Consider the following 55355-nt stretch of genomic DNA (forward strand, 5'->3'; position numbering starts at 1 on the left):
GTCGAGAACAGTCTGGACCGCCCGTCCGCGGCGCGCGTCTACGACTACTTCATCGGCGGGACGACGAACTACGCGATCGACCGGGAGTTCGCGCAGAAGATCCGCCGCAGGCTGCCGTTGATCGGCGAGTACATGAAGACCAGCCGCCAGTTCCTGGCTCGCGCGGTGCGGGAGTGCGCGCGGCTGGGGGTCCGGCAGTTCGTCGACATCGGTTCGGGCCTGCCGACGGCCGGGAACGTGCACGACGTCGCCGACGCGGCGCGCCCGCAGCGGGACAGCCGGGTCGTGTACGTGGACAACGAGCCGGTCGCGCTCGCCCACTCGCAGCTGCTGCTGGCCGACACCGCCGACCCCGCGCGGCTCGTGGCGATCGCGGCGCACTTCATGCACGCCGAAGACCTGTGGGAGCGGGTGCTGGACACCGGCATGATCGACGCGCGGCAGCCGGTCGCGCTGGTCATCAACGCGGTGCTGCACTTCATCAAGGACGCCGACGACCCGGACAGCCGCGTCGCCTACTTCCGCGGCCGCCTCGCGCCGGGCTCGCTGCTGGTCCTGTCGCAGATGACGAACGAGAACCCACGCAGCGACGAGGAGCGGCAGGCGCTGGCCGACCTGGTGGAGTACTACGAGGGCACCACCAACCCGGGCCAGCTGCGCACGAGCGCCGAGTTCGCCCGCTTCTTCGGCGACTGGGAGCTGCTCGAACCCGGGCTCGTGTACGCGCCGTCGTGGCACCCGGACCGCGACACCCTGTTCCGGCGGGCGCCGTCGGAGTCGCGCGTCATCGGCGGCGTGGCCCGCAAGCCCTGAGCGAACCCGGTTTCGGGGGCTTCCGGGTCGTGCCAGGTCAGGGGCATGTGGGTGGTGCTCGTGCGCGGTGTGGTGATGAGGGAGGCCGTGGCGGTTCACCCCGCGGCGCGCCGCCCCGACCTCGCGCCGCGCTACGTGCACGACCGCGACCCGGCGACGCGGGGTGCCCTGCCAGCCGCGGAGTTCGCCGCGCGGCAGCGGGCCCTGGTCGCCGGCGAGCGGTGGCTCCTGGACGGGAACTACGGCGGTAGCCTGGAGATCCGGCTCGCCGCCGCGGACACCGTCATCGTGCTCGATCCGCCGCGGCGGATGTGCCTGCGCCGCGCCGTCCTGCGCGCCCTGCGCGACCGGGGCCGGGACAAGCAGGCGCCGGGGTGTCCGGAGCGCCTGTCGTTCGAGTTCCTGGTCTGGATCTGGCGCTTCCGCCGCCGCTCGCGGCCCCTGGCCCTGCGCAAGATCGCCGAGCACGCCACCGGCGCCCGGCAGCTCCTGCTGACCACCCCGCGCGAGGCCGAACTGTTCCTCGCCGCCCTGGCCCGGGAGAAATCCGCCGGTTCGGAACGTTGACCGGGTATGGCTGTCGTGTTGCTGTTGTACATCGTCGCCGAGGTGGCTGCCGTCTGGGCGGTCAGTTCGCTCATCGGCTTCCTGGGCACCCTGGGGCTGCTCGTCGTCGGGGCGTTCCTCGGGTCGTGGCTCGCCCGGCGGGAAGGGGCGCGCGCCGCTCAGGCGTTCCTCGCCACCGCGCGGGCCGGGCGCTCCCCGCACGCCGAGATCACCGACGGCATGCTCGTCGCCTTCGGCGGGTTGCTCATCATGATCCCGGGTTTCCTCTCCGACCTCGCCGGGCTGGCCCTGCCGCCGCCGCCGACCCGCGGCGTCGTGCGCCGGGCGTGGCTCAAGCGCGCCGAACGCCGCATGCCGAACCGGTTGATCGTCGTCGACGGCGAGGTGGTCGACAAGGAGACCACCAACCGCCCGATCATCGAGGGCTAGGCGGCCCCGCTCGCCAGCCCACCACCACCCTCAACGGAGGCGCTTCGCGCCGCTCTACCCGACTCGGGGAATATCGAAGTAACCCGACAGCCGTACCGCGGGCGCGTACTCGCCCTTCACCTTGACCTTCCCGGTCACGAACATCGCCGCCACCGCGGCGTTGCCCGTCGCCACGCGGAAGAAGTCGTCCGGCGCGATGGTGATCGTCGTGTCCGGCTCGCGCCCCAGGTCCGTCCCCGAGTAGCACCGGCCGTCCTCGATCACCGTCTGGAACCGGTCGTAGCCGCCGATGCCGGAACCGCCCGGGAACCGCCAGCACACCACGAGACTCGAGTACCGCGCCTTCTCCGCCAGGAAGTGGTCCGACATCCGGCGGAAGATCTCCTCCAGGAACACCATCCGCAGTTCGGGGTGCTCGGCGATCGCCCGGAGCTGCTCCTTCGACGCGCGGCGCACGACGTCGGCGAGGGTTTCGGTGGACAGCCCGCTCAGGTGCACCCCGGTCTCGGCCGAGCCCAGCATGTGCAGAGTTTCGAGCAGCTGGATGAACTGCTCCGCGGACAACCTGCTCAGATCGATCTGGCGGGCGAACGCGTCGACCACTGTGCCGGACACAGGCGGAGATTCTACCGGCGAACGGGTGAAGAGGTAGCGTTTCGGCGTGACGGAAGACGTGAAGGCCCCGCGCTCGCGGCGGTTGCCCAGGGCCGTGCGGGAACGGCAGATCCTGGACGCCGCCGTCGAGGTGTTCTCACGGCACGGCTACCACTCCGCGTCGATGGACGAGATCTCCGAGGTCGCCGGCGTCTCCAAGCCGATGATCTACTCCTACCTGGGCGCCAAGGAGGACCTGTTCGCCAAGTGCATCCGCCGCGAGGCCGGTCGCCTGATGGAGGCGGTCCGCGACGGCCTGCGCTCGGAACTGCCGCCGGACATGCAGCTGTGGCACGGCCTGCGCTCGTTCTACCGCTTCGTCGCCGAGTACCGGGACTCGTGGACGGTGCTGCACCGCCAGGCGCTGACCGTCGGCGGCCGCTTCGCCGACGAGATCACCGTGCTGCGCTCGCGGGCCATCGAGGTGGTCACCGCGCTCGTGGTCACCGCGGGCATGAAGAAGGGCCTGGGGGACCGGGCCGAGTTCTCCGGCCCGGCCCTCGCCGTGGCGCTCGTGGGTGCCGCCGAGTCGCTGGCCGACTGGTGGCTCGATCACTCCGAGGTGTCGGACGGAGTGCTCGCGTCGTGGCTGATGAACCTGGTGTGGCTGGGGTTCAACGACCTCATCGAGGGTTCGGTGTGGCGCCCGGAGGAGTGATCGTCCCCTCCAGGTGCGGCTTCGGTTTCTTCGCGGCCCACAGCTCGAAGGCCCACCCGTCGCCGGTCTGCCACGACGTGAACGCGACCTTCGCCGGCAGCAGCACGGGCAGCTTGAACTTCACGTCGACCGTGTAGGCCTCCGGCAGCCTGCCCTCGAACGCGGCCAGCACCCGCGCCTTGGTCCACATGCCGTGCGCGATCGCCGACGGGAAGCCGAACAGCCTCGCGGTCAACGGGTGCAGGTGGATCGGGTTGCGGTCGCCGGACACCTCCGCGTAGCGGCGCCCGATGTCGCCGGGCACCCGCCAGATCGCCTTGGGCGCGGGCGCCGCGAGCTGCTCGCGCTTGCCGCCGCCTTCGCCGCCACCGCGCCGCAGGTACGTGCTCACTTCTGTCCAAATCGGACCGTCGGCGGTGGTGTACTCGCTGATCACGTCGAACTGGCGGCCCTTTTCGTGCGGGCGCAGGTTCTCCGCGCGCACCCGCACCGTGCCGGTGTCGGTCAGCCGCACCGGGCGGTGCTGCGTGATGCGGTTGGCGACGTGGACCATGCCCAGCAACGGGAACGGGAAGTCCGGTTGCGTCATCAGCGCCATCTGCAGCGGAAACGCGAGCATGTGCGGATAGGTCACCGGCAGCTCGTCGCCCAGCCGGAACCCGCAGACCTGGTTGTAGGCCGCGACGTGCGCCGGGTCGAACTCGACCCCCGCGCGCACGTATTCGGTGTCCGGCAGGCCGCCGCCACCGCTGTGCGGCAGCAACGCCTTGGCGTACAACGGCGCCAGCTTCGGCGCCTCGCGGAGTTCACGAACGTCACTGCCCGTCATCACGCCCCCAGCAGTGCCTGGCCGCACACGCGGACCACGTTGCCGTTCACCGCGGCCGAGGCCGGGTTGGCGTACCAGGCGATCGTCTCGGCGACGTCGACCGGCAGCCCGCCCTGACCCAGGCTGGACAGCCGCCGCCCGGCCTCGCGGATGAACAGCGGGACCGCCGCGGTCATCTGCGTCTCGATGAACCCGGGCGCGACGGCGTTGATGGTGGCGCCGTACTCGGCGAGCTTCGGCGCGCCGTCGGCGACCATGCCGATCACGCCGGCCTTGCTGGTGCCGTAGTTGGTCTGGCCCACGTTGCCCGCGATGCCGGCGATCGACGAGACGCCGATGATGCGGCCGTTCTCGCGGAGCACCTTCTCGCTCAGCAGCTTGTCGTTGACGGCCAGCTGCGCGACCAGGTTGACCGTGAGCACCGCGTCCCACGCGCCCTCGGTGAGGTTGCCGAGCGTCTTGTCGCGGGTGATGCCGGCGTTGTGCACGACGATGTCCACGCCGCCGTGCCGCTCCTTCAGGTAGGACGCGAGCTTGTCCGGCGCGTCCGCGGCGGTGATGTCCAGCTGCAGCGCGGAGCCGCCGACCTTGTTGGCGACCGCGGACAGGTCGCCGCCCTGCGCCGGGATGTCCAGGCCCACGACGTGCGCGCCGTCGCGGGCGAGCACCTGGGCGATCGCCGCGCCGATACCCCGCGAGGCGCCGGTGACCAGGGCGACCTTGCCGTCGAGGGGCTTGTCCCAGTTCTCGATCGCGGGCACCGCGGGCGTGCCGGTGGCGCCGACGCGGATCACCTGGGCGTCCACGAACGCGGACTTGGCGGACAGCACGAACCGCAGCGTCGACTCGGCGGCCTCCTCGGCGCCGGGCGCGACGTAGACGAGCTGGGCGGTCGCGCCGCGCTTGAGCTCCTTGCCGACCGAGCGGACGAACCCTTCGAGCGCGCGCTGGGCGATCCGCTCCCGGCCGTCGACCAGCTCAGGCGGGGTGCCGAGCACGACGACCCGGCCGCAGTAGCCGATCTTGCGGATCACCGGGTGGAAGAACAGGTACACCTCGCGCAGCTGCGCGGGGTCGGTGATGCCGGTGGCGTCGAACACCAGGCCGCCGTAGCGCTGGTCGCCGCCCGCCTGCTCGGTCAGCACCGTGATGCCGGCCGCCGCGAGCTGGTTCGGCACGGTCTTTTCGAGCCGTCCGCCGGGCGCGGCGCCGAAAAGTGCGGGACCATCGAGCGGGGGCCGGCCGGGGCGGTACCGGCGCAGCACCGGCGGGTTGGGCAGCCCGAGCTTGGGCACCAGGAACTTCCCGATCGGCGTCTTGGTGAACTGCTGATACCGGTCGGCCATGACGTGCCTCCTTACCGAGCTTACCTACTCACGAGTAGGTTACACTGTCATCCGAGGCTCACCACCGCAGTGGGAGGAATTGATGGACGTTCGTCGCGTCGCCATCGTCGGCGGCAACCGCATCCCGTTCGCGCGGTCGAACGGCCGCTACGCCAACGCGTCCAACCAGGACATGCTCACCGCCGCCCTGGACGGCCTGGTGAGCCGCTTCGCGCTGCAGGGCGAGCGCATCGGCGAGGTCGCCGCGGGTGCCGTGCTCAAGCACGCGCGGGACTTCAACCTGGCCCGGGAGAGCGTGCTGGGCAGCAAGCTGTCGCCGGAGACGCCGGCCGCGGACGTCCAGATGGCGTGCGGCACCGGTCTGCAGGCGATCGTCAACGTCGCCAACAAGATCGCGCTCGGGCAGATCGACTCGGCGATCGCCGGTGGCGTGGACACCACCTCGGACGCCCCGCTCGCGGTGAACGACGACCTGCGCCGCATCCTGGTGCAGCTCAACTCCGCGAAGACGGTCGGCCAGCGGCTCAAGCTGCTGACCAAGCTTCGTCCGGGTCAGATCGTGCCGGAGATCCCGCGCAACGCCGAGCCGCGCACCGGGCTGTCGATGGGCGAGCACGCGTCGCTGACGGCCAAGGAGTGGGAGATCTCGCGCGAGGAGCAGGACGTCCTGGCCGCGACCAGCCACCAGCGCCTCGCCGCCGCCTACGAGCGCGGGTTCTTCGACGACCTGGTGACGCCGTACCTCGGCCTGTCCCGCGACCAGAACCTGCGGCCGGACTCGACCGCGGAGAAGCTGGCCAAGCTCAAGCCGGTGTTCGGCGGCCCCGACGGCACGATGACCGCGGGCAACTCGACCCCGCTGACCGACGGCGCGTCGACGGTCCTGCTGGCCACCGAGGAGTGGGCCGCCGAGCGGAAGCTGCCGGTCCTGGCGTACCTGACGTTCTCGGAGACCGCGGCGGTGGACTACGTGCACGGCGGCGAGGGCCTGCTGATGGCCCCGGCGTACGCGGTGCCGCGGATGCTGGCGAAGGCCGGGCTGACGCTGCAGGACTTCGACTTCTACGAGATCCACGAGGCGTTCGCCTCCCAGGTGCTCGCGACGTTGAAGGCGTGGGAGAGCCCGGCCTTCGCCAAGGAGAAGCTGGGGCTGGACCAGCCGCTGGGGCCGATCGACCGGTCGAAGCTGAACGTGAACGGCTCGTCGCTGGCCGCGGGACACCCGTTCGCCGCGACGGGCGGCCGCATCGTGGCGACGCTGGCGAAGCTGCTGCACGAGAAGGGCTCGGGCCGGGGCCTGATCTCGATCTGCGCGGCAGGCGGCCAGGGCATCACGGCGATCCTGGAGAAGTGACCGCGAAGGGCCACCCTCGGCGAGGGTGGCCCTTCGTCGTCACACCGGCAGGACGTCGCGGGCGGAGGCGGCCGTCGACTGGATCTGCTTCGTCGCCTTGTGCGCCTTCTTGCTCGCCTTCTCCGTGGCCTTGTGGGCACGCTTGCTCGCCTTGTCGGCGGCGCGGCGGGCGCGCCAGCCCAGCGACGGCTTGCCCTCGGTGTCGGCGGCCGCGATCAGCAGCCCGCCGGCCAGGCCGGCGTTCTTGAGCAGCTGGATCAGCTGCTGCTGCTTCTCCTGCGGGTCCTTGGCCTCCCAGAACGGGTGCCCGGCGACGGTCGTCGGCACCAGGCTGCCCAGCAGCGCCAGCGCGGACAGCCGCGGGAACTTGCCGAGCGCGAACAGGGTCCCGGCCGCGATCTTCACCCCGGCGTCGATCTTGACCAGGCTCACCGGGTCGGTGGGAACGGCCTCGGGCAGCTTGTCCCGCTGCTCGCCGACCTTGTCGAGCACGGGCTTGACCGCCTCGGCGTGCCCCTCGGGCTGCCTCAGGGCGTTGATACCGCCGTAGATGAAGATGCTCGCCAGCATGGGGCGGGCCAGTCGACGCAAGATCACGATCCTCGCCTTCCTCGGATGCGACATGTCACGTCGAGGATCTACCCATTCCCGCGTCTGTTCATCCCTAAGCTTTTCTAGCTCTCACACTAGAGTAAGCTAGAAAGAGATAGCGACACGCCGATACCGGAATCTCCGCAAATATCGGGGTCGCCCTAGACACGCCGATACGTTGGCAGAGTGGACCCGATCCGCAACCCCTTCGCACCGGGCGCCGGGCAACGGCCGCCGGAGCTGGCCGGCCGTGAACGCGAGCTGACCGCGTTCGAGGTGGTGTTGCAGCGGGTCGCCCGCGGCCGCCCGGAACGCAGCCTCGTGCTGACCGGCCTGCGCGGCGTCGGCAAGACCGTGCTGCTTGGCGAGTTGCGGTCGATGGCCGTGAAACACCGGTGGGGCGCGGGCAAGATCGAGGCGCGCCCGGACGCGGAGCTGCGACGGCCGCTGTCGGCGGCCCTGCACCGCGCGATCCGGGACCTCGCGGTGCGGCACCGGGCGCCGGACCGGGTGGAAGAGGTCCTCGGCGTGCTGAAAGCGTTTGCGCTGCGCTCCAACAAGGCGGACGCGAAGCTGCGGGACCGGTGGCAGCCGGGCATCGACGTGCCGGCCGCGCAGGGCCGGGCCGACTCCGGGGACATCGAGATCGACCTGGTCGAGTTGTTCACCGACGTGGCCGAACTGGCCGCGGACGTCGGCACCGGCGTGGCCCTGCTGATCGACGAGATCCAGGACCTGCAGCCCGACGACGTGTCGGCGCTGTGCGCGGCGTGCCACGAGCTGTCCCAGTCCGGCGCGCCGCTGGTGGTGGTCGGCGCCGGGCTGCCGCACGTGCCCGCGGTGCTGTCGGCCTCGAAGTCCTACTCCGAGCGGCTGTTCCGGTACGTGCGCATCGACCGGCTCAACCGCGCGGAGGCCGACCGCGCGGTCCTGGCGCCGATCGAACGCGAGGACGCCGGCATCGAACCCGAGGCGCTGGACGCGTTGTTCGACGCCTCCGGCGGCTACCCGTACTTCATCCAGGCCTACGCGAAGGCCGCCTGGGACGCGGCACCGGACGACCCGATCACCGTGCAGGACGTGCAGGTCGCCGCCCCCGAAGCCGAGCAGGAACTCGCGGTCGGCTTCTTCGGGTCCCGCTACGAACGCGCCACGCCGGCCGAGCGCGAGTACCTGCGCGCGATGGCGGAGCTGACCCAGGGCCGCGACGAGAGCGCGGGCACCTCGGACGTGGCGGTCTACCTGGGCCGCAAGCCCTCGTCACTGTCCCCGGCGCGGGACTCGCTGATGAAGAAGGGGCTGGTGTACTCCGCGGAGCGCGGGCACATCGCCTTCACCGTGCCGCACTTCGGGCACTACCTGCTCAGCCGAGCCGTGGACTGACCAGCTCCGGTTCCTCCGCGGCGACCCGCTCGTCGTAGGCCGCGTGCGCCGCGGCGATCTCCTGCTGGTGCTCTTCGGTCCAGGTCACCAGCGACTTGATCACCCGGTGCAGCGACATGCCCAGCGGGGTCAGCTCGTAGTCCACCCGCGGTGGCACCACCGGGTAGACCGTCCGGCTGATGATCCCGTCCCGCTCCAGGTGCCGCAGCGTCACGGTGAGCATCCGCTGGCTGACCCCGTCGATCGCCCGCCGCAGCTCGGAGAACCGCATCGTGCGCCGGTCGAGCAACGCGATCACGAGCAGGGACCACTTGTCCGCCACCCGGTCGAGGATGTGCCGGACGTCGCAGTCCGCGCGGGTGTCCCACTGCCTGACCTCGTCGTCTTCGGTTCCCGTGCAGTAACCGAGTGCCTTTGAAGTGCCGTCTTCCACAGTCGTCAATGGTCACACAAGATTCGTCTGTTACCAATCGAAACCTTGGGAGCGGATCTCGTGTCCACCACCGTCGAAGCGCGACCGCGCTTCACGCCCCGAACCTGGGGGATGCTGTTCGTCCTCTGCGGCGCGATCTTCCTGGAGGGCATCGACGTCGCGATGCTGAACGTCGCGCTGCCCGCCATCCGCGCCGACCTCGGCCTGTCCACCGGTGAGCTGCAGTGGGTGGTCAGCGCCTACGTGCTCGGCTACGGCGGGTTCATGCTGGCCGGTGGCCGGGCCGCCGACCTGTTCGGCAGGCGCCGCATGTTCCTGGTCTGGCTCGCCGTGTTCCTGGTCGTCTCCGCCGTCGGCGGGCTCGCCGGCGAGGGCTGGCTGCTCATCGTCGCGCGGTTCGTCGCGGGTGTCGCCGCCGCGGTGATGACCCCGGCCGGCCTGTCGATCATCACCACCAGCTTCGAGGAGGGCCCGCAGCGCAACCGGGCGTTGCTGGTCTACTCCGGCACGGCCGCGGGCGGCTTCTCGCTCGGGCTGGTGCTCGGCGGGCTGCTCAGCGCCGTGGACTGGCGGCTGGTGCTGTTCGCGCCCGCCGTACTGGCGCTGATCATCCTGGTGCTCGGCGTCGCGTTCATCCCCGCCACGCCCCGCGAGCGCACCGCAGACCGGCGGGTCGACGTGCTCGGCGCGGTGACCATCACGGCCGCCATCGTGCTGCTGGTGCTCGGCGTCGAGCGCTCCACGCACGTGTCCGCGGGCTGGACCACCGCGACGGTCGCCGCCGGGCTCGCGTTCGCCGCCGTCTTCGTCCTGGTCGAGCGCCGGTCCGCCGCCCCGCTGGTGCGGCTCGGCCTGCTCCGGTCCGGGGCGCTGGTGCGCGCCAACCTGGCCGGTCTGCTGTTCGCCGCGGCCTTCTTCGGGTTCCAGTTCATCGCCGTGCTGTACCTGCAGGAACTGCGCGGGTGGAGTTCGCTGCAGACCAGCCTGGCGATGCTGGCGATCGGCGCGGACGCCGTCCTCGCCCCGACCCTGACCCCACGGCTGGTCGAGCGGTTCGGCAACGCGAAGGTCATCGTGGCCGGCCTGGTGCTCGCCGTGGTGTCCTACGCGTTGTTCCTGCCGATCGGCACGGACACCGTCTACCTCGCGATGTTCCCGACGATGATCGTGCTCGGGGTGGCGTTCGCGCTGGCCTACGGTCCGCTGACGATCGTCGCCACCGACGGGGTCGCCGAGCGCGAGCAGGGGCTGGCCGGCGGGTTGCTGTACACGTCGTTCCAGTTCGGCGCGGCGCTCGGGCTCGCCGCCTGCACGGCGGTGCTCACCGGGGCGTCCGTGGGCGTGGACGGCTACCGGACGGCGCTGGTGGTGCCGATCGCGGCCGCCGCGGTGGCCGCCGTGATCAGCGCGTTCGGATTGCGGGTGGCGCGATGAGCCGGACCGTGCGCTCCTTCGCCGAACTCGAAGCCGAGTTCAACGCCTACGTCGGCTCGATCGGGTACGCCACCATGGTCACCGTCGACTCGCGGAACCGGCCGCGCACGCGGATCCTCATCCCGGTCTGGGAGAACGTGGACGGGCAGCCGCGCGGGTGGCTGGCCACCTACCGGACCCCGGTCAAGGCCGCCCACCTGGCCCGCAACCCGCACACCTCGTTCTCCTACTGGAAGCCGGGGAACAACTCGGTGGCCGTCGAGGCGGTGGCCGAATGGGTCGACGACCTGGACGTGAAGTCGCACGTGTGGCGGCTCTACCGCAACACGAGCCCGCGCGGCGCCGGGTACGACCTGGGCGCGTTCTGGCGGTCGCCGTCGGATCCGAAGCTGCACGTCCTGCGCCTGGAGCCGTGGCGGATCCAGGTGATCCGCGGCGCCGACCTCCGCAGCCGCATCTGGGAGTCTCTACCGCTTTCTAGTGACCAAGCTAGAAAGGGCGATCTTCCGCAAGATTGGGCTGCGGCCGATGATTCGTAGGCAAGTGCCCTAGGTCACCGGACAATCGTTGGCAACCTTGTGAAAAAAGGTGCATACTGGAAGCACAGCCACCGAGATGCACGAGGGATGCGAACACCGATGAGCAACATCGCCGCCAAGCTCCGAGCCCGCCGCGCCGAGGCGCGCACCCGCCGGGCGCTGAGCCGCGCGATCGACACCGCCGGCTCCGTGACGGTCCGCCAGGAGCTGATCGCCATCGCCCAGGCGCGTCAGTCCAACTTGCGCTGAAGCGTGAGCTAGACCACAACTAGATCAGGTTGTAACGCCACCAGGGGAAGTGGCGATACCCCAGATGACCCCGTGATGCTGGCGGACCCCCGACCTGGCAGCATCACGGGGTTTCCAATTTCCCGGGTCCCCACGGGCGAACATCCCCGCAGATGTCACGGGCACCGCCCTGCCTGACGGTCGCGACACAGTGGCCGTTCTGGCTGAAAACCACCTCGAAAAACCACTTGCGCCCGATCCCGGCGGGAGTAGTGTTTGACTCAGTCAACGAGTTTGTTGAGGTGGTCAATGAGCGACCAGGCACTCCGGGACCGCGTCACGCAGGTCCGCGCCTTCAACCGGCTCTACACCGGTCTCATCGGGGTCCTCGAAGAAGGGCTCGTCGGCAGCGACTACAGCCTCGGCGAGGCCCGGGTGCTCTACGAGCTGGCCCAGGAGGGCGTCACCGAGGTCGCCGAGCTGCGTCGCCGCCTCGATCTGGACCCCGGGTACGCCAGCCGCCTGCTCGCCCGTCTGGAAAGCCGCGGCCTGCTGGTCCGGGAACGCCACGAGACCGACGGGCGCCGCCAGCTCGTCCGGCTCACCGACGCCGGCCGCGCCGAGCAGCAGGTCCTCGAGGACCGCACCACCGCGCAGATCGGCGAGCTGCTGGGCCGCCTCACCGACGACGACCAGCACCGCCTGGTCACGTCCATGCGCACGATCAGCCACCTCGTCGGCGACCGCCAGCCCGCCCCGGCGCTCGTGCTGCGCCCGCCCCGGCCCGGCGACTTCGGCTGGGTCGTGCAGCGCAACGGCGCGATCTACGCCCAGGAGTACGGCTGGGACGCCACCTACGAAGCCCTCGTCGCGCGGATCATCGCCGACTACGTCGACCACCACGACCCGGCCCGCGAGGCCGGGTGGATCGCCGAGCTGGGCGGGGAACGCGCCGGCTGCGTGTTCTGCGTGCGCGGCTCGGACGACAAGACCGCGAAACTGCGCCTGCTGCTCGTCGAACCGCACGCCCGCGGCCACGGCGTCGGCAAGCGCCTGGTGGACGAGTGCCTGGCCTTCGCGCGGGCGCACGGCTACACCGCGATGGAACTGTGGACCAACAGCGTCCTGGTCGCCGCGCGGCACATCTACCGGCGGGCGGGGTTCGAACTCGTCGACTCGCAACCCCACCACAGCTTCGGACACGACCTCGTCGGCGAAACGTGGCGGCGGGAGCTGTGACCCGATGTTCGTCGTCTACTGCGAAACCTGCGACACCCGGACCCTGATGGGGATCGACGAGGTGGAGTGGGTGCACAACCTGATGCCCGGCGTCATCTCGGTGACCACCGCCTGCCCGCGCGGGCACCCGACCGTCGTCCTCACCGGCGACAAGTTCCGCCCGAAGGCCGATCCGCGCATCCCGGACCGCATCCCGCCGCTGTGGGTGCGCGCCTACCGACACCCGGCGAAGTGGTGGGCCCGGCTGCTCGGCCGCCTGCTCCGCAAGTACGAGATCCAGCGCGACCTGCACGAAGCGCTCTACCGCTTCTGATCGCGGCCCATCGTGTAGAACTCCGGGTTGGGCCGCAGCGCGGTCAGGTGCGCCAGCCGGTTGGACATCGCGAACAACGCGGTGATCGCGCCGACGTCCCAGATCTCGTCCTCGGTCAGCCCCGCCTTGCGCGCGGCTTCGAGGTCGGCTTCGCCGAACATTTCGGGCTTGCGAGCCAGCGCGAGCGCCAGATCGACGATCGCGCGGCCCCGCTCGTCCAGTTCGACCTGCCACGGGTTCGTGGCGACCCGGTCGGCCAGCTGCGGATCCTTTGCACGGATCCGCAGGATCGCGCCGTGGGCGACCACGCAGTAGGTGCAGTGGTTCGCCCCCGACGTCGCCACCACGACCAGCTCCCGCTCGGCCTTGGTCAGGCCGTCGGTGCGTTCCATGAGCGCGTCGTGGTAGTCGAGGAAGGCGCGCAGCTCAGCCGGCCGGTGCCCCAGCGCCCGGAAGACATTCGGCACGAAGCCCGACTTCTCCGCGATCACGCCGATGCGCTCCCGCAGGTCCTCGGGCAGGTCTTCCAGCTCCGTGACACCGAACCGGCTGTCCACGTCATCCTCCTAGTGGGCCGCGCCGATGGGGCGCAGGTCCTTGTCGTGCTCGTCGGCGTGGTAGTCGGTGCCCTCGGTGTCGTCCGTGCCGTTGAACACCTTCAGGCTCCGGGCAATCACCGTGACGATCACCGCCACCACCAGGTTCGCGATCAGCGCCACGAACCCGGGGTAGATCTGGATCATCGAGCCCGAGAACGGGTGCCAGCCGAAGATCGACAGCTTGTCCAGCGCGAGCGCGGAACCGCCGAAGTGCGCCTTGCCCGTCTTCGGGTTCGGGATGCCGTAGAGCATGATGATGCCCCACACCATGCCGACGATCCAGCCGGCGATCAGGCCCCACCGGTGCAGCCACCGCGTGTAGAGCGCGATCGCCACCGCGGGCAGCGTCTGCAGGATCAGCACGCCACCGATGAGCTGCAGGTCGATCGAGAACTGCGGGTCGATGAACAGGATGAACGCGACCGCGCCGAACTTCACGACCAGCGACGCGAGCTTGGCCTGCTTGGCCTCCTGCGCCGGGGTGGCGTCCCGCTTCAGGTACTCCTTGTAGATGTTGCGGGTCCACAGGTTCGCCGCGGCGATCGACATGATCGCGGCGGGCACCAGCGCGCCGATGCCGATCGCGGCGAACGCCACACCCGCGAACCACGACGGGAACTGCGTGTCGAACAGCACCGGCACCACGGTGTTGGAGTCGGGGTTGCCGGTGGCGGCGTTGGTGATCGGCTTGACGCCCGCGGTCAGCGCGACGTAGCCGAGCAGCGCGAGCAGGCCCAGCAGCAGCGAGTACGCCGGCAGCGCGATCATGTTCCGCTTGATCACGCTGCGGCCGCGCGAGGCGAGCACACCGGTGAGCGAGTGCGGGTACAGGAACAGCGCCAGCGCCGAACCGAGCGCCAGGGTGACGTACTGCAGCTGGTTGTTCGCGGTCAGCAGGATCGAACCGGACGGGTTGCCCGTCTTCGGATCCGGCGTCTGCAGCTTCTGCTGGCTCACGTCGAAGATGTGCGACCAGCCGCCGAGCTTGGCAGGCAGGTAGAACACCGCGACCAGGATGACGACGTAGATCAGGCCGTCCTTGACGAACGCGATCAGCGCCGGCGCGCGCAGGCCCGACTGGTAGGTGTAGAGCGCCAGCACGAGGAACGCGATCAGCAGCGGCAGGTGACCGGCGATGCCGGCGCCGTTGAGACCCATCGTCCGCAGCACCGCTTCCAGGCCGACCAGCTGCAGCGCGATGTAGGGCATGGTCGCGACGATGCCGGTGATCGCGATCAGCAGCGCCAGCGTCGGCGAACCGTAGCGGCCGCGCACGAAGTCGGCCGGTGTCACGTAACCACGCGAGCGGGACACCGACCACATCCGCAGCGCGGGCAGGAAGACGATCGGGTACAGGATCACGGTGTAGGGCAGGGCGTAGAAACCCAGCGCGCCGGCGCCGAACACGAGCGCGGGCACGGCCACGAAGGTGTAGGCGGTGTAGAGGTCACCGCCGACGAGGAACCAGGTGATCCACGAGCCGAACTTGCGGCCGCCCAGCCCCCACTCGTCGAGGTGGTCCAGCGAGGCCGCCGCGCGCCACCGGGACGCGACGAAACCCATCACGCTGACCACCAGGAACAGCAGGACGAAAACGCTCAGCTCCACCCACTGCAGGCCGCTGCCGGGTGCCTGTGCCAGTGCCATCACTTCTCACCCTCGTCCAGCTCTTCCACGGCGAGCCGGTCCGGCTTGCCCTTCACCACCGGCTTCCCCTTGGTCATCACGTAGACGATCGCCACGGAGACGACCCCGACGAGCACGAAGAGGAACTGGTACCAGTAGAAGAACGGCAGTCCCAGGACCCGCGGCTTGTCGAAGTTGAACCACGGCGTGACGAGCATCAGCAGTGGTAACAGCAGGAGCAGGTTCCACGGGCTGATCTGGAGCCCGGTGACCTTCCCGGCGGCTTTGCCAGACATGTGACCTCACTTGGACGGGACAGGGCGGGCTTGACCTTAAGTGCTGAACCACCCGTCGTCACGCTCCCCGGATATCGATTTGATCAGGGCAACACCCGACGAAGGCAGGTTGCCCGGCTCCGGTGCGGCCGATATGAATGAGGCCGCCGCGGCGTACGCGCGCGGTAGCGGGCAGTGACGAAGGGGCGAGCATGACACGGACGCGCTGGGCGGTGGTGATCCCGGCTCTGGCCGGCACCCTGCTGGCGGCGGGCACACCAGCGATCGCGGCACCGGCCGGACCCGCGCTGAACTCGACCGGCATCCCGGATCGCTACGCACAGCAGGCGCTGGACTGGCACACCTGCACCACGGACGAGCTGTCGGGGCAGACCCCGCCGGCCGGCGCCGAGGGCATCGAGTGCGCGACCTACTCCGCACCGCGCGACTGGTCGTCGCCGAACCAGGGCATCGACGTGACGATCGCGGTCAGCCGGCTCAAGGCGACCGGCGAGGCGACGGAGAGCACGTTCGTCAACCCGGGCGGGCCGGGCGCACCGGGCCGGATGTTCCCGGCGCGGCTGCGCAACCAGACCCAGGTGCGTGAGCACCAGGAGATCATCGGGTTCGATGCGCGCGGCACCGGCAAGAGCACGAACATCACCTGCGGCGGCGCGATCGGCACCGGCGCCGACCTCGACCCGCGGGACCGCAGCCGGGAGAACCTGAAGCTGATCCTGGACGCCACCGAGTACGCGGCCGACTCGTGCCAGGTGAAGTCCGGCGACCTCGGGCCGTTCATCAACACCCGGCAGACGATCAACGACCTCGACCTGCTGCGCGTGCTGCTGAAGCGGCAGAAGATCAACTGGGTCGGGTACTCGGCGGGCACCTGGATGGGCGCGCACTACGCGCAGGCCTTCCCGAACCGGACCGGCAAGTTCGTGCTGGACTCGAACACCGAGTTCACCACCACCTGGCAGAAGTCGTTCGACTGGCAGCCGCTGGGCTTCGAGCGGCGCTGGCGCGAGGACTTCCTGCCGTGGATGGCGAAGTACGACAGCCTCTACCACTTCGGCACCACCGCCGAGATGGCGCGGCAGACGTACGAGCAGGTGCGCTACGCCCTGACGCAGAACCCGGTGGAGGTCGACCGCACGAAGCTGTCGGCCAACGCGCTGGACTCGTTCATCGTCTCCGAGCTGTACAACAAGCGGTTCTTCCCCGAGCTGGCCGACTACCTGGTCAACGTGCGGAACCTGACTCAGGGCACGGCGTCGGCGCAGCAGCAGACGGCGCTGCTGGACCAGGTGAAGACCGTCACCGACGCGGTCGGCCCGCAGCCGCTGATGGTGCCGAGCGACTACGACGACGCCTACGACGCGAGCTTCTGGACGATCCCCTGCAACGAGGGGCCGTGGTTCGGCAACCGCAACACGGCGGTGCGGCAGTCCGCGCAGCTGGGGCCGAAGTACCCGCTGCTGGGCTGGGGCTGGCTGATCCAGCCGTGCATCTTCTGGAACAACAAGCCGGAGCCGCTGCCGGTCCTGGACGGCCGGGGTGTCCCGCCGGTGCTGATGGTGCAGGCGACGCACGACCCGGCGACGCCGATCGAGGGCGCCGAGCGGGCGCACCGCGCGTTCCAGGGGTCGCGGATGATCACCGTGACCGACGAGGGTGACCACGGGATCTACGCTGGCGGCAACGCGGCGGTGGACAAGGTTGTGGAAGATTTCCTCGTGGACGGGGTGGTGCCGCGGGACCAGACGCTGCCTGGTATGCCGCTGCCCGACCCGACCGCCTAGTTCTTGGTCTCGAGGACCCCGCCGGGCTCGTTCCCGGCGGGGTTCTCCGGTTCTCGGGTCAGTTCCCGGAACCGGCCCGTGCAGGTGCACAGGACCAGGTAGACCAGGGTCAACAGGAACATCAGCCCGCCTGCCAGCAACATGACGACCTCCTCTCGGCCAGGTACCACTGAGACGTGCGACACAGCGGATGAGTTGCCGGTCCGGCGGTTTTCTTGCCTCCGTTCTTCTGGTAGTCCCCAGCCTGTGCACAGAGTTGTCCACAGGCTGGGGACAACTGGGCGGATAGACTGTGGCCATGGTGCGAGTCCCGCTGACCGAAGCCGAACGCGAACGCGGCGAGCGTCTCGGTGCCGCACTGCGAGCCGCGCGGGGTCCGCGCAGCATGGCCGAGGTGGCTCTGGAGGCGGGCGTCTCGGTGGAGACGCTGCGGAAGATCGAGACCGGGCGGATTCCCACGCCGGCGTTCTTCACGGTGGTCGCCCTCGCGGACGCGGTCGGACTCCCACTGGACGCCCTCCGCGACGCGATCAGCGGCGTACCGACGGGGTAGCCGAGCACGCACGACGCAGCCCGCCAGAACGCAGAACTCGCCCGCCGGAGCGTGGAACTCGCTCGCCGGAGCGTGGAACTCGCCCGCCAGAGTGTGGGACTCGCCCACCCGAACGTGGAACTCGCCCGCCGGAGCGTGGAACTCGCCCGCCGGAGCGTGGAACTCGCCCGCCGGAGCGTGGAACTCGCCCGCCGGAGCGCGGAACTCACCCACCCGAGCGTGGAACTCGCCCGCCGGAGCGCGGAACCCGCCCACCCGAACGTGGAACTCGCCCGCCGGAGCGTGGGACTCGCCCGCCGGAGTGTGGGACTCGCGCGGCTGAACGTGGGACTCGCGGTTAGGACAGGTGCTCCAGCACCTGAGCGAAGTCAGCCATGCTCCGCTCCAGCACCGACACGTAGGTGATCCCCAGCTTCTCCCGCATGTCCGAGAGCTGGGCGACGATCTCCGGCACCGAGCCCACCAGCAGCGTCGGCAGCTCACCGATCGCCTCGACGCTCATGTCCGGCGCGAACCGCTGCAGGTCCGCCAGCGCCGCGCGCCGGTCGTCGGTCACCACGACCAGCTGCACCAGCACGTTGATCTCCGCCTCGCGCGTGCCGAGCCGGGAGCGCACGAACGCCACCCGCTCCGCGAACGCGTCCGCGTCGGCGAGCCCGACCAGCCCGCCCTCCTTCGCCGTGGGCGCCCCGGTCAGCGCGATCGTGTCGGCGTGCTCGGCGGCCATCGTCAGCATCCGGTCGCCCCAGCCGCCCAGCAGCAGCGGCGGCCCGCCGTCCTGCGCCGGCCGCGGCTGGTAGTCCGGGTCCGCGAACAGCCTGCGCAGCTCCACGACCGTCCGCTCGACGTGGTCGATCCGGCGCCCCGGCCACGGCAGTCCGGCCGCTTCGAACTCCTCGCGCACGTACCCCGCGCCGAGGCCGAGTTCCAGCCGCCCGTCGCAGAACTGGTCGGTGGTCGCGACGTCCCGCGCCAGCACGGCGGGGTGGTAGAAGGGCGCGTTGAGCACGAAGGTGCCCAGCCGCACCCGGGAAGTCGTCTCCGCCGCGAGCGCCAGCGCCGGGAACGGCGCGGGCATCCCGAGGTGGTCGGCCACGGTCACGACGTCGAACCCGAGATCCTCGGCCCGCCGGACCTTGTCCACGAACTCCGCCCGCGTCCCGGGCTCCATCATGTTCACGCCGAATCGCATCCCCAGCATGGTCCGACCATAGGGCCGGAAACGACGGAACGGCCACCCCCGGCCGAAGCCGGGAATGGCCGTTCCACGGGGAAAACTCAGCCCAGGCGCTGCTTCAGCGCCGCCAGCTCGTCGTGCAGGCTGGAGGGCACCCGGTCGCCGATCTTGGCGAACCACTCCTCGATCAGCGGGATCTCCTGGCGCCACTCCTCGGGCTTGACCGCGAGCGACTCCTGGACGTCCTCGAGCGGCTCGGCGATGCCTTCGAGGTCGAGGTCCTCGGCGCGCGGCACCAGGCCGACCGGGGTCTCCACCGCACCGGCGCGACCCTCGAGGCGCTCGACGATCCACTTGAGCACCCGCGAGTTCTCGCCGAAGCCCGGCCACAGGAACCGCTTGTCGTCGCCGCGGCGGAACCAGTTCACGTAGAAGATCTTCGGCAGCTTGCCGGCGTCGGCGTTCTTGCCGGTGTCCAGCCAGTGCTGGAAGTACGCACCGGCGTGGTAGCCGAGGAACGGCAGCATCGCCATCGGGTCGCGACGCACCTCGCCGACCTTGCCGGCCGCGGCGGCGGTCTTCTCCGACGACATGGTGGCGCCCATGAACACGCCGTGCTGCCAGTCGCGGGCCTCGGTCACCAGCGGGACCGTGGTGGCGCGGCGGCCGCCGAACAGGATCGCCGAGATCGGCACGCCCTTCGGGTCGTCCCACTCCGGCGCCAGCGTCGGGACCTGCGCGATCGGGGTGCAGAACCGCGAGTTCGGGTGCGCGGCCGGCTCGTCCGACTCGGGCGTCCAGTCGCGACCCTTCCAGTCGGTCAGGTGCGCCGGCGGCTCCTTGGTCATGCCCTCCCACCACACGTCGCCGTCGTCGGTCAGCGCGACGTTGGTGAAGACGGTGTTGCCGGCCTCGATGGTCTTCATCGCCACCGGGTTGGTCTTCTCACCGGTGCCCGGCGCGACGCCGAACAGGCCGAACTCGGGGTTGATCGCGTACAGGCGGCCGTCCTCGCCGAACCGCATCCACGCGATGTCGTCACCGATGGTCTCGGCGCGCCAGCCCGGGATGGTCGGCTGCAGCATCGCGAGGTTGGTCTTGCCGCACGCGCTCGGGAACGCGGCCGCCACGTAGTAGGCCTTGTTCTCCGGCGAGATCAGCTTGAGGATCAGCATGTGCTCGGCGAGCCAGCCTTCGTCACGGGCCATGACGGAGGCGATCCGCAGCGAGTAGCACTTCTTGCCCAGCAGCGAGTTGCCGCCGTAGCCCGAGCCGTAGCTCCAGATCGTCCGGCTCTCCGGGAAGTGCGAGATGTACTTCGTGTCGTTGCACGGCCACGGCACGTCCTTCTCGCCCGGCTCCAGCGGCTTGCCGACCGAGTGCAGGGCGGGCACGAACTCGCGCTCGGTGCCGTCCTCCTTGACGAACTTCTCCAGCGCCTTGGTGCCCATGCGGGTCATCACCCGCATCGACGCCACGACGTAGGCGAAGTCGGTGACCTCGATGCCCAGCTTGGGGTTCTCGTCGCCGAGCGGGCCCATGCAGAACGGGATGACGTACATCGTCCGACCACGCATGCAGCCCCGGTAGAGCTCGGTCATGGTGGCCCGCATCTCGTCCGGGTGCATCCAGTTGTTGGTCGGCCCGGCGTCTTCTTCCTTTTCGGAGCAGATGAAGGTCCGCTCCTCGACCCGCGCGACGTCGCTGGGGTCCGAAGCGGCCCAGAAGGAGTTCGGCTTCGCCGTCAACGGGACGAACGTGCCGGCCTCGACCAGCTCGTTGTTGATGCGCTCGGCCTCCTCGTCGGAGCCGTCGCACCACACCACTCGGTCAGGGGTGGTCAGCTCGGCGACCTCCCGTACCCACGCAAGCACACCGCTGTGCGACGTCGGCGCCTTGTCCAGTCCCGGGATGGCTACTGCAGTCATTCCTTCTCCTGACTTCGACGGCAGGAACGCCCGCCCGGAATCTGGTCCGGGAAGCGCTCCGTCGCCGGCGACCGAATGGCTTCGCACACCGGCTGCCCTACCGGTGTGCTGGAAATACTGGGATTCCCCGAGGGTAGCCGGATGGACGGCAGGTAACCGAGGCCTGACCTGTCGGTTCTCTCACAAGAACGATCAGGGAATCGATTCAGATATCGCTGAACCGGCGTAGCGTCGAAAGTTCTTCGGCTCGCGCGTGATCTTGCTGATATCCGCGGCGGGGTGATTTGCCCGAAAACGCGGTCGGGCCCCGGCCGTCCGCGGGGACGACCGGGGCCCGTTTCCGCCCGCTTCCGGAAGGTTCAGTTCTGGGAGATCCACTGACCGGTGCCGGAGTCGATCTTGGCGACCCCCTCGACCGCCTGGGCGCCGCCGCCGCCCCAGAGCTGGTCGCTGTCCGGCGGCACCTCGGCGGTGAACCCGCTCGTGGTCTCGGTCCACTCGCCGGGGCCGGTGTGCTGGTAGGTGGTCGTCTCGCCGTCGGGCGTGATGATCGTCTGCACGTCGGCCCGGCCGTCGCCGTCGACGTCGGTGAAGACCCGGGTGTTGCCCTGGTCGTCGGTCACGACCGCGCTGTCGGCGGTGCCGTCGTTGTCGCTGTCCACCGTCGCCGGGCCGACCTCGACCGTGCCGTCGGACATGTCCGCGGTGATCTCGCCGGCGCGGCCGGTCTCGGTGGCGTCCGGCTCGCCCGCCTCGGAGTCGTGGTCGGCCACCCAGTCGCCGGTGGTCTCGTCGTAGCGGGCCAGGTCCACGACGTTGCCCTCGGTGTCGGTGTGCACGTACTGGTCGGCGTGCCCGTCGTCGTCGGTGTCGACGTACGCGGTGATCGTGCCGTCGGCGTTGTCGAGGCGGACCGTCTCGTTGACCCCGTCGTGGTTGAGGTCCATGTTCTCTTCGGCCGTGTAGGTCTGCCCGTCGACCGTGATCTCCAGGTCACCGTCGGAGGTCGTGGCGTCGGTGGGCTCAACCCCGCCGGTCTCATCGATCCACACGCCGAACTCCCAAGTCTCGTACCACTACGGTCACACAGTTGGACTCACGTTATTCCCGTTCGGTTCCCCGGCACAACCGAGCACGTCAGCCCTGCTCACGCAGCGTCCGGATGCGCCCGAGCAGGGTCTCGGCGCGATCCCGGCCGTCGCCGACCTCCTTGAGCCTCCGGCTCACCGCGGCCAGCTTCTTCGCCCGCTCCTGCGCGCCCATCTTGATCGACTTGTCGACCTGCTTGAGCTCGGCCTCGATCGCGTCGATCCGGCGGGACAGGGCCTCGTCCAGCGCCAGCGACAACTGCTGCTCGGCCTCGATCAGCTGCTCGGCGACCAGCTGGTCGAGGATCGAGCGCGCCTCCGCGATCGACTCGACCAGCCACTGCTTGAGGTGCTGCTTGTCCGCGGCGTGCCGCCGGGTGCGGGCCATCCACCAGCCGGCGCCCAGGCCGACGACGATCGTCGCGGGCAGCACCACCGGGTTGAGCAGGGCGACCCCGGCCAGCGGCAGCGCGGCGATCTTGCCGGCGCCGACCCCGCCGGAGATGCCCATGAAGATCAGCAGCTTGTCCTCGGGTGTGGACGGTTTGCGGTCCGGCGGCCGCAGCACCACCTGCGGCCCGCCCGCGCGGAGGAACTGGGCGCGGATCACGTCCAGCTCCTCGGGCGCGAACAGCTCGGCGAGCGCGATCTCGGTGACCCGGTTCAGCCGCTGCGCCATGGTCGCCGACACGCGCTGGGAGATCATCTGCAGCGCCGCGTCCACCTGCTGCGGCAGCTGGGCCAGCTGGTCGCGCTTGGCGTTGTCGATCTGGGCGCGGAAGTAGGACTGGGCGTCGCGGACCTGCCTGCTGGTCTCGTGGCCGAGGTCGACCCGGGCGCGCTGGATCTCGCCGCGCAGCTTGAGCTGCCAGCCGCGGGTGGACGTCTTGCGCTCGGCCGCCAGCTCGTCACGGCGCTCGCGCAGCCGCTCGGCCTCGGCCTCGCCGGAGGACAGGGCCCGCTGCTCGGCCAGCAGACCGGCGTGCACCTCGCCGAGCGCGCTGGACAGGGCCCGCAGCGTGTTGGCCTCGCCGAGCATCGCGGACCGGCCGACGACGAGTTCCTGCAGCGCGGCCTGCAGTTCGATCACGCCGGACCGCTCGCGCAGCATCACCGCGGCCTGCTCGTTGGGCGCCTTCGCGGCCATCTCGAACATCCGCGCCGACACCGGGTGGAACACCGCGTCGGCGAATCGGGGCGCGTGCTCGGCCAGCAGCCGCCGGTCGGCCTCCAGCACCTCCCGCCAGCCGCGGAAGGCGTCCGTTTTGGACAGTGCGAACACGACGGTCTCCACGCGGCCGCCGACGCGGCGCAGGAACTCCAGCTCACCGGCGGTGAACGGGGCCGAGGCGTCGACGACGAACAACAGCGCGGTCGCGTTGGCCGCGGCCTCGGCGGCCAGCTCACCGTGCATCGAGTCGAGCCCGCCCACGCCCGGGGTATCGACCAGCGAGAGCCGCTCCAGGATCGGGACCGGGCCGGTGACCTCGACGTACCGCGGCGGCAGCTGGCCGTCGGGCAGCTCGTGCGTGGCCGACACCCAGCGGACCAGCTCGGGCAGCGGCACGGCAACCGGCGCGAGCTGACCGGGGTAGCAGGCCTGCGCGCCCCACTCCGGGGCGTGGTCGAAGACGAGGTAGCCGGCGGTGGCGACGTCGGCGTCCACCGGGGACAGGCCCGGGGTCGCCAGCAGGGCGTTGACCAGGGAACTCTTGCCGCGGTTGGTCTCGCCGACCACCACGACCTGCGGCTTCTTCGGCCGCGAACGGCGGACCTCCTCGACCCACCCCGCGGCTTTCGGATCGCTCTCGCGCAACAGGGCCAGCAGCGTTTCGCGGGCCTGCTTGACCTGGGTGGGCAGGGACGAAAGCGGCGGAGCGGTCACGAGCGGACCTTAGCGCTTCGTGTAGACCGTCACGACGGGCGCGCGCAGCAGGCGGCCGCCGTCGGTGAACCCGACCACCTCGGTCCCGGCGGCCACGCCGTCCAGCGCCGGGTCGTCGGTCTTGATCGCGCCACCGGCCTCGTGCACGGACGGGTCGAACCGCTGCCCGTCCGGCCGCACCGCCTCCACCCCGACGCGGGCCAGCCCTTGTTCGAGGCGCTCGACCACGCCTCCGCTGCGCGCCCGGTCCAGGGCGTAGAGGCAGAGCTGGATCAGCTCCTGCCGGTCGGCCCGCGCCTGTTCCAGCGCTTCCGGGCCGGCGGCGGCCAGATCGGATACACGGTTCACATCGGTGTTGGACGGGGGTTGCGCCGCTGTGGTTCCCTCGACCTCGTCGATGATTTTCGCCAGTTGCGCGCCGGGGATCTGCCCGGTCGGGGAGTCGTCCGCGGACCGGCGCCGGAACCAGGAAACCACGCTCGTCACCCCTCGGTCATCTCAGCTGCTGCCAGATGAGGAAGTACGCCCGGTGCACGACGTGCGCGACGCGGCTCTGCGCCGGCGTCGCGCCGAAGGACGCGAACGACCGCCACCAGCCGGCGCGTTCCAGCGCGTGCGCGGCCAGTTCCGGCCGGGACGCGCCGGGCAGGCCCAGCTGCTCGTCGATGTCGGCGTTGCTGCCCACCCGCAGGACCTCCTCGGCCAGGTCCTCGGGCATGTCGACGGCGCCGGCCACGACCAGGGTGAGCGCCTCCAGCAGCCGCAGCTGGTGCGCCTCGGGTTTGGCGAGCAGCACCTCGATGGCGTCGTGCACGCGTTGCCGCTCGGCCGGATCGCCGGAGGCGTGGGCCAGCGCGGTGACCGACGCGAGCGCGGCCGCGGCCTTGATCCCGTCGGCGCGGGCGGCGAAGACCGTGTTCAGGCGGGCGCGGACGGCGTCCAGCCCGGAGGCGGCGAGCAGCAGCCTGCGCAGCGCGCCCGCGGTGATCGTCTCGTCGGCGCGGATCGCGTCGATGGCGCGGCGGATGCCGTACAGGTCGAGCTTCTCCAGCAGCCGCAACCGGGTGCCGGCCGGGACCTCGCAGTCCCAGCTGGTGAAGATGTCGGCCGCCATCAGCATGGTCTCCCGCGTCGCGTCGTCCAGCGCGGCCAGCAGGCGCAGCGCGTCGGCGTCGGCGGAGGTGAAGTTGCCCGACTCGGCGGACTCGGCGATCAGCCCGATCACCGGCAGCACGTCGGCGACCCGCGGCTTGAGCAGCAGGCCCTGCTTCTCGGCGAGGATCGACGCGGCCCGCCACACGTCACCGCCGGACCCCTCGACGGACTCCGGCGGGATGGTGTCGGCCTTGTTCAGCACCGCGATCGCGTTGACCGGGCCCGCCTCGCGGCTGGCGGTGGCGGCGGTGAACGCGGCGAGCGCCTGCTGGTCGTCGGCGCGCACGCCCTGGGTCACGACGTAGAGGACGGCCTCGGCGCCGGCGACCGCGTTGCGTGAGGTCTCGTCCAGCTCGTCGCCGCCGTCCGCGGACTCCACGGCCTGGGCGGCGCCGAGTAGCTGCTCGGTGCGGGAGACCGACGCGGCGTCCAGCGAACCGAGGCCCGGGGTGTCGATCACGGTCATGTCCTGCAGGACCGCGCTGGTCAGGTACGCCTCGATGTGCGAGACCTTGCTGATGTCCACGCCCAGCTCGGCCGGGATCGACCCGTCCGGCGCGAACGGCAGCACCTGCTTGTGGCCGCCCGCGAACACGACCTCGATGCGGTCCACCGTGCCGTACTGGAAGCGGGTCACCAGGCGGGTGCACTCGCCCACGTCGGTCGGCGCGACCCGCCGCCCGATCAGCGCGTTGACCAGCGTCGACTTGCCGGATTTGATGCGCCCGGCGACCGCGACCTGCAGCGGCGCGCCCAGGCGGCGCAGCACCTCGGCGAACCCGGCGGCGGTGCGGGCGGAGACCTGCGGCTGCAGGCGGCGGCAGAGGTTGGCCACCGACACCGACAGCGGACCGGCCAGGCGGCCCTGATCCGTCGTCGCCGTCACGTCGCCCCCTCCCGGTGCCCTGCGGTTGTGCCCTCGAATCCTGCCATGACCTCGGTCCGAAGTCCCACGTCCGGTGATACCCCGGGATGACGCGGAGTGGACCGGCGCCGACCTAGGGTGAACGGTGTGCGGCGACTGAGCTTGTGGATGAGGGCGCACCCGATGGTCGGGGACGTCCTGCTCGCGCTGTTGCTGCTGCTCATGGACCTGCTGACACTGGTCGCGCAGGCGAACCGGTACACGGGGCCGGCGTGGTACGTCGCGCTCCCGCTGGACGTCGCGATGGTGGCCCCGGTGGCGTTCCGGCGCAAGTACCCGCAGGTCATGGCCTACGTGATCCTGGTGATGACGGTGCCGCACAGCGCGCTGCTACTGGGGTTCGGCAGCGCGACGGCGAGCTGTGTCGCGCTGTACACGATGGTCGTCTACGTCGGGCGGCGGCAGGCCGCGGTGTACCTGGTCGCGCAGGCCGTGGTCAGCCTGCTGCAGGTGTGGGCGGGCTGGTCACCGGGCGGCTGGCCGCCGCTGGTGTTCATCAGCCTGGTCTTCGCGCTGTGCTGGGTGCTCGGCGAGTTCGTCGGGGCGCGGCGGGCCTACCAGGCGGAGATGGAGGCGCGGCTGCACCTGCTGGAAACCGAGCGCGACCAGGCCGGGCGGATCGCGGTGGCCGAGGAGCGCGGGCGGATCGCACGGGAACTGCACGACGTGGTGGCGCACGCGGTGAGCGTGATCGTGGTGCAGGCCGACGGGGCGTCGTACGCGCTGCGGTCGAACCCGGAGCAGGCGGAGCGGGCGGTCCGCACGATTTCCGAGACGGGCCGGCAGGCGCTGACCGAGCTGCGGCGGCTGCTGCAGGTGCTGCGCAACGAAGAGGTGGACGGGGAGCCGCGGATCCCGCAGCCGACGGCGGAGTCGCTGGCGGACCTGGCGGAGCGGGTGCGGGCCGTGGGGGTGCCGGTGGAGCTGTCGATCGACGGCGAGCTGGCCGAACTGCCGGCCGGGGTGTCGCTCGGGGTGTACCGGATCGTGCAGGAGTCGCTGACGAACACGCTCAAGCACGCCGGGCCGGGGGCGCGGGCGCAGGTGCGGGTGCGGCGGACTGAGAACCTGGTGGACGTGGAGATCGTGGACGACGGGGCGGGCAAGGCACGGGCGCTGGTGCCCGAGCCGGACCTGCCGGGAGGCAACGGGGTGATCGGGATGCGCGAGCGGGCGCACCTGTTCGGCGGGATCCTGCGGGTGGGGCCGCGGCCCGGGGGCCGCTGGCGGGTGCACGCGAGCTTCCCGGTGAGGCTCGACCCGTGATCCGCGTGGTGGTCGTCGACGACCAGGAGCTGATGCGGGTCGGGTTCCGCATGGTGCTGGGCGCGCAGGAGGACATCGACCTGGTCGGCGAGGCCGGGAACGGGTCGGACGCGGTGTCGCTGGCCGGTTCGCTGCGGCCCGACGTGGTGCTGATGGACGTGCGGATGCCGGTGATGGACGGCGTCGAGGCGACGAAGCGGATCGTCGAGGCCGGCACGTCGCGGGTGCTGGTGATGACGACGTTCGACCTGGACGAGTACGTGTACGCGGCGCTGCAGAACGGGGCGAGCGGGTTCCTGCTGAAGGACACGCCGCCGGATCACCTGGTGTCGGCGTTGCGGTCGGTGGCGTCCGGGGACGCGGTGGTGTCGCCGTCGGTGACGCGGCGGCTGCTGGACCGGTTCATGAGCGGCGGCGGCCCCCCGCGCGACGAGGCCGAGCTGAACGTGCTGACCGAGCGGGAGCGCGAGGTGCTGGTGCTCATCGCGAAGGGCCTGTCCAATGTGGAGATCGCGGACAAGCTGTTCCTCTCGGAGGCGACGGTGAAGACGCACGTGGGCCGGATCCTGGCGAAGCTCGGGCTGCGGGACCGGGTGCAGGCGGTGGTGCTGGCGTACGAGACGGGCCTGATCCGGCCGGGCCAGACCTGAGGCGGAGCCGGAGCAGCGATCGCGGGCGGGAACTGCCTGCTCACGGCGCGCCGGTGAGCTGCTTGGCCTCGGCAGCTTCCCCCACCTGCGCCGGCCACCGATCGGCCCTGGGCGGCCGCCGGGGGGCTTGGCGAGCGCGTCAGCGGTAGGGCGCCGGGTCCACCTCCGCCGGGGTCTTGCCCGCCTTGTGCACCTCGGCGTACCAGCGGCCCCAGTCGGGGCGGGTGCCGTCCGTGTCGGTCACGCCGTATTCGTGCATGAGCGTCCACGAGGCGAGCGTCTTCCCCGCGAAGCGCGCCACCTCCGGGTCGGCCACCAGGGCGGCCACGCCGCGGGCCAGGTAGTACGGCGTCTCCGAGACCGCGAAGTCCGGGCCGCCCGCACCGGCCACCGCGTCGCGCCAGTTGGACTCCGTGACGCCGAAGAGGTCCAGCATCGCCTCCGAGCGCAGGAAACCGGGCGTGACCGACAGGCCGACGCAGCCCTTCCCGGCCAGCTCCGCGCCCAGCGCCCGGCCGAGCGCCCGCACCCCGCACTTCGCCAGGTAGTACGGGATGCCCGCGCCCACGTACTCGTCGTCGTCGCCGTCGGTCACCTCGATCACGATCCCGCCGGGGCGCCGCACGACCAGCGGCAGCAGCCGGTGCAGCGCGATCAGGTGCGTGTCCAGCGCGTTGTGCACCAGGGTCAGCGCGTCGTCCAGGCTGGACTCCCAGTACGGCCGCTCGAAGTCGACGAACGGGTCACCGCCCCACACGTCGTCGACCAGCACGTCCAGCCCGCCCGCCTCCGCCTCGACCCGGGACCGCAGCGCGTCCACGTCCGCGACCGACGTGAAGTCGCACCGCACCGGCACGCCCCGGCCGCCCGCCGCGTCGACCAGTTCGGCCGTCTCCTCGATCGTCTCCGACCGCTTCATCGGCGACGCCGACTCGCGCGTCGTACGTCCCGTGACGTACACCGTCGCGCCGCCGCGCCCCAGCTCCACCGCGATCGCGCGACCACATCCGCGGGTCGCCCCCGTCACGAGCACCGTCTTCGCCGTCATACCGGGACCATAACGCCCGACCCCGACAAAACCGGGTGCCGAAGCTCAGGGGCGATTCAGGGTCATCACCGATCGCGCGCGCCCGGAAATCACGGGAGGCTACTACCGCAGTCGGGTGGGAAGTTGCAACCACAGGATGACGCGCACGCGTACCCCGATCGGTCAGCATGAGAACCGCACGGGGAACACAGGCTTTGACCAGCAGGGGAGCAACCATGATCGAGGCACGCGGCCTCACGAAACGCTACGGCAAAACACTCGCCGTCAACGATCTGTCATTCGACGTCGCCCCCGGCGAGGTGACCGGTTTCCTCGGTCCCAACGGTGCCGGGAAATCGACCACCATGCGGATGATCCTGGGCCTGGACAATCCGACCAGCGGCCAGGTGACCATCGGCGGAAAACGTTACACGGAACTGAAGAATCCACTTCGGACGGTCGGCGCGCTGCTCGACGCCAAGTGGGTGCACCCGAACCGCTCGGCCCGCGCGCACCTGGCCTGGATGGCGAAGTCCAACCACCTGCCGATGCGCCGCGTGGACGAGGTGCTCGAAATCGTCGGCCTGACCAGCGTGGCCGGCAAGCGCGCGGGTGGCTTCTCGCTGGGCATGTCGCAGCGGCTGGGGATCGCCGCGGCCCTGCTCGGCGACCCGGAGGTGCTGCTGTTCGACGAGCCGGTCAACGGCCTCGACCCGGAGGGCATCCTCTGGATCCGCAAGTTCATGCACCGCCTGGCCGACGAGGGCCGCACCGTCTTCGTCTCCAGCCACCTGCTGTCGGAGATGGCGCTGACCGCCTCCAACCTCGTGGTCATCGGCAAGGGCAGGCTGATCTCGCAGAGCACCACGACGGAATTCGTCGCGCGGGCCAGCGAGAACACGGTCAAGGTGCGCAGCCCGCAGCTGGACCAGCTGCGCTCGCTGCTGCCGGCCGACAGCGCCACCGACACCGACACCGGCATCCTGGTGTCCGGTTTGGACAGCGAGAAGATCGGCGAGCTGGCCGCGGGCAACGGCATCGTGCTGCACGAGCTGAGCCCGCAGACGGGTTCGCTGGAGCAGGCGTTCATGCAGATCACGGGCGATTCCGTGGAGTACCACACCGGTCTGGCGACCGAGCACCGGCACGCTCTCGAGCCGGCGAACTAGGGGAGACGCGAACATCATGACTTTGCTTGCCGTGGAACGGATGAAACTGTTCACCACCCGATCGCCGTGGTGGTGCGCGCTGGTGGCGCTGGCCACCACGATCGGGTTCTCCGCCCTGATCGTCGGCAACGCCGACGACGGCGGCGAGTTCACCGCCACCGTCGCCTCGACCCAGTTCGGCTACAGCTTCGGCATGGCCGTGATCATGGTGCTGGCCGCGCTCGCGGTCACCACCGAGTACCGGTTCGGCACGATCCGCACGACCTTCCAGGCGGTGCCCAACCGCGCCGCCGCGCTGACCGCGAAGGCGACCGTGGTCGCGCTGGTCGCCCTGGTCATCGGTGAGCTGAGCGCGTTCGGCTCGTGGGCGCTGGCGCTGCTGCTCAAGCCGAACGCCCCGCTCGCGCTGGACACCGGCGCGGACTGGATCAACGTGGCCGGGGTCGGCGTGGTCTACGCGTTCGCCGCGGTGATCGCGGTGGCCGTGGGCATCCTGCTCCGCCACAGCGCCGGCGCGATCGCGCTGCTGCTGATCTACGCGCTCGCCGTCGAGGACCTGATCCGGATGATCCCGGGCGTCGGCGACGACATCTACCAGTGGCTGCCGTTCAACGTGGCGAACAAGTTCCTCACCGGCGACGGCTTGTCGAACGTGGGCCGCAACACCGATGCGGGCGCGCCGATGTCCACCGCCGTGCTGTCGCAGGGCGGGTCGCTGGCCTACTTCGCGGCGGTCGCCGTGGCGCTGCTCGCCATCGGGATCGGCACCGCGCGGCGACGCGACGCCTGACGAAGACCACCACAGGGAAGCTCCGGTGGGGACCGGAGCACGGGGAAGGAACGGCCCGGGCCACCGAATTCGGGGGGTGGCCCGGGCCTTCGCCGTTACCGCACGCGGCGACCGCGGGAAAGGTCGAATCGATTAATCGGATGAGGCCGTTACGACCGCTGGGTTAATTGCGCGTAAAGGGCCTGTGGTCAGGGTCACAGGAAGCGGACGCACTGCCTCTGACCAGGCACTCTGGAATTACCACGTCAGGCGACTCCACGGAGGTGACCCTTGACGGTGGATGTTGATGCCGAAATCGCCGCCCCGCGCACCGCTGCGTATCCGCCCGCTCTGGAACCGCTCGACGCGCTCGAGTGGTCGCAGGCCGTGGAGCTGCCCCGGATCGCGGCCACCGCGACCAGACCGGCCGAGATCCGGCGGGCGTGGATCCATCGCGCCGCCGAGGAGGAAGTGCTCGCGTTGTTCCGCGCGGTGAGCGCCCGGGGCGGGATGATCCCGGCGCCGTGGTGGCTGCGGGCCCTGGCGGAGGGCAGGCTGGACTCGCGGGCGACCGGTTTCCGCATCGAGGACCGGATCGCACAGCTGCTGTCCCGCCGCCCGGGCTGGGAGTACGTGCCGTGGGCCGCCGACGGCGAGTCCGGTTACTGGGAGTTCATGCCGTCGGAGAACGGCCGCTCCGGGCACAAGATCCCCACCACGATCCTCAACACGAGCCGCCACGACGGGTGGATCGACGTGTTGCCGGCGCACACGGGCAGCGCGCCGTCACCGATCGCGGTCGCCGGGGTCGGTGGCCTGCGGTCCCGCTTGGGGGAGTTCGAGGCCGTCCGCTGACGGCGGTTCCACAAGTAGCGGTGCCGCCTGCACCCGGCACCGCTAACCGCACCGCCAAGCAAGCCGTTCCCCCTGCGACAAGTAACTTGGGCGGGTGGAGAGCGAGCACCAACCCCGCCTGCGGAGTGTCGTCAGCTACGTGCAGCGTGGCGGCCGGATGACGGTCGGCCAGCAGCGTGCCTGGGAACGCCAGTGGGCGGACATCGGGCGCAAGGTGGCCGAGCTGCCGCCCGGTCCGATCGACTTCGCCGAGTGGTTCGGCCGCCCGGCGCCGGTACTGCTGGAGATCGGATCCGGCATGGGGGAGACCACCGCGCAGCTCGCGGCCGCCGAGCCGGAGGTCAACTACGTCGCCGTCGAGGTGTACGAGGCGGGTCTCGGGCAGCTGATGCTGCGTGCCGAACGGCTCGGCCTGGCGAACCTGCGCCTGCTGCACGGCGACGCGGTGGTCGCGCTGACCGAGCACATCGCGCCGGACTCGCTGTCCGGTGTGCGGATCTTCTTCCCCGACCCGTGGCCGAAGAAGCGCCACCACAAGCGCCGCCTGGTGCAGCCGGACTTCGTGAAGCTGGTCGCCTCGCGGCTCGCGCCGGGCGGGATCCTGCACCTGGCCACCGACTGGGAGCACTACGCCGAGCAGATGCTCGAGGTGTGCTCGGCCGAGCCCGCGTTGCGCAACCGGTTCGACGACTGGGCGCCGCGGCCGGGCTGGCGTCCGGTGACGAAGTTCGAGCAGCGGGCCGACCAGGAGGGCCGGATCAGCCGGGACCTGATCTTCGAACGCGTGGGCTGACCGGCCGCCCCTCCCCCGACGAAGGGGCGGCCGGACTTGCTCATTCGTCGGCCAGCGGTTCCGCGCGCACCCGGTTCAGGGCCGGCGTGCAGACCGACGCGGCGAGCACGGCCACGGCGAACCCGAGCACCACCGGCGCGGCCAGCCACGGGCTGATCACCGCCGAGGCGGCCCGGGATTCCTGAATGATCGAGAACAACCCGAGCCCGGCGATCATTCCCAGCACCCCGGATCCGATCGTGGCGACGAGCGCGGGCAGTGCGGCCTCCATCCGCAGCGCCCTGGCCAGCAGCCGGGTCGGCGTGCCGGCCGCCATCAGCGCCCCGAACGTGCGGCGGCGGTCCATCACCGATCCGGCGGTCGCGATCGCCGCGCTGCACCCGGCCAGGATCGCCGCGACCGTCACCCCGATGACCGTGACGCGGCGCAGGTCGTCCAGCTGGCTGCGCTGCTCGTCCAGGTACAGCTCCCGGCTGTACACGCTCTCCCCACCGGCCGCGCCGACCAGCGCGGTCCGCACCATCTCCCGGTCGGCTGGGGTGGTGTCGACGGCGATCCGCGCGTACTCCGACACGATCCCGGCCGGCATCACCGCCGGGTCGATCAGCACCGGCGCGTACCCGTCGTCGTCGGTCTGCACCATCGGCTTGACCGTGGTGCCCGGCGCGAACGGCACGCCAGGGGCTTCGTAGGTGCCGGACACCTGGAAGCCGCCCAGGTCCAGCTCGTGGGTGCTGTAGATCCCTGGCCCGGTGCAGGTGGCCGAGAGGCGGTAGAGCTTGATGCCGTCGGCGCAGGACACGACCACGCCCGAGTAGCTGGACCCGTTCACCGACTTCAGCGTCACCTGGGGCATCGACACCGCGCGGGCCGGCAGGTTGTAGCGCGCGAGCGTGGCGTTGGCCTGGCCGGTGATCGCGGCGGACCGCTCACCGTAGGCGTCCATCGACAGCACCGAGTCCCGGAACGTCCCGCCGCCGCCGGTCATCGCGTCGAAGCTGGGCATCAGCGTCAGCGCCATCGACCCGGTGAACACGGCGAGCACGACCCCGGCCGAGGCGCGGTAGGCGCCGCGCGGGTCGTTGCGCAGCGGCAGCCCGTCCAGCAGCGCGGACGGCCTGCGCCACCGGCTCACGAAGAACCCGCCGATCACCGCGGTGACGTACGGCCCGACCAGCATCGCCGAGGCGATCATCAGCCCGAGCCCGAGCAGGACCAGGTTGACGTCGTCGCCCTTCTCGATGGCGAAGAAGAAGAACAACGCCGTCGCGGGCAGCGAGAGCAGGCGCCACCACCGCAGCGGTTTCGGCGTGTGCTGCACGACCGCCCCCACCGGGTTGCTCACCACGCGCCGGTCCCCGAACACGGCGGCCAGCAGCACCAGCGCCGGCACGGCGACCATCACCAGCACGGTGAGCCCGAGCGGCACGCGGAAGTCCCCGGCCAGCCAGGTGCCGCCGTCCCACGGCACGAGCCGGGCCAGCGACCACAGCAGCGGGCTGATCGCCCAGCCGATCAACGCACCCGCGACCGCGGCGATCCCGGTTTCGGCCGCGGTGATCGACACGACCTGCCCCGGCGTCGCCCCCGCCAGCCGCAGGGCGGCCAGCCGCTGCTCCCGCCTGGCCGCGATCAGCCGCGCCGAGGAGGCCACCAGCACCAGGCTCGGCACCAGCAGCACCACGACACCGACCCCGGCCAGCAGGGTCAGCAGCTCGTCCACCCGCGCGTCGGAAGACGGGACGAACCCGGTCCGCTGGTTCGCGGTCACCGGCATCGTCTCCGGCGTGTGCCCGACGAGCGCGACGAGCTGGTCCGGGAACCGCAGGGCGTCCTCGCCGAGGGTGCCGACCACCTTGCCGGGGAACCGGTCGGCCAGTTGCGACGCCGGGATCCGGTGCATCGCCTGGAACAGCTCCGGCGACACCAGCACCTCACCCGGCGCCGGGAACTTCGGCACCCCGGCCGGCAAGCTCACCCCGCCGCCGAGCTGGGCCACGTCGACCCGGTCGATCTGCCTGCCGTCGAAGAAGTCGGTGCTGGTCGCGATCGACAGGGTCGGGGCGCCGTCAACACGCGAGCCGTACGCCTCCTGCCACACCGCGCGCTCGGCGCGGGCCTGCGTGGCGTAGGGCAGGCTCAGCAGCAGGAGCACCAGACCCGTGGCCACCGCGACCCCCACCGCGGTGAGCAGGGTGGCGGTCCGGGTCCGGCGGTCGGCCCGCAGCACCTTGAACGCCAGCTGGACCGGGCTCACGAAAGCACCCCCACCTGCTCCGCGATCCGCCCGTCCCGGATGGTCACCGTGCGCGGCAGCGACGCGGCCAGTTCCACGTCGTGCGTCACGATGACCACCGAGGTGCCCGCGTCCGAGGCCGCGGCCAGCAGGGCGTCCATGGTGTCCTTGCCGGTGCGGGTGTCCAGCGCGCCGGTCGGCTCGTCGGCGAAGATCACCTTCGGCCGGTGGGTGAGCGCGCGGGCGATCGCCACGCGCTGCGCCTGCCCGCCGGACAGCTCACCGGGGCGGGATCCCTCCCGGCCGCGCAGCCCGAGCCGGCCCAGCCACTCCCGCGCCGCGCCGATCGCCTCGCGGCGCTTGGCGCCCCCGAGCAGCATCGGCAGCGCCACGTTCTCCTCGGCGGACAGTTCGGCGACCAGCATTCCCTGCTGGAACACGAACCCGAACTCGGTGCGCCGCAGCTCGCTGCGCTTGGTTTCGGACAGCTGCTCGATGCGCTGACCGTTCAGCGTGATCTCGCCGCCGTCCGGCCGCAGGATCCCGGCCAGCACGTGCAGCAGCGACGTCTTGCCCGATCCGGACGGGCCGACGACCGCGAGCGCCTCCCCGGCGTGGATGTCGATGTCCACCCCGGCCAGCGCGACCTGCTCGCCGTACCGCTTGACGAGCCCCCGCCCGGACAGCACGACGCTCCCTTGTGGAGTCATGAACGTATCCCCTTTCGGTGTTCCCGCACAGCAGGTTCACAGGCCGGGCGGGGTGCCCGGATCGGCCGATCGGCCGATCCGGGGTGGCCGGGCGGCCAAGGTGCGTGAGCTCGCCCAGCCGCTACCGTTCGGTTGTGCCGTTCTCCGATCGCGTCACCTCGGCCTGGCGATGGCTGGGGCTCGAAGGCGTTCTGCTGGTCGCCGCCTTCCTGTGCGATCTGGCCGTCGTGCTGCCGGCCAGTGTGGACTCGGTCGGGCCACACGGCCGTGACCTCCTGCTGCTGCCCGGGATGATCGCGCTGGGCGCGTGCGCGCTGTGGGCGCGGACCCGGCCCGCGGTCGCCGTGTTCGCCGGTGCGGCGACGCTGTTCGCCTCGACGTTCCTGATCCGGGAGACCGACGCGGCGGCCTACACCACGCTGCTGAGCAACGTGTCGCTGAGCGAGACCGTCGCCGGGCTGGAGCTGGTGTTCTTCTGCGTCCGCCGGGTGCGGTGGGCGGAGTCGGTCGTCGGCACCGGCACGCTGGTGCTCGCCGGGTTGTTCGCGGCCGGCTACCGCAACGGCTCGGACGACCGCGGGATGGGCGAGACGCTGCTGCTCGGGATGGTGCTGCTGGTCGCCGCGGTGCTGGCCGGGCTGCACTTCCGGCGCGGCCAGGCCCCGCGCAAGGAGAGCCCGGCGCGCGACCTGGTGCGCGAGCAGTGGCCGCTGATCGGCGGGCTCAGCCTGCCCGTGTTCCTGGAGCTGTACCAGCTGCTGGACGGCGGCATCCGCGCGCTGCCCGCGCTGATCTGCTCGCTGGCCGCGGCCGCCATGACCGTGTACGCGACCCGGCGTCCGCTGCCCGCGGCGCTGCTGCTCGCCGGGATCATCTTCGCCACGTCGGCGGCGCTGTGGGTCGCGCCGTGGCAGTACCAGCTGGGCTACGGCGCGCTGCCGTTCACCGAGATCGTCGCCGGGATCATCGTCGTGGTCCTGCTGGTCCGGTCGGTCGAGCCGAAGCGGGCGTGGGGCGCGATCACGCTGATGTCGGCCGGGGTCGCGTTCACCACGCTGACGAACCTGGCCAGTGGCCGCGGCCGGATGACCATGGCCGACCTGCGGGACGTCGTCATCGCCGCGGTGCTCGTGCTGGGCATCTCGGTGGCCGGCGGGCTGTACCTCCGGGCGCGCGACTCCGAGCGGCGCAAGGTGGTCGAGGCCGCGGTCGCCGACGCGCAGAACTCCGAGCGGATGGCGCTGGCGCGGGAACTGCACGACCTGGTGGCGCACCACGTCACCGGCATCATCGTGCAGGCGCAGGCGGCGAAGGTGATCGCCGACCAGAACCCGAAGGTCGCGCTGGAGGTCATCGAACGCATCGAGGCCGCGGGCACCGAGGCGATGACCGCGATGCGTCGGCTGGTGGGCAGCATGCGCGCGGGCGCGGACGCGGTCACCGACCAGGCCACCATGGACCTGGACGCGGACCTGCGGCGGCTGGTGGAGTCCGGGCACCACGGGGTCCCGGTCGAGGCGGACGTGCGGGTGCCCGCGGACCTGCCGCAGGAGGTGGCGCGGTCGGCGCTGCGGCTGGTCCAGGAGTCGCTGACGAACATCGGCAAGCACGCGGCCGGCGCGACGCGGGCGTGCCTGCTGGCCGAGGTCCGCGGCGGCGAACTGCACATCCGGGTGGCCGACGACGGCCGCCAGGTGGCGGCACGGCCGGCCGGCGGATCGGGGGGATACGGTCTGATCGGGATGCGCGAGCGGGTCGAGCTGCTGCACGGCCGGCTCACCGCGGGCCCGGCACCGGACGGGGGCTGGGTGGTGGAGGCGTGGTTGCCGGTGGAGGAAGAAGCTTGATTCGCGTACTGATCGCCGACGACCAGAGCATGGTGCGGATGGGGTTCCGGATGATCCTCGACGCGCAGGACGACATCGAGGTGGTCGCCGACGTCGAGGACGGCGTGTCGGCGGTGACGAAGGCGCGCGAGCTGCGGCCGGACGTGTGCCTGCTGGACATCCGGATGCCCGGGCTGGACGGGCTGGAGGTGACGCGCCGGCTGGCCGGGCCGGACGTGGCCGAACCGCTGAAGGTGGTCGTGGTGACCACGTTCGACCTCGACGAGTACGTGCACACGGCGCTGCGCAACGGCGCGAGCGGCTTCCTGCTCAAGGACGCCGGCCCGGCGCTGCTGATCGAGGCGATCCGGGCCGCCCACCGCGGGGACGCGCTGGTGTCGCCGCAGGTGACGGTGCGGCTGCTGAAGCACTTCGAAGGCGCGTCCGCCCGGCGGTCGGCGCAGCCGCCGAAGGAACCGCTGACCGCGCGTGAGCTGGACGTGGTCAAGGCGGCGGCGCGGGGCCTGACGAACACCGAGATCGGCGCCGAGCTGTACATGTCCCTGTCCACGGTGAAAACGCACCTGGCCGCGGTGCAGGGCAAGGTCGGGGCACGCAACCGCGTCGAGGTCGCGGCCTGGGCGTGGCGCAGCGGGTTGATGGACTAGCCGCGCAGGGTGCAGGCTTTGCGACCATGAAGCGCAGTGCGGCGCTGGTGGCCGCGGTCGTCGTGACAACCGGTCTCACCGCCTGCTCGACCACGGTCAGCGGCAGGCCGACGCCGGCGCCGCGCACCACGAGTGAGGCGCCCACCCCGCTGGACGCGCTGAACGCGTGCACCCTGCTCGACCAGTTGCTCGCGGGGCAGGGGTTCACGCCAGGGCAGCGGATCGGCGTCCGGAACGAGTGCGGCGCGACCAAACCCGGTTACGGCAGCGTGAGCATCGCGCTGGATCCGGAGCGCGCGGACCCCCCGGGGACACCGTTCGACGTCAACGGCCGGAAGGCGCTGATCGGCCAGTTCACCGGCCCCGGGACGTGCGAGGTCGTGCTCGTCGTGACCGAACACGCCCGCGCCTCGGCGACCGTCGTGTTGCTCTCCGGCGATCTGCAGGACGAAGCGTGCGCCGCGGCGGAAGACCTGGCGACGAGCCTGGAACCGCTGCTGCCGCGGTGACTCACTGCGCCGTCCAGCCGCCGTCCACGGGGAGCAGGGCGCCGGTGATGAAGCTCGCCGCGTCGGAGGCCAGGAACGCGACCGCTTCGGCGACCTCGCCGGGGTGGCCGATGCGGCCGATCGGGTGGGCCGGGCCGAACGAGGCGAGCATCTCGCGACCGTTGTCGACCACGCCGTCCATGATGTCGGTGTCGATGACGCCCGGCAGGACGGCGTTCGAGCGGATGCCGGCCGGCCCGCCTTCGATCGCCAGCACGCGGGTCATCTGGGCCAGCGCGCCCTTCGACGCAGCGTAGGCGGTCTGCGTCTCGAACGCGACCACCGACGACACCGACGCGATCGAGACGATCGAGCCGCCGCCCGCGGCCGCCATCACCCGGAACGCCTCCCGCGCCTGCACGAAGTTCCCGCGCGCGTTGACCCGCAGGATCGCCTCGAAGTCGGCCACGCTGGTCTCGGTGATCGGCTTGTTCAGCGTCCGGCCGGCGTTGTTCACCAGCACGTCCAGCCGGCCGAACCGCTCCACCGCCAGCCGCATCGTCGCGCGGGCCAGCTCCTCGTCGGTGAGGTCGCCGGTCAGCACGGCCACGTCGTCGGCGGCCAGGTCGCGCACCGAATCCCGCAGGTCGGTGACGACGAGGCGGGCGCCCCGCGCCCGCAGCAGTTCGGCGCAGGCACGGCCGATGCCGCGGGCGGCACCGGTGACGACGGCGACCCGTCCGGTGAGATCCAGTTTGTTCATGCTCCCGACGGTGGCCCCGACCGGCCGGGACGTGGCAGGGCGCGGTCTTCCTGGGAGCGCTGCACCCAGGTAGCGCCGCCGCGACCGGCTTACGATCGCGGTATGGCACGGTCCGAACTCGGCGAGTTCCTCATCGCCCGGCGGTCCCAGGTGCGCCCGGACGAGGTCAACCTCCCCAGCACCGGGCAGCGCCGGGTGCCCGGTCTGCGCCGCGAGGAGGTGGCGTTGCTGGCCGGCGTCAGCGTCGACTACTACGTGCGCCTGGAACAGGGCCGCGAGCGCACCCCGTCGGCGCAGGTGGTCGACGCGCTGGCGGCCGCGCTCCGCCTCGCCGAGGACGGCCGCGAGCACCTGTTCCGCCTCGCCGGGCTCAGCCCCCGCACCCGGCTCACCGCGGTGCCCGCCCGGGTCGATCCGAGCCTGCTGCAGCTGATGAGCGCCTGGCCGGACAACCCCGCGATCGTCTACAACCTCGCCTACGACGTGCTCGCCTCCAACGCCATCGCCGACGCGCTCTTCCACGACTGGGCCCATTCGCGCAACCTGATGCACGTCGTGTTCACCGACCCGGCGGCGCGCACGTTCTACCGGGACTGGCACGAGGTCGCACGCAACTCGGTCGCCGGTTTCCGGCTCGGCTACGGCAAGAACCCGGACGACCCGCGGGTCCGGCAGGTCCTCGCCGAGCTGCTGGAGCGCAGTCCCGAGTTCGCCGCGATGTGGACCGATCACGACGCGCGTGGCAAGAGCCTGGCGCACAAGGAGTTCGTGCACCGCGAGGTCGGCCCGCTGACGCTGACCATGCAGACCTTCGACGTGCGGTCCAGTCCGGGGCAGGAGCTGGTGGTCTACCACGCCGAACCGGGCTCGCCGAGCAGCGAGGCGCTCGCCCTGCTCGGGTCGCTCGCCGCGACCTCCCGGCGCGCGACCTAGAATCCCAGGATGCCGCATCGTTTTCGCGCCCCCGTCGTCCTGCCCTGCGATCCGGACTGCTCCGTCATCCGCGACGCCGCGGTCGGCGTCGGCGACGACGGGCGGATCGCGTTCTGCGGTTCCGCCGCCGAAGCACCCGGCGATCTGCCGTCCACCCACCTGACCGGGATCCTGCTGCCCGGCCTGATCAACGCGCACGCGCACAGCCCGATGACGCTGCTGCGCGGCATGGGCGGGGACCTGCCGCTGCTGCGCTGGCTGCACGAGATCATCTGGCCGGCCGAGGCGAAGCTGCGGGCCGAGGACGTGCGCGCCGGGATGCTGCTCGGGTCGGTGGAGATGCTCCGGCACGGGGTGACGACCAGCGCGGAGATGTACTTCTACGCCGAGCAGATGGCCGAGGCGGTGCTGGAGACCGGGGCGCGGGCGGTGCTCGGCGGGCCGATCATCGACCTGCCCGGCGTCGACTGGCGGCGCATGATCGAGGTGACGGACCGCTGGATCGACACCGACGGCCTGCGGTTCGGCCCGGGTGAGCGGATCGAGTTGTCGTACGCGGCGCATTCGGCGTACATGCTGCCGGTCGAGGCGCTGCGGAAGGTGACCGAGTCGGCGGCGGCGCGGGGCGCGCGGGCGGCGATCCACGTCGCCGAGGCGGCGGACGAGGACGCCCGGCAGCGCGCGGAGTTCGGTTCGGTGCCGCGGCTGCTGGAGGAGATCGGCATGTTGCGCGGGCGGGTGCTCGCCGCGCACGCGGTGCATCTGTCCGATGAGGACATCGCGTTGTTCGCGGCGCGCGGGACCGGGGTGGCGCACTGCCCGGGGTCGAACGCGAAGCTGGCGTCGGGGATCGCGCGGCTGACGGACCTGCGGGCGGCCGCGGTGGCGGTCGGGCTCGGCACGGACGGCCCGGCCAGCAACGACGACCTCGACCTGTGGGAGGAGGTCCAGCTGTCGGCGATGCTGGCCCGGCTGTCCACGAAGGACTCGACCGCGCTGCGGGCGAAGGACGCGCTGCTGCTGGCCACCCGCGGCGGCGCGGACGCACTGGGCCGCGACGACCTGGGCGCGCTGGAGCCCGGCCGCTGGGCCGACTTCGTGCACGTCGACCCGGACGGCCCGGCGTTCGCGACCGGCCTGGACGAGCCGGACGAGCAGGTGATCTCGAACCTGGTGTGGGCGTCGGGCTCCCGGCAGGTGCGGGACGTGTGGGTGGCCGGCGACCAGGTGGTCACCGACGGCGAGCCGGTGCGGGTCGAGCGGAGCAAGGCACAATCCGCCGCGCGCGACTCCGCCGCGCGGCTGCGGGCCTAGCGGACGGGGTCAGCCGGCGAGCCGGTTGCGGGCCTGACCGGACTGGGCCAGCCAGCGAGCCGGTTGCGGGCCTTGCCCACGCTGGACCAGCCGGCGAGCCGGCCGGTTGCGGGCCTAGCGGACCCGGCCGCGGCTGGCGGCCGCCCGGCTGACCGGGACGACACGCGGAGCGGGCTCGCCGGTTCGCTTTGCGACCGCACTGCCGCTTCGCGCGACCGGGGCGGCCGTCGGCGACCCGCGCCACGGCCCGGCGCGCCGCCACCCGAGCGGCCAGCCGGCGAGCAGGCTCGGCCCCGTCCCCGGAGCGCGGCGCCACCGCCCGCCGCGCGCGACTCCGCCGCGCGGCTGCGGGCCTGACCGGGCCGGGCCAGCCGGCAGGCGGGCCGGGCGGTGCGCGCCACGCCCGGCGCCGCACCGCCGTCAGCGGAACAGCTCCGCGTGGGCCACCGCCCACTCGGCGAACCGCATCCCCGGGCGGCCCAGCACGCGGGACACCGTGGGCGAAGCCGGCTGCGGATCCCTGGCCAGTTCCGCGCATCCGTCCAGGTACCAGGCGGCGCTGTCCGCGCCCATCACCGCCGACAGCTCGGCCAGCGCCTCCGCGTGCGAGACCTCCACCAGCGGGATCTCCCGCCCCAGCGCCTGCCCGATCTGCGCCACGAGCTCGGCGCGGGTGAGCGTCTCCGGCCCGGTCAGCCCGTACGCCACGTGCTCGTGGCCGTCCTCCAGCAGGGCCTTCGCCGCGACGGCCGCGATGTCCTCCAGCGCGATCGGCGCGTTCGCCGCCCGCGGGTACGCCTCGCGCACCTCGCCCCGGTCGCGGATCTGCTCCGCCCAGACCGTCGTGTTCGTCATGAACTCGCCCGCCTCCAGGTGGGTCCACGGGATGCCGGACTGCTCGACCGCCTTCTCGATGTCGTACCACCAGCTGCCCTCGGGACCGGCGAGGTCGACGATCCGCGCCAGCCCGGCCTCCCGGGCGAGCGCGGTCACCTCCCGCACCGTCTTCGTCAGCGGCGCCAGGTACATCCGGTCCACGCCCGCCAGCGCGCGGGGCAGCGTCTCGACGCGGCCGAGGTAACCCTCGACCACCTCCACCTCGGGTGGCAGGGCCGCCCGGGCCGGGTCCGTGGTCAGCGCCCGCACCTGCGTCGCTCCCGCGGCGAGCAGCTGATCGACCACCAGCCGGCCCACGTTGCCCGTCGCGCCCGTCACCAGTATCCGCATGAGCCCTCCCAGCAATGGAACATCGATGTTCCACAACAGTACTCAAATGCTCTATTTTGGCAAGGCGGTAGTTTGTCCCGGTGAGCACCCGCGACCGCACCCGCAGCGCGATCCTCGACGCCGCCGCGACCGTCCTGGGCCGCGACTACCAGGCGAAACTCGCCGAGATCGCGGACGCGGCCGGCGTCGGCCGGACCACCCTGCACCGCTACTTCCCGGACCGCGCCACGCTGATCGAGGCCACCATCGAGGACTCCGTGGCCGCCATCGAGTCCGCCGTCGGTGACGCGGCGATCGACCAGGGCCCGGCGCTGGACGCCATGCGCAGGCTGGTCGCCGCGATGCTGTCGGTCGGGGACCGGCTGGTGTTCCTGTTCGGCGACCCGCGGGTGCTGGCCGAGCACGACCCGAACGGGAGCCCACCGCCGGACGACCCGCTGATCGCCCTCATCGAGCGCGGCCAGGCCGACGGCGTGTTCGATCCGGCGCTCACTCCACAGTGGATTCAGCGGGTGCTGTGGGCGCTGGTCTACACCGGGTACACCGAGGGCGAACAGTGCGGCGTGCCCCGGCACGGCATCGTGGACACCGTGGTGAAAACGTTGCACAGCGGGATCGGCCGATCATGATCTTCGCGACCGGTTAACCGGCGCTCACGCGTTCGTTCACCTCACGTTCCCGCGCGGTGTCTTACATCGGCGCACGTGTGGGGAGTTCTCGACGCCGAGCCGGCAGGGCTCGGCAAAGCCGCAGGTCACATAGGTGACATACTGACCAAATTGGACAATTCCGCGCTTGCCGGAATCGTCCCGACGGCGGAGGTCTACGGGGACGCCGGCCTGGCGGGCAAGCTCGGCGAATTCGCCGGCCTGGCGCGGATCGCCGCGCGCGTGCTGCGGGAACGGGTCGACCTGACGGGCACCGCGCTGCTGGACACGGCCACGCTGTTCCGCGAGATGGAGCTCGACAACGAGGCCGCCATCCGGCGGGCCGGGCAGTGAGCGCGGAGCTCGGCTCCACCGACGACCCCCGCGCGCTGGTCCCCGGATCACCGGAAACCATCGTCGAGCACGCGCGGACCCTGCTCGACCAGGCGAAACAGTTCGACGGCGTCGGCTCGAAACTCGCCGGGTTCAGCGTCCCCGGCTGGCAGGGCGCGGCCGCCGACGCGTTCGGCGAGCTGGTCGACTGGCTGCCCCCGCAGTGGCTGAAGGCGGCCGACAGCCTGACAGCCGCCGCGGGCGGTCTCGACCACTACGCCGACACGCTGCGCTGGGCCCAGGAACAGGCCCAGGAGGCGATCGAGCTGTGGGACTCCGGCCGCCGTGCCCTCGACCGGGCCGCCGAGCAGGCCGTCGAGGACGCCGCGGAGGAAGCGGTGCAGCAGGCCGAGCAGCTGCGGCAGCAGGGCGAGCAACTCCAGGAGCAGGCGCGGGAGGTGCTCGACCGGGCCCGCGAACAGCTCGCACGCCAGGCCGCCGAAGCCGCGCGGGCCATCGGCACGATCGAGGCCGCGGCGGGCAGCGCGATCGGCGGGCTCGTCGACGCGATCGCCAGCGGCTGGGACGCCACCGGCAGCTCGTCGATCAAGACGTGGGAGTACGGCAACAAGTTCATCCCGCCCGAGCACGGCAAGCTGGGCCGCTACCGCTACTACGCTTACCTGCTGCACCAGGTCGCCGAGGGCAAGCTGCGGAAGGGCGATCTCACGCTCACCGGCAGGCTCGAAACGATGGTCGGCATCGAGACCAACTTCCAGGCCGCGCTGAACAACAAGGGCCTCATCCTCGAGATGGAGACCATCGACGGCATCAAGAGCACCGCGACCGGCCGCGTCGACTACGGCGTCCTCGGCCTGGACGGCAAGGCGGAGGCCATGTTCGGCGTCCGCGGCCGGGCCGGGCTCAAGGCCACCAAGGAGGTGGTCGAGGCCAAGGCGGGGGTGTTCGCCGGGGCGCGCGGCAGCGTGCGCGGCGCCGTCGACGTCGGTGGCGTCGGCGCGGGCGGGACCGCGGAGGGCTGGGCCGGTCTCGGCGCGGAGGCCGGGTTCACCGTCGGCGAGGGCGAGGACGGCAAGTTCCACATCAAGGGCAACGCCGGCCTGGCGCTCGGGCTCGGCGGTGAGCTCGGGTTCGACCTGCAGGTCGACGGCCACAAGGTCGCCGAGACCGCGAAGTCGGCCACGAACGCGATCGGCAACGGCATCGAGGCGGCCGGCGAAGGCATCAAGGACTTCGGCGAGGACGTCGCGGACGTCGGCAAATCGCTCAAGGGGTTGTTCGGATGACACTGCCCGTTTCCGTCCACTTCGGACTGCCGGACGGCTGGGAGCCCGTGCCGGCTCGGGACGCCGCCTTCGCCGCGGTGCGGTCGGACACCGCGGGGATCATGCTGACCGGCGGGATGTGGCCGTCGGCGGTGCCGTTGCGCGAGGTGGCCGCCGGGTCCGCGGCGGACCTGCGCGAGACCGCCGCCGAGGTGACCGTGCTCAGCGGCGACGAGATCGGCGGCGACGGTTTCGTGCAGGAGCTGCGGTTCACGGCCGGCGGCGAAACGTTCGTGCGCAGCGAGGTGTACCTCGCGATGGGCGAGGGGGCGGGCCAGCGCGCCGTCGTCCGCGCGGTGCTGACCTGCACCCGGGCCGAGTTCGACGCGCTGGCCGGCGACTTCCGCGAGTTCGTCGGCTCGCTCGGCCCCGACGACTAGCGCGGGCGGGGCCGGACGGTGACGTCGGTGACGTGCGAGTCGGGGCTCGCGGTGACCGCGGAGAGCACCGCCGCGGCGACCGAGTCCGGCCGCAGGTACTGCGTGGGGGCGTACTCCTTGCCCTCGCCCGCGACGATCGCCTGCTGCATCTCCGTGTCGGTCCGGCCCGGGTAGACCGAGGTGACCCGGATGCCCGGCTCCTCCTCGCGCAGCGCGTCGGCGAACGCGCGCACCGCGTGCTTGCTCGCCGCGTAGGGGCCCCAGCCGGCGCGGGCGGACAGGCCCTGACCGGAGTTGATGATCACGACGTGCCCGTTCGCGGCGCGCAGGGCAGGCAGCAGCAGGCGGGTCAGCTCCGCCACGGCGACGACGTTGACCTCGAAGTTCTTCCGCCACGCCGCGGGCGCGGACTGCTCGACGGTGCCCAGTTCGGCCGTGCCGGCCGAGTGGACGAGCACGTCCAGCCGGTCGATGCCGGCGACCGCCGCGCGCACGCCGTCGAGGTCGCTCAGGTCCACCGGCCACGGCTCCGCGTTCGCCGACTCGGCGGCCTGCTCGCCGAGCGCGTCGACGTCCCGGCCGGCGAGCAGCACGCGGTGGGTGGGGGCGAGCGCACGGGCGATAGCGGCACCGATCCCGCGCGAGGCACCGGTGACGAGAGCGAGGGGATTTTCCGGCATGCCCCTACGTTAGGCGGTTGTTCCCGGCCGGCTGGAGGAGATCCCGTTGTCGCAGTCCCTCGCGTCGAGGCGAGCCCGTCACGAGCGGGTGTCCACGGCGTTGTCCCGGCTCGGCGATGCGAGCGTGGCCGCGTTACTGGACGGCGCCCGGCCGCTGGGCACCGGTATCGGCGGCACGACCTGGCTGGCCGACGTCGAGGGCGTGCCGGTGTTCGTGAAGCGGGTGCCGGTCACCGAGGTGGAGCTGGCGAACCCGCGCTCGACCGCCGACCTCTTCGGCCTGCCGGTCTGGTCGCACTACGGGGTCGGCTCCCCGGGCGGCGGCGCCTGGCGTGAGCTGGCCGCGCACGTCCTGACCAGCGACGACGTGCTGGCGGGCGGCAGCGAGAACTTCCTGCTGCTGCACCACTGGCGGGTCCTCGGCGGCGGCCCGCGCCCGCAAGTGACCGCGGCCGAGCGGGAGGAGTCGATCGCGTTCTGGCACGGCCACCCGGGCGTGCGGCGGCGGCTGGAGGCGCTCGCCGCGGCGCCGGCCGACCTCGTGCTGTTCCTGGAACGGATGCCGCACGACCTCCGCGCCTGGATGCACGAGGGCGCGTGCGGGATGGCCGAGCGGGAGCTGACGGCGATCACCCGGGCAATGAGCCGCCTCGGGTTGTGGCACTTCGACGCGCACTTCGGCAACACCCTCACCGACGGCGAACGGCTCTACCTCACCGACTTCGGCCTGGCGTCCAGCCCGCGCTTCGACCTCACCGGCGCCGAGCGGCGCTTCCTCGCCGACCACGCCACCCACGACCGCAGCTACGTGCTCACCCACCTGGTCAACTGGATCGTGCGCGAACTGGGCGGCATCGCCGACGTCCGGCTGCGCAACGAGGCCATCCGCACCGGCGACCTCCCCGCGCTGCCTCCCGCGGCGGCGGACGTCGTCCAGCGGCACGCCCCGGTCGCCGCCGTGGTCAACGCGTTCTACTTCCGCCTGCACACCGAAACCCGGATGGCGCCGTACCCGCGCAACGTGATCGAGCACGTGCTGCATTGATCTTGACGAACCACCCGTAAGTGGCATGCAATTCGGGGATGTCGACGAGGACGATCGCCGAGGGTGACCGGGTGCTGGGCAAGGTCGCGCTGCGGATCATGCCCTTCCTGGCCCTGCTGTACTTCGTGAACTACCTGGACCGCGTCAACATCGGCTTCGCGGGGCCGAACGGGATGAACGCCGAACTCGGTCTGTCCGCGACCGCGTTCGGGTTCGCCTCCGGGATCTTCTTCCTCGGCTACCTGACGCTCGAGGTGCCCAGCAACCTCGCGCTGCACCGGTTCGGCGCGCGGCGGTGGCTGGCGCGGATCATGGTCACCTGGGGGATCGTCGCGACGGTGCTGGCGTTCGTGCCGAACCCGACGACGCTGGTGATCATGCGGTTCCTGCTCGGCGTCGCCGAGGCGGGCTTCTTCCCCGGCATCATCCTGTACCTGACGTACTGGTTCCCGGCGGCGCAGCGGGCCAAGGCGGTCGCGTTGTTCATGGCCGCCGTGCCGGTGTCCTCGGCGATCGGGTCGACCGTGTCCAGCCTGCTGATCGCGCACGGGCACGGGGTGTTCGGGCTGTCCGGCTGGCGGTTCATGTTCCTCGTCGAGGGCATCCCGGCGATCCTGCTCGCGTTCGTGACCTGGTTCTACCTGACCGACCGGCCGGAGCAGGCGAAGTGGCTCACCGAGGACGAGCGCCGCTGGCTGACCACCGAACTGGACAACGAGCGCAAGGCGACCGAGGCCGCGCACCACTGGCCGCTGCGCAAGGCGCTGACCCACCCGCGCATCCTCGGCCTGGCCTTCGTGTACTTCGCGATCGCGTACGGCCTGTACGCGCTCGGGTTCTTCCTGCCGACGATCATCGCCGGGTTCGGGCAGCAGTTCGGGACGAAGCTGTCGACCGTGGAAGCCGGTCTGGTCACGGCCATCCCGTACGTGATCGCCGCGGTGGTGATGGTGTTCTGGGCGCGGCACGGCGACCGCACGCGGGAGCGGAAGTGGCACGTCGCGCTGCCGATGATCGTCGGCGGCGTGGCGATCCCGATCGCCCTGTACCTGGGCAACCCCTACGCGGCGATGGTCGCGGTGACGATCTGCGCCGTGGGGGTGTGCGCGGCGCTGCCGACGTTCTGGGCGCTGCCCTCGACGTTCCTCTCCGGCGCGGCGGCCGCCGGCGGCATCGCGTTGATCAACTCGCTGGGCAACATCTCCGGTTTCGCCGCGCCGTACGTGACGGGCTGGCTGCGGGACCTGACGGGATCGCAGCGGACCGGCCTGTGGGTGGTCGGGCTGTGCATGCTCGCCGGGGCGTGCGTCGCGTTGGTGCTGGGCGCGCGGCCGAAGCCGGACCGGACTCAAGCGGTCGACTCGCTCCCCTGAACGTGGAACTCGCGCGCGGGAGCGTGGAACTCGCGCGCCGGAGCGTGGAACTCGCGCGCCTGAACGTGGAACTCGCGCGCGGGAGCGTGGGACTCGCGCCGGCATGACGGAGCCCCGGGGAAGCGCGTTCCCCGGGGCTCCGTCAACTCACCTTCAGCGGCGCTTGCGCCACACCGAAACCACCGCCGGGCGGGGCAGGTTGCTGCCGCCGTCCGGCCAGTGCGACTGCGGGTTCGTCACCGTGCCGCCCTCGCCGGGGTGCTGCACCGCGACCGTGACGAAGTCGCTCGTCACGTTGGGGCCGCAGGTTTCCGCGCCGATCGGCACCGTGAGGAACTGCTTGACCTGGCCGCGGTTCGGGCCGTCGACCGGCACCGCGAACAGGCCGTCGTTCATGCCCAGCGCGTTGCCGTCGGTGGAGATCCACAGGTTGCCGTAGGGGTCGAACGCCACGTTGTCCGGGCAGGAGATCGGGCTGACCTGGTCCTTCGGGAAGCCGCCGAAGTAGGTGTCGGCCGTGGCCGGGTCACCGCAGACCAGCAGCAGCCGCCAGGAGAACGTCGTCGAGGCCGCGTCGCCGCGGTCCTCCTCCCACTCCAGCACGTGGCCGTTCTTGTTGCCGACGCGCGGGTTCGCCTCGTCCACACCGGCCTTGCCTGCCGCGCCGCGGTCGCTGTTGTTGGTCAGCGCGGCGTAGATGCGGCCGTTGACCGGGTTCGGCTCGATGTCCTCGGGGCGGTCCATCTTCGTCGCGCCGGCCTTGTCCGCGGCCTGGCGGGTGAAGACGTACACCTCCTCGGCGGTGAACCCGTCCACGAAGGACTTGTCCCCGCTGGCCAGCGGGATCCACTCGCCGCGGCCGTCGAACTCGCCGTCCGCGGGCAGCTTGCCGGTGCCGTCGATCTGGCTCGCCGGGCTGTCGCCGGTGAACTTCGCGACGTACAGCGTGCCCTCGTCGAGCAGCGCCGAGTTGTGGCGGCGGGCGTGGGCGCTGGTGCCCGGCTTGTACTTGCCCTTCGACACGAACTTGTAGATGTACTCGAAGCGCTCGTCGTCGCCGGAGTAGACCGCGACCCGGCCGTCCTTGGTGATCTTGACGTTGGCGGCCTCGTGCTTGAAGCGGCCGAGCGCGGTGTGCTTGATCGGGGTGGAGTTCGGGTCGTTCGGGTCGATCTCGACGACCCAGCCGAACCGGTTGACCTCGTTGGGCTCCCGCGGCACGTCCCAGCGCTTGTCGAAGCGCTCCCACTTGCGGGTCGAGGTGCCCTTGCCGATGCCGTAGCGGGTCAGCCGGGCCTGCTCCACCGGGTCGGTGACCTTCTCCGAGTTGGCGAAGTACTGGTGGAAGTTCTCCTCGCCGGACAGGACCGTGCCCCACGGCGTGACGCCGCCGGCGCAGTTGTTCTGGGTGCCGCGCACCTTGGTGCCGGTCGGGTCGGCGGAGGTCTTCAGGTACTTCGAGCCGGCGGCCGGGCCACGCACCTCGAACGTCGTGTCCAGCGTGATGCGGCGCCCGTAGCGGCTCGGCACGACTTCCAGGCCGCCGTCGCGCTGCTTCTCCACGAGCACGACCGACAGGCCGTGGGCCGCCCAGCCGATCTTGACCTGCTCCTCGGTCGGGTTGGCCGAGTCGTACTGGCCGGCCGGGAACATCTGCGTCTCGGTCGTGTACTCGTGGTTCACGACCATCAGGAAGCGCTTGCCCTGCCGGTCCTGCGGGATCAGCCCGACGAAGTCGTTGTTGTAGCCGAACTGCTTCGCCTGCGCGGCCGCGGTCTGCTTGGCGATGTCGAACTTCGGCGCGCCGGTGACCACCGGGTCGCCCCAGCGGATCACGACGTTCTGCTCCCAGCCGTCCGGGATGACGACCGCGTCGGCCTTGTTCGGCGCGACGGGCGTGAAGTCCGTACCGGGCACGGGGCGGCCGGGGCGGTTGCCGTGGCCGGCCAGCGCGGGCGGCACGGCGGCGGAGGCGGTGGCACCGGCGTGGAGCGCGGCGAACCCGCCCGCCGCGGCGGCCATGACGGCACTGGCCTTGAAGACGCCGCGCCGGGACATGCCCTTGACGACGTCACCGAAGTACTCGTTCGACGACTCGTTGGGCGCCTCGTGAGCACACTGGTTGCCACAACGGTAGATGCACGTGGTCGCGGCTCTGCCGCTCGTGTGGGTAAGGAGGGGCAGCAGCCGCCCGGGGGTGAAGGACACCTGGTCTCCAGTCACTCAGTCAGGGGAAACGCTGGTGACGTTAAGCGACCGAGGCCAGGTGTCCTCAAACTACAGGTGAACGGTAGTCAAAGCTCTTCCCCGACGAGAGCTGCCTCACGCGGCACCCGGTGCGGATCCGCGCTGTTCGTCCGGATCGCGAGGAGCCCGCCGGCCAGCACGCACAGGATCGCGGCGATGACGAACGGGGCGTGCTCCGAGCCGAGCCACTCGGCGACGTGCCCGACGAGGGTGGCGGCCACGGCGCCGCCGAGCCAGCGGCAGAAGTTGTAGCCCGCGCTGGCCACCGGCCGGGGCGCGTCGCTGATCGACATCGCGGTGCCGGTGAACAGGGTGTTCAGCAGGCCGGAGACCAGCCCAGAGGCGATCACGCCGACCACGATCACCGGCTTGCTCGGCACCACGAGCACCACCATCAGCACCGCGTAGCCGAGCACCGACACCACGGTCGCGTGCCGCTCGCCGAGCCGGCCGGCCAGCTTCGGCGCGAGCACCACCCCGGCGACCGCGACGCACAGGCCCCAGCCGCAGAAGATCAGCCCGACCGCGACCGCGCTCCAGTCCAGCACGAACGGGGTCCAGGCCAGCACGGTGAAGAACGCGGCGGTGTAGAACGCGGAGCCGATCGAGGTGCGCAGCAGGCCGGCGTGCTTCAGCGCGCACAGCGGGTCGAGCAGCCGGATCGGGTCCCGCTTCTCGTGCTTGTCCCCGGCCAGGAAGATCGAGCACAGCACCAGGGCGGCGGCCATCAGCACGGCGGTGCCGACGAACGGGCCGCGCCAGGAGATGCTGCCGAGCAGGGCGCCGAGCAGCGGCCCGGCCGCGAGGCCGACGCCGAGCGCGGCCTCGTAGAGCAGGATCGCGCCGGCCTGCCCGCCGGTGGCGGCGCCGACGATCACCGACAGCGCGGTGGCGATGAAGAACGCGTTGCCGAGGCCCCACACCGCGCGCAGCGCGACCAGCTGCTCGATCGACCCGGCCGCGGCGCACAGCGCGGTCGCGACCACGATCAGCGCCAGCCCGGTCAGGACCGTCCGCTTCGGACCGAACTTCGCGCTGGCGGCGCCGGTGACCAGCATGGCGATCACCTGGACGCCGAGGTAGGACGAGAACAGCAGCGTCACCTGGGACGGCGTGGCGTGCAGCCCCTCGGCGATGGACAGCAGGATCGGGTCCACCAGCCCGATCCCCATGAACGCGATGACCGCGGCGAACGCCGTGATCCACACCTGCTTGGGCTGGCCCTTCAGCGCGTCCAGCAGGCTCCCGTGACTGTGACTGCTCATGAGAGCAGTTCCTCCTTCTTGACCGGATCGATGAGCCTCCGCAGGGCCGGCAGCGCCGCGTCGATCGCGTCGCGGTCGGCTGGATCCAGGGCGGTCAGGCGCTCGCGCAGGAACTCCTCGCGGGCCGTGATCAGCGCGGTCATGTACCGCGCGCCGGACGAGGTCGCCTCGATCAGCACCGCGCGCCGGTCGTCCGGATCGGGCCGCCTGCTGACCAGGCCGAGCCGCTCCAGCCGGCGGACCAGGTCCGTCATGGACGGCTGACGCACGCCCTCCAGCTCGGCGAGCGCACTCATCCGCCGCGGGCCGCCGTGGACCAGCTCGCTCAGCACCGAGCCCTGGGTCAGGGTGAGCTGGTGCCGCGGGGTCAGCCGCCGGACCAGGTAGTAGAGGCGGAAGACCAGCGGGCGGAGCTCGTGCGCGAGCTCTGCTACTCCTGGATTCACTTAGCTAGCCTAAGCGTTATTGCTTAGGTTGTCTAAGTTAATCGGCTCACAGGGACGCGGACTTCACCAGCCACAGTCCGGTCAGCACGGCGCCCACCAGGGTCACCACCCCGGCCACCACGAAGGCACTGCCCAGCCCCGCCCCGGTCTGGACGACCGCTCCCAGCACCGCCACCCCGAGCACCGCCCCGATCTGCCGGGTCGTGCTGCTGATCGCGGACGCCAGCCCGCCCTCCCGCGGGCTCACCGCCTGGATCGCGGCCCCGGTCAGCGGCGACATGGCCAGGGCGAACCCGACGCCCACCATCGCCAGCCGCCACCACACGTTGCCGTAGCCGGTGCCCGCGTCCACGAAACCCAGCACCAGCAGGCCCAGCCCGGCCAGCACCAGGCCGCTGGTGACCACCACCCGGAAGCCGTACCGCGCGGCGAGCCGGCCGGCGAACGGGCTCACCACCACCATGCCGAGCGTCGCGGGCAGCGTCCGCAGCCCGGCCACCAGGATCGAGCTGCCCTGGACGTGCACGAAGAACTGGGAGAAGAAGAAGGACGAGCCCATCAGCGCGAAACCCACCACGACCATCGCCGTGTTCGACACCGTGAACAGCCGTTCCCGGAACAGCCGCAACGGCAGCATCGGCGCCGCGCGGCGAGCTTCCACGGCGACGAACCCGGCGAGCACCACCACCGCGACCGCGAAGCTGCCCAGGATCACCGGCGAGGTCCAGCCACGCGACCCGCCCTCGATCAGGCCGTAGGTCAGCGCGCCGACGCCCACGACCGACAGGACCGTGCCCGGCACGTCGATCGCCGGCGCCTCCGGGTTGCGGGACTCGCCCAGGACCCGCATGCCGACCACCAGCAGGACCGCGCCGACGGGCACGTTCACCAGGAAGATCGCCGGCCAGGAGAAGGCCTCGACCAGGATGCCGCCTGCCAGCGGTCCCGCGGCCAGGCCGATCCCGCTGAACCCGGCCCACAACCCGATCGCCCGGACCCGCTCGGCCGGAACCGGGTACGCGGCGCTGAGCAGGGCCAGCGACGCGGGGCTCAGCGCCGCGGCCCCGACGCCCTGCAGCACCCGCCCGGCGATCAGCCAGCCGATCGACGGCGCGAGGGCGCACACCACCGACGCGACCGTGAACACCGCCACACCGGCCAGGAACACGCGCTTGCGGCCGAACCGGTCGGCGAAGACCCCGCCGGACAGCAACAGCATGGCCACCAGCAGCACGTAGGCGTCCACGATCCACTGCAGCCCGCTGAGCCCGACGTGCAGGCGCTCCTGCATGTCGGGCAGCGCGGCCCCGACGATGGTGCTGTCCAGCAGCACCATGAACTGGCCGAGGCAGGCCAGCGCGAGCAACGCCGCCCGGCTCACGGCGGGAGTCTCGATCTTCGTCATGCCGCCGACGATAGTTCGATAATCCCGAACTGTCGAACAGTTTGCTAGACTCGGGCCATGCGATCGCTACCCCAGCCCGCACGCGAGTCGCTGACGCTCGCGCAGGTGCTGCACGCGCTGGGCGATCCAGTGCGCCTGAAGCTGGTGCTGCGCGCCTCCGGGGACCCCGAATCGACGTGCGCGGTGCTCGCCGACGGCCTGGACGTGCCGATGTCGACGCTGACCAACCACTGGCGGATCCTGCGGGAGGCGGGGGTGATCTCGATGACCGTGGACGGCAGGCACCGGCGGGTCCGGGTCCGCGCGGACGACCTGGGCGAACGCTTCCCCGGCCTGCTCGGCCCGATCCTGCGCCTGGCCGCGGACGAGTAGGTACGGTCACGGGCATGGACGCGGTGGTTTTCGACCTCGACGGGGTGCTCGTCGACTCCGAGCAGACCTGGGACGAGGTGCGCCGGGCGGTCGTCGCCGAGTACGGCGGCAGCTGGACCGCCACGGCCACCCGCGCCATGCAGGGGATGAGCACCCCGGAATGGGCGCGCTACCTGGTCGAACACCTCGGCGCGCGGCTCACGCCGGAGCGGATCGCCGAGGTCGTGATCGACGCGATGGCCCACCGCTACGCGGGCGGTCCGCCGGTGCTGCCCGGGGCCGCCGACGCCGTGCGCGCGGTCGGCGAGCGGTACCCGGTGACCATCGCCAGCTCGTCACCACCGGTGCTGATCGAGGCGTTCCTGACGGCCACCGACCTGACCGGGCTGGTCGAGGTCGCGATCTCCAGCGAGCAGGTCGCCGCGGGCAAGCCGGCCCCGGACGTCTACCTCGAAGCCGCCCGCCGGCTGGGCGTCGACCCCGCGAAGTGCGCCGCGGTCGAGGACACCACCAACGGGCTCAAGTCCGCGCTGGCCGCGGGGATGACCGTCTACGCCGTGCCCAACCCGCACTTCCCGCCGGATCCCGCCGTGCTGGAGCGGGTGCACCGGGTCCTGGACACCGTCGCCGACCTGCCCGCCGCGCTCCAGGCGTGAAGGAAGGGCCCGGTCCAGGACCGGGCCCTTCCTCGCGGAGAACTCAGCGCTCGATCTCGCCCGCGATGAACTTCTCCACCGAGTCGCGCGCGGTCGAGTCGTCGTACTGCACCGGCGGCGACTTCATGAAGTAGGACGAAGCCGACAGCAGCGGGCCGCCGACGCCGCGGTCCAGGGCGATCTTCGCGGCGCGCACCGCGTCGATGATGATGCCGGCCGAGTTCGGCGAGTCCCACACCTCGAGCTTGTACTCCAGGTTCAGCGGCACGTCACCGAAGGCGCGTCCCTCCAGCCGGACGTAGGCCCACTTGCGGTCCTCCAGCCACTGCACGTAGTCCGACGGGCCCACGTGCACGTTGGCCTTGCCCAGGTCGCGGTCGATCTGCGAGGTGACCGCCTGGGTCTTGGAGACCTTCTTGGACTCCAGGCGCTCCAGCTCCTTCATGTTCTTGAAGTCCATGTTGCCGCCCACGTTCAGCTGCATGGTGCGGTCGAGCTGGACCCCGCGGTCCTCGAACAGCTTCGCCAGCACGCGGTGCGTGATGGTGGCGCCGACCTGGGACTTGATGTCGTCACCGACGATCGGGACACCGGCGTCGGTGAACTTCTGCGCCCACGCCGGGTCCGAGGCGATGAACAC

At 71.4% G+C, this 55355-nt stretch carries 58 protein-coding genes (2 of these 58 only partly in view); 32 read left to right on the forward strand and 26 right to left on the reverse strand.

What is annotated here, in order from left to right; translation table 11 throughout:
• The 3 genes from D0D28_RS08505 to D0D28_RS08515 all read left to right on the forward strand — a co-directional run.
• Positions 1 to 813, forward strand: partial view of an SAM-dependent methyltransferase gene (locus D0D28_RS08505; protein ID WP_116110268.1) — the 3' portion only. Its footprint begins 21 nt before the window's first position; only the last 813 of its 834 coding nucleotides appear in the window; its start codon lies off the left edge, out of view; its stop codon occupies positions 811 to 813.
• A gap of 75 nt (positions 814 to 888) precedes the next feature.
• A complete protein-coding gene (locus D0D28_RS08510; protein WP_198958106.1) occupies positions 889 to 1380 on the forward strand; it encodes a DNA topology modulation protein FlaR in 492 nt (163 codons plus the stop codon).
• Between the two features lie 6 nt (positions 1381 to 1386).
• On the forward strand, positions 1387 to 1809 hold the full coding sequence (locus D0D28_RS08515; protein WP_116110269.1) for an FxsA family protein: 423 nt from the start codon (positions 1387 to 1389) through the stop codon (positions 1807 to 1809).
• 54 nt (positions 1810 to 1863) lie between these two features.
• Here the strand turns inward: D0D28_RS08515 and D0D28_RS08520 are convergent, their stop codons facing one another.
• Complete coding sequence (locus D0D28_RS08520; protein ID WP_094003207.1) at positions 1864 to 2424, reverse strand: SCP2 sterol-binding domain-containing protein; 561 nt, start codon at positions 2422 to 2424, stop codon at positions 1864 to 1866.
• A gap of 46 nt (positions 2425 to 2470) precedes the next feature.
• Here D0D28_RS08520 and D0D28_RS08525 point away from each other — a divergent pair, with 46 nt between their 5' ends.
• On the forward strand, positions 2471 to 3121 hold the full coding sequence (locus D0D28_RS08525; RefSeq protein ID WP_094003208.1) for a TetR/AcrR family transcriptional regulator: 651 nt from the start codon (positions 2471 to 2473) through the stop codon (positions 3119 to 3121).
• On the opposite strand, the gene D0D28_RS08530 is transcribed toward D0D28_RS08525, so the two are convergent.
• On the reverse strand, positions 3087 to 3950 hold the full coding sequence (locus D0D28_RS08530) for a MaoC/PaaZ C-terminal domain-containing protein (RefSeq protein WP_116110316.1): 864 nt from the start codon (positions 3948 to 3950) through the stop codon (positions 3087 to 3089). The genes D0D28_RS08525 and D0D28_RS08530 overlap by 35 nt on opposite strands.
• On the reverse strand, positions 3950 to 5296 hold the full coding sequence (locus D0D28_RS08535) for a 3-oxoacyl-ACP reductase (RefSeq protein WP_116110270.1): 1347 nt from the start codon (positions 5294 to 5296) through the stop codon (positions 3950 to 3952). Before D0D28_RS08535 ends, D0D28_RS08530 begins: the two co-directional genes overlap by 1 nt.
• An 82-nt stretch (positions 5297 to 5378) precedes the next feature.
• Here D0D28_RS08535 and D0D28_RS08540 point away from each other — a divergent pair, with 82 nt between their 5' ends.
• The gene (locus D0D28_RS08540) at positions 5379 to 6650 is read left to right on the forward strand and encodes an acetyl-CoA C-acetyltransferase (protein ID WP_094003210.1); all 1272 of its coding nucleotides are present in this window, start codon (positions 5379 to 5381) and stop codon (positions 6648 to 6650) included.
• 39 nt (positions 6651 to 6689) lie between these two features.
• On the opposite strand, the gene D0D28_RS08545 is transcribed toward D0D28_RS08540, so the two are convergent.
• Positions 6690 to 7247 (reverse strand): DoxX family protein, encoded by a 558-nt coding sequence (locus D0D28_RS08545; protein WP_233157019.1) that lies wholly within the window; start codon positions 7245 to 7247, stop codon positions 6690 to 6692.
• A 180-nt stretch (positions 7248 to 7427) separates the two neighbouring features.
• Between D0D28_RS08545 and D0D28_RS08550 the strand changes: the two genes are divergently transcribed.
• Complete coding sequence (locus D0D28_RS08550; RefSeq protein ID WP_094003212.1) at positions 7428 to 8624, forward strand: ATP-binding protein; 1197 nt, start codon at positions 7428 to 7430, stop codon at positions 8622 to 8624.
• Here D0D28_RS08550 and D0D28_RS08555 read toward each other — a convergent pair.
• Positions 8605 to 9057, reverse strand: coding sequence for a winged helix-turn-helix transcriptional regulator (locus D0D28_RS08555; protein ID WP_116110271.1), 453 nt, complete (start codon positions 9055 to 9057; stop codon positions 8605 to 8607). The genes D0D28_RS08550 and D0D28_RS08555 overlap by 20 nt on opposite strands.
• Before the next feature lie 60 nt (positions 9058 to 9117).
• On the opposite strand from D0D28_RS08555, the gene D0D28_RS08560 reads away from it, so the two are divergent.
• The 5 genes from D0D28_RS08560 to D0D28_RS08575 all read left to right on the forward strand — a co-directional run bounded on the left by D0D28_RS08560 (position 9118) and on the right by D0D28_RS08575 (position 12810).
• Positions 9118 to 10491 carry an MFS transporter gene (locus D0D28_RS08560; RefSeq protein WP_240323134.1) on the forward strand — a complete coding sequence of 458 codons (1374 nt, stop codon included), beginning with the start codon at positions 9118 to 9120 and terminating at the stop codon, positions 10489 to 10491.
• Positions 10488 to 11030, forward strand: a complete 543-nt coding sequence (locus D0D28_RS08565; protein WP_116110273.1) for a pyridoxamine 5'-phosphate oxidase family protein — start codon at positions 10488 to 10490, stop codon at positions 11028 to 11030. Before D0D28_RS08560 ends, D0D28_RS08565 begins: the two co-directional genes overlap by 4 nt.
• Before the next feature lie 99 nt (positions 11031 to 11129).
• A complete protein-coding gene (locus D0D28_RS36080; RefSeq protein ID WP_017985832.1) occupies positions 11130 to 11279 on the forward strand; it encodes a hypothetical protein in 150 nt (49 codons plus the stop codon).
• Positions 11280 to 11567: 288 nt separating this feature from the next.
• Positions 11568 to 12497 (forward strand): bifunctional helix-turn-helix transcriptional regulator/GNAT family N-acetyltransferase, encoded by a 930-nt coding sequence (locus tag D0D28_RS08570; protein ID WP_116110274.1) that lies wholly within the window; start codon positions 11568 to 11570, stop codon positions 12495 to 12497.
• A 4-nt stretch (positions 12498 to 12501) separates the two neighbouring features.
• Positions 12502 to 12810, forward strand: a complete 309-nt coding sequence (locus tag D0D28_RS08575; RefSeq protein ID WP_116110275.1) for a hypothetical protein — start codon at positions 12502 to 12504, stop codon at positions 12808 to 12810.
• Here the strand turns inward: D0D28_RS08575 and D0D28_RS08580 are convergent.
• Genes D0D28_RS08580 through D0D28_RS08590 form a run of 3 tightly spaced genes read right to left on the reverse strand, consistent with a single transcriptional unit; the run spans position 12798 to position 15331 of the window.
• The gene (locus D0D28_RS08580) at positions 12798 to 13367 is read right to left on the reverse strand and encodes a peroxidase-related enzyme (protein WP_094003218.1); all 570 of its coding nucleotides are present in this window, start codon (positions 13365 to 13367) and stop codon (positions 12798 to 12800) included. The genes D0D28_RS08575 and D0D28_RS08580 overlap by 13 nt on opposite strands.
• Positions 13368 to 13376: 9 nt before the next feature.
• Positions 13377 to 15056, reverse strand: coding sequence for a monocarboxylate uptake permease MctP (gene mctP, locus D0D28_RS08585; protein WP_094003219.1), 1680 nt, complete (start codon positions 15054 to 15056; stop codon positions 13377 to 13379).
• Positions 15056 to 15331: a DUF3311 domain-containing protein gene (locus tag D0D28_RS08590; RefSeq protein ID WP_094003220.1), complete on the reverse strand. Its 276-nt coding sequence runs from the start codon at positions 15329 to 15331 to the stop codon at positions 15056 to 15058. The genes mctP and D0D28_RS08590 overlap by 1 nt, the downstream gene beginning before the upstream one ends.
• Before the next feature lie 191 nt (positions 15332 to 15522).
• On the opposite strand from D0D28_RS08590, the gene D0D28_RS08595 reads away from it, so the two are divergent.
• Positions 15523 to 17115 (forward strand): alpha/beta hydrolase, encoded by a 1593-nt coding sequence (locus D0D28_RS08595; RefSeq protein WP_116110276.1) that lies wholly within the window; start codon positions 15523 to 15525, stop codon positions 17113 to 17115.
• Here D0D28_RS08595 and D0D28_RS36085 read toward each other — a convergent pair.
• Complete coding sequence (locus D0D28_RS36085) at positions 17112 to 17258, reverse strand: hypothetical protein (protein WP_167481496.1); 147 nt, start codon at positions 17256 to 17258, stop codon at positions 17112 to 17114. The two genes, D0D28_RS08595 and D0D28_RS36085, sit on opposite strands and share 4 nt — an antisense overlap.
• Before the next feature lie 155 nt (positions 17259 to 17413).
• On the opposite strand from D0D28_RS36085, the gene D0D28_RS08600 reads away from it, so the two are divergent.
• Entirely contained in the window at positions 17414 to 17668 is a 255-nt protein-coding gene (locus D0D28_RS08600) for a helix-turn-helix domain-containing protein (RefSeq protein ID WP_116110277.1), read from the forward strand.
• A gap of 337 nt (positions 17669 to 18005) precedes the next feature.
• On the opposite strand, the gene D0D28_RS08610 is transcribed toward D0D28_RS08600, so the two are convergent.
• From D0D28_RS08610 to D0D28_RS08635, 6 genes are all read right to left on the reverse strand, one after another.
• On the reverse strand, positions 18006 to 18869 hold the full coding sequence (locus tag D0D28_RS08610; protein WP_116110278.1) for a TIGR03621 family F420-dependent LLM class oxidoreductase: 864 nt from the start codon (positions 18867 to 18869) through the stop codon (positions 18006 to 18008).
• Positions 18870 to 18946: 77 nt separating this feature from the next.
• On the reverse strand, positions 18947 to 20773 hold the full coding sequence (locus tag D0D28_RS08615) for a phosphoenolpyruvate carboxykinase (GTP) (protein WP_116110279.1): 1827 nt from the start codon (positions 20771 to 20773) through the stop codon (positions 18947 to 18949).
• A 359-nt stretch (positions 20774 to 21132) separates the two neighbouring features.
• Positions 21133 to 21825: a DUF6802 family protein gene (locus tag D0D28_RS08620; protein ID WP_094003225.1), complete on the reverse strand. Its 693-nt coding sequence runs from the start codon at positions 21823 to 21825 to the stop codon at positions 21133 to 21135.
• An 85-nt stretch (positions 21826 to 21910) separates the two neighbouring features.
• Entirely contained in the window at positions 21911 to 23746 is a 1836-nt protein-coding gene (locus D0D28_RS08625; RefSeq protein ID WP_094003226.1) for a dynamin family protein, read from the reverse strand.
• Between the two features lie 9 nt (positions 23747 to 23755).
• Positions 23756 to 24232, reverse strand: a complete 477-nt coding sequence (locus D0D28_RS08630; RefSeq protein ID WP_116110280.1) for a nucleotide exchange factor GrpE — start codon at positions 24230 to 24232, stop codon at positions 23756 to 23758.
• Between the two features lie 7 nt (positions 24233 to 24239).
• A complete protein-coding gene (locus D0D28_RS08635; protein WP_116110281.1) occupies positions 24240 to 25787 on the reverse strand; it encodes a dynamin family protein in 1548 nt (515 codons plus the stop codon).
• A gap of 147 nt (positions 25788 to 25934) precedes the next feature.
• On the opposite strand from D0D28_RS08635, the gene D0D28_RS08640 reads away from it, so the two are divergent.
• Both D0D28_RS08640 and D0D28_RS08645 read left to right on the forward strand, forming a co-directional pair.
• On the forward strand, positions 25935 to 27092 hold the full coding sequence (locus tag D0D28_RS08640) for a sensor histidine kinase (RefSeq protein WP_430732358.1): 1158 nt from the start codon (positions 25935 to 25937) through the stop codon (positions 27090 to 27092).
• On the forward strand, positions 27089 to 27742 hold the full coding sequence (locus D0D28_RS08645; protein WP_116110283.1) for a response regulator: 654 nt from the start codon (positions 27089 to 27091) through the stop codon (positions 27740 to 27742). Before D0D28_RS08640 ends, D0D28_RS08645 begins: the two co-directional genes overlap by 4 nt.
• A 139-nt stretch (positions 27743 to 27881) precedes the next feature.
• Here D0D28_RS08645 and D0D28_RS08650 read toward each other — a convergent pair whose 3' ends face one another.
• Positions 27882 to 28790: an SDR family oxidoreductase gene (locus tag D0D28_RS08650; RefSeq protein WP_094003230.1), complete on the reverse strand. Its 909-nt coding sequence runs from the start codon at positions 28788 to 28790 to the stop codon at positions 27882 to 27884.
• A 215-nt stretch (positions 28791 to 29005) separates the two neighbouring features.
• Between D0D28_RS08650 and D0D28_RS08655 the strand changes: the two genes are divergently transcribed.
• From D0D28_RS08655 to trmB, 4 genes are all read left to right on the forward strand, one after another.
• A complete protein-coding gene (locus D0D28_RS08655) occupies positions 29006 to 29938 on the forward strand; it encodes an ABC transporter ATP-binding protein (protein WP_116110284.1) in 933 nt (310 codons plus the stop codon).
• Positions 29939 to 29954: 16 nt separating this feature from the next.
• Entirely contained in the window at positions 29955 to 30728 is a 774-nt protein-coding gene (locus D0D28_RS08660; protein ID WP_116110285.1) for an ABC transporter permease, read from the forward strand.
• Positions 30729 to 30998: 270 nt separating this feature from the next.
• Entirely contained in the window at positions 30999 to 31562 is a 564-nt protein-coding gene (locus tag D0D28_RS08665; RefSeq protein ID WP_116110286.1) for a hypothetical protein, read from the forward strand.
• A 94-nt stretch (positions 31563 to 31656) separates the two neighbouring features.
• Complete coding sequence (gene trmB / locus D0D28_RS08670) at positions 31657 to 32355, forward strand: tRNA (guanosine(46)-N7)-methyltransferase TrmB (protein ID WP_094003234.1); 699 nt, start codon at positions 31657 to 31659, stop codon at positions 32353 to 32355.
• Positions 32356 to 32395: 40 nt separating this feature from the next.
• On the opposite strand, the gene D0D28_RS08675 is transcribed toward trmB, so the two are convergent.
• Positions 32396 to 34612 carry an FtsX-like permease family protein gene (locus D0D28_RS08675; protein WP_116110287.1) on the reverse strand — a complete coding sequence of 739 codons (2217 nt, stop codon included), beginning with the start codon at positions 34610 to 34612 and terminating at the stop codon, positions 32396 to 32398.
• On the reverse strand, positions 34609 to 35301 hold the full coding sequence (locus D0D28_RS08680; protein WP_094003236.1) for an ABC transporter ATP-binding protein: 693 nt from the start codon (positions 35299 to 35301) through the stop codon (positions 34609 to 34611). The genes D0D28_RS08675 and D0D28_RS08680 overlap by 4 nt, the downstream gene beginning before the upstream one ends.
• A gap of 134 nt (positions 35302 to 35435) precedes the next feature.
• Here D0D28_RS08680 and D0D28_RS08685 point away from each other — a divergent pair, with 134 nt between their 5' ends.
• Genes D0D28_RS08685 through D0D28_RS08695 form a run of 3 tightly spaced genes read left to right on the forward strand, consistent with a single transcriptional unit; the run spans position 35436 to position 38304 of the window.
• On the forward strand, positions 35436 to 37148 hold the full coding sequence (locus tag D0D28_RS08685) for a sensor histidine kinase (protein ID WP_094003237.1): 1713 nt from the start codon (positions 35436 to 35438) through the stop codon (positions 37146 to 37148).
• Positions 37145 to 37795: a response regulator gene (locus tag D0D28_RS08690; protein ID WP_094003238.1), complete on the forward strand. Its 651-nt coding sequence runs from the start codon at positions 37145 to 37147 to the stop codon at positions 37793 to 37795. The genes D0D28_RS08685 and D0D28_RS08690 overlap by 4 nt, the downstream gene beginning before the upstream one ends.
• Before the next feature lie 26 nt (positions 37796 to 37821).
• Entirely contained in the window at positions 37822 to 38304 is a 483-nt protein-coding gene (locus D0D28_RS08695) for a DUF3558 domain-containing protein (protein WP_094003239.1), read from the forward strand.
• Position 38305: 1 nt separating this feature from the next.
• Here the strand turns inward: D0D28_RS08695 and D0D28_RS08700 are convergent, their stop codons facing one another.
• The gene (locus tag D0D28_RS08700) at positions 38306 to 39046 is read right to left on the reverse strand and encodes an SDR family NAD(P)-dependent oxidoreductase (protein WP_116110288.1); all 741 of its coding nucleotides are present in this window, start codon (positions 39044 to 39046) and stop codon (positions 38306 to 38308) included.
• A gap of 102 nt (positions 39047 to 39148) precedes the next feature.
• Here D0D28_RS08700 and D0D28_RS08705 point away from each other — a divergent pair, with 102 nt between their 5' ends.
• Positions 39149 to 39979, forward strand: coding sequence for a helix-turn-helix domain-containing protein (locus tag D0D28_RS08705; RefSeq protein ID WP_094003241.1), 831 nt, complete (start codon positions 39149 to 39151; stop codon positions 39977 to 39979).
• 9 nt (positions 39980 to 39988) lie between these two features.
• Positions 39989 to 41293, forward strand: a complete 1305-nt coding sequence (locus tag D0D28_RS08710) for an amidohydrolase family protein (RefSeq protein ID WP_116110289.1) — start codon at positions 39989 to 39991, stop codon at positions 41291 to 41293.
• Between the two features lie 420 nt (positions 41294 to 41713).
• Here the strand turns inward: D0D28_RS08710 and D0D28_RS08715 are convergent, their stop codons facing one another.
• On the reverse strand, positions 41714 to 42520 hold the full coding sequence (locus tag D0D28_RS08715; RefSeq protein WP_116110290.1) for an NAD(P)H-binding protein: 807 nt from the start codon (positions 42518 to 42520) through the stop codon (positions 41714 to 41716).
• An 80-nt stretch (positions 42521 to 42600) separates the two neighbouring features.
• On the opposite strand from D0D28_RS08715, the gene D0D28_RS08720 reads away from it, so the two are divergent.
• The 4 genes from D0D28_RS08720 to D0D28_RS08735 all read left to right on the forward strand — a co-directional run bounded on the left by D0D28_RS08720 (position 42601) and on the right by D0D28_RS08735 (position 45226).
• Positions 42601 to 43149 carry a TetR/AcrR family transcriptional regulator gene (locus D0D28_RS08720; RefSeq protein ID WP_116110291.1) on the forward strand — a complete coding sequence of 183 codons (549 nt, stop codon included), beginning with the start codon at positions 42601 to 42603 and terminating at the stop codon, positions 43147 to 43149.
• A 150-nt stretch (positions 43150 to 43299) separates the two neighbouring features.
• A complete protein-coding gene (locus D0D28_RS08725; RefSeq protein ID WP_094003245.1) occupies positions 43300 to 43521 on the forward strand; it encodes a hypothetical protein in 222 nt (73 codons plus the stop codon).
• Positions 43518 to 44807: a putative T7SS-secreted protein gene (locus D0D28_RS08730; protein WP_116110292.1), complete on the forward strand. Its 1290-nt coding sequence runs from the start codon at positions 43518 to 43520 to the stop codon at positions 44805 to 44807. Before D0D28_RS08725 ends, D0D28_RS08730 begins: the two co-directional genes overlap by 4 nt.
• Entirely contained in the window at positions 44804 to 45226 is a 423-nt protein-coding gene (locus tag D0D28_RS08735; RefSeq protein WP_116110293.1) for a hypothetical protein, read from the forward strand. The genes D0D28_RS08730 and D0D28_RS08735 overlap by 4 nt, the downstream gene beginning before the upstream one ends.
• Here D0D28_RS08735 and D0D28_RS08740 read toward each other — a convergent pair.
• The gene (locus D0D28_RS08740) at positions 45223 to 45906 is read right to left on the reverse strand and encodes an SDR family oxidoreductase (RefSeq protein WP_116110294.1); all 684 of its coding nucleotides are present in this window, start codon (positions 45904 to 45906) and stop codon (positions 45223 to 45225) included. The genes D0D28_RS08735 and D0D28_RS08740 overlap by 4 nt on opposite strands.
• Positions 45907 to 45952: 46 nt before the next feature.
• Between D0D28_RS08740 and D0D28_RS08745 the strand changes: the two genes are divergently transcribed.
• Both D0D28_RS08745 and D0D28_RS08750 read left to right on the forward strand, forming a co-directional pair.
• Positions 45953 to 46951 carry a hypothetical protein gene (locus tag D0D28_RS08745; RefSeq protein WP_240323135.1) on the forward strand — a complete coding sequence of 333 codons (999 nt, stop codon included), beginning with the start codon at positions 45953 to 45955 and terminating at the stop codon, positions 46949 to 46951.
• A gap of 38 nt (positions 46952 to 46989) precedes the next feature.
• Complete coding sequence (locus D0D28_RS08750; RefSeq protein WP_116110296.1) at positions 46990 to 48324, forward strand: MFS transporter; 1335 nt, start codon at positions 46990 to 46992, stop codon at positions 48322 to 48324.
• Between the two features lie 153 nt (positions 48325 to 48477).
• Here the strand turns inward: D0D28_RS08750 and D0D28_RS08760 are convergent, their stop codons facing one another.
• The 4 genes from D0D28_RS08760 to D0D28_RS08775 all read right to left on the reverse strand — a co-directional run bounded on the left by D0D28_RS08760 (position 48478) and on the right by D0D28_RS08775 (position 53687).
• Positions 48478 to 50532, reverse strand: coding sequence for a PhoX family protein (locus tag D0D28_RS08760; RefSeq protein WP_116110297.1), 2055 nt, complete (start codon positions 50530 to 50532; stop codon positions 48478 to 48480).
• 86 nt (positions 50533 to 50618) lie between these two features.
• Positions 50619 to 51836 carry an MFS transporter gene (locus D0D28_RS08765; RefSeq protein WP_116110298.1) on the reverse strand — a complete coding sequence of 406 codons (1218 nt, stop codon included), beginning with the start codon at positions 51834 to 51836 and terminating at the stop codon, positions 50619 to 50621.
• Positions 51833 to 52282, reverse strand: a complete 450-nt coding sequence (locus D0D28_RS08770; protein ID WP_116110299.1) for a MarR family winged helix-turn-helix transcriptional regulator — start codon at positions 52280 to 52282, stop codon at positions 51833 to 51835. The genes D0D28_RS08765 and D0D28_RS08770 overlap by 4 nt, the downstream gene beginning before the upstream one ends.
• A gap of 46 nt (positions 52283 to 52328) precedes the next feature.
• Positions 52329 to 53687, reverse strand: a complete 1359-nt coding sequence (locus D0D28_RS08775) for a DHA2 family efflux MFS transporter permease subunit (RefSeq protein ID WP_116110300.1) — start codon at positions 53685 to 53687, stop codon at positions 52329 to 52331.
• 57 nt (positions 53688 to 53744) lie between these two features.
• Between D0D28_RS08775 and D0D28_RS08780 the strand changes: the two genes are divergently transcribed.
• Both D0D28_RS08780 and D0D28_RS08785 read left to right on the forward strand, forming a co-directional pair.
• Entirely contained in the window at positions 53745 to 54059 is a 315-nt protein-coding gene (locus D0D28_RS08780; RefSeq protein ID WP_116110301.1) for an ArsR/SmtB family transcription factor, read from the forward strand.
• Between the two features lie 14 nt (positions 54060 to 54073).
• Complete coding sequence (locus tag D0D28_RS08785) at positions 54074 to 54715, forward strand: HAD family hydrolase (protein WP_116110302.1); 642 nt, start codon at positions 54074 to 54076, stop codon at positions 54713 to 54715.
• A gap of 43 nt (positions 54716 to 54758) precedes the next feature.
• Here D0D28_RS08785 and D0D28_RS08790 read toward each other — a convergent pair whose 3' ends face one another.
• A protein-coding gene (locus tag D0D28_RS08790; RefSeq protein ID WP_116110303.1) for an inositol-3-phosphate synthase crosses the window boundary here: on the reverse strand, positions 54759 to 55355 show its 3' portion. Its footprint extends 495 nt past the window's final position; only the last 597 of its 1092 coding nucleotides appear in the window; its start codon lies off the right edge, out of view; the stop codon is at positions 54759 to 54761.

This window comes from Amycolatopsis ruanii (assembly GCF_003385175.1).
GTDB lineage: Bacteria > Actinomycetota > Actinomycetes > Mycobacteriales > Pseudonocardiaceae > Amycolatopsis_E > Amycolatopsis_E thermalba.

Coding starts and splice junctions, on each gene's coding strand:
- D0D28_RS08680 (WP_094003236.1), bottom strand. CDS start 35,301: ATGACTCCACAAGGGAGCGTCGTGCTGTCCGGGCGGGGGCTCGTCAAG.
- D0D28_RS08705 (WP_094003241.1), top strand. CDS start 39,149: ATGGCACGGTCCGAACTCGGCGAGTTCCTCATCGCCCGGCGGTCCCAG.
- D0D28_RS08785 (WP_116110302.1), top strand. CDS start 54,074: ATGGACGCGGTGGTTTTCGACCTCGACGGGGTGCTCGTCGACTCCGAG.
- D0D28_RS08660 (WP_116110285.1), top strand. CDS start 29,955: ATGACTTTGCTTGCCGTGGAACGGATGAAACTGTTCACCACCCGATCG.
- D0D28_RS08515 (WP_116110269.1), top strand. CDS start 1,387: ATGGCTGTCGTGTTGCTGTTGTACATCGTCGCCGAGGTGGCTGCCGTC.
- D0D28_RS08570 (WP_116110274.1), top strand. CDS start 11,568: ATGAGCGACCAGGCACTCCGGGACCGCGTCACGCAGGTCCGCGCCTTC.
- D0D28_RS36085 (WP_167481496.1), bottom strand. CDS start 17,258: ATGTTGCTGGCAGGCGGGCTGATGTTCCTGTTGACCCTGGTCTACCTG.
- D0D28_RS08600 (WP_116110277.1), top strand. CDS start 17,414: ATGGTGCGAGTCCCGCTGACCGAAGCCGAACGCGAACGCGGCGAGCGT.
- D0D28_RS08715 (WP_116110290.1), bottom strand. CDS start 42,520: ATGCGGATACTGGTGACGGGCGCGACGGGCAACGTGGGCCGGCTGGTG.
- D0D28_RS08590 (WP_094003220.1), bottom strand. CDS start 15,331: ATGTCTGGCAAAGCCGCCGGGAAGGTCACCGGGCTCCAGATCAGCCCG.
- D0D28_RS08540 (WP_094003210.1), top strand. CDS start 5,379: ATGGACGTTCGTCGCGTCGCCATCGTCGGCGGCAACCGCATCCCGTTC.
- D0D28_RS08700 (WP_116110288.1), bottom strand. CDS start 39,046: ATGAACAAACTGGATCTCACCGGACGGGTCGCCGTCGTCACCGGTGCC.
- D0D28_RS08750 (WP_116110296.1), top strand. CDS start 46,990: ATGTCGACGAGGACGATCGCCGAGGGTGACCGGGTGCTGGGCAAGGTC.
- D0D28_RS08655 (WP_116110284.1), top strand. CDS start 29,006: ATGATCGAGGCACGCGGCCTCACGAAACGCTACGGCAAAACACTCGCC.
- D0D28_RS36080 (WP_017985832.1), top strand. CDS start 11,130: ATGAGCAACATCGCCGCCAAGCTCCGAGCCCGCCGCGCCGAGGCGCGC.
- mctP (WP_094003219.1), bottom strand. CDS start 15,056: ATGGCACTGGCACAGGCACCCGGCAGCGGCCTGCAGTGGGTGGAGCTG.
- D0D28_RS08780 (WP_116110301.1), top strand. CDS start 53,745: ATGCGATCGCTACCCCAGCCCGCACGCGAGTCGCTGACGCTCGCGCAG.
- D0D28_RS08510 (WP_198958106.1), top strand. CDS start 889: ATGAGGGAGGCCGTGGCGGTTCACCCCGCGGCGCGCCGCCCCGACCTC.
- D0D28_RS08735 (WP_116110293.1), top strand. CDS start 44,804: ATGACACTGCCCGTTTCCGTCCACTTCGGACTGCCGGACGGCTGGGAG.
- D0D28_RS08595 (WP_116110276.1), top strand. CDS start 15,523: ATGACACGGACGCGCTGGGCGGTGGTGATCCCGGCTCTGGCCGGCACC.
- D0D28_RS08565 (WP_116110273.1), top strand. CDS start 10,488: ATGAGCCGGACCGTGCGCTCCTTCGCCGAACTCGAAGCCGAGTTCAAC.
- D0D28_RS08775 (WP_116110300.1), bottom strand. CDS start 53,687: ATGACGAAGATCGAGACTCCCGCCGTGAGCCGGGCGGCGTTGCTCGCG.
- D0D28_RS08650 (WP_094003230.1), bottom strand. CDS start 28,790: ATGACGGCGAAGACGGTGCTCGTGACGGGGGCGACCCGCGGATGTGGT.
- D0D28_RS08765 (WP_116110298.1), bottom strand. CDS start 51,836: ATGAGCAGTCACAGTCACGGGAGCCTGCTGGACGCGCTGAAGGGCCAG.
- D0D28_RS08710 (WP_116110289.1), top strand. CDS start 39,989: ATGCCGCATCGTTTTCGCGCCCCCGTCGTCCTGCCCTGCGATCCGGAC.
- D0D28_RS08610 (WP_116110278.1), bottom strand. CDS start 18,869: ATGCTGGGGATGCGATTCGGCGTGAACATGATGGAGCCCGGGACGCGG.
- D0D28_RS08535 (WP_116110270.1), bottom strand. CDS start 5,296: ATGGCCGACCGGTATCAGCAGTTCACCAAGACGCCGATCGGGAAGTTC.
- D0D28_RS08740 (WP_116110294.1), bottom strand. CDS start 45,906: ATGCCGGAAAATCCCCTCGCTCTCGTCACCGGTGCCTCGCGCGGGATC.
- D0D28_RS08640 (WP_430732358.1), top strand. CDS start 25,935: ATGAGGGCGCACCCGATGGTCGGGGACGTCCTGCTCGCGCTGTTGCTG.
- D0D28_RS08575 (WP_116110275.1), top strand. CDS start 12,502: ATGTTCGTCGTCTACTGCGAAACCTGCGACACCCGGACCCTGATGGGG.
- D0D28_RS08530 (WP_116110316.1), bottom strand. CDS start 3,950: ATGACGGGCAGTGACGTTCGTGAACTCCGCGAGGCGCCGAAGCTGGCG.
- D0D28_RS08615 (WP_116110279.1), bottom strand. CDS start 20,773: ATGACTGCAGTAGCCATCCCGGGACTGGACAAGGCGCCGACGTCGCAC.
- D0D28_RS08695 (WP_094003239.1), top strand. CDS start 37,822: ATGAAGCGCAGTGCGGCGCTGGTGGCCGCGGTCGTCGTGACAACCGGT.